44 protein-coding genes are annotated in these 42,491 nt (G+C 72.0%); 10 read left to right on the top strand and 34 right to left on the bottom strand.

Annotation, left to right across the window (positions count from 1 at the left end):
* Nucleotides 1-260: 260 nt before the first annotated feature.
* From AC1DV7_RS13580 to AC1DV7_RS13545, 8 genes are all read right to left on the bottom strand, one after another.
* The gene (locus AC1DV7_RS13580) at nucleotides 261-1,019 is read right to left on the bottom strand and encodes a VOC family protein (RefSeq protein WP_477597665.1); all 759 of its coding nucleotides are present in this window, start codon (nucleotides 1,017-1,019) and stop codon (nucleotides 261-263) included.
* Complete coding sequence (locus AC1DV7_RS13575; protein ID WP_477597664.1) at nucleotides 1,016-2,395, bottom strand: M20/M25/M40 family metallo-hydrolase; 1,380 nt, start codon at nucleotides 2,393-2,395, stop codon at nucleotides 1,016-1,018. The genes AC1DV7_RS13580 and AC1DV7_RS13575 overlap by 4 nt, the downstream gene beginning before the upstream one ends.
* Nucleotides 2,392-3,114: an esterase family protein gene (locus tag AC1DV7_RS13570; protein ID WP_477597663.1), complete on the bottom strand. Its 723-nt coding sequence runs from the start codon at nucleotides 3,112-3,114 to the stop codon at nucleotides 2,392-2,394. Before AC1DV7_RS13570 ends, AC1DV7_RS13575 begins: the two co-directional genes overlap by 4 nt.
* A gap of 52 nt (nucleotides 3,115-3,166) precedes the next feature.
* Nucleotides 3,167-4,315, bottom strand: coding sequence for an alpha/beta hydrolase-fold protein (locus tag AC1DV7_RS13565; RefSeq protein ID WP_477597662.1), 1,149 nt, complete (start codon nucleotides 4,313-4,315; stop codon nucleotides 3,167-3,169).
* A 60-nt stretch (nucleotides 4,316-4,375) separates the two neighbouring features.
* Nucleotides 4,376-5,359, bottom strand: a complete 984-nt coding sequence (locus AC1DV7_RS13560; RefSeq protein ID WP_477597661.1) for a type 1 glutamine amidotransferase family protein — start codon at nucleotides 5,357-5,359, stop codon at nucleotides 4,376-4,378.
* 15 nt (nucleotides 5,360-5,374) lie between these two features.
* Nucleotides 5,375-6,598, bottom strand: a complete 1,224-nt coding sequence (locus tag AC1DV7_RS13555) for an ATP-grasp domain-containing protein (RefSeq protein ID WP_477597660.1) — start codon at nucleotides 6,596-6,598, stop codon at nucleotides 5,375-5,377.
* Nucleotides 6,599-6,646: 48 nt separating this feature from the next.
* A complete protein-coding gene (locus AC1DV7_RS13550; protein WP_477597659.1) occupies nucleotides 6,647-7,651 on the bottom strand; it encodes an o-succinylbenzoate synthase in 1,005 nt (334 codons plus the stop codon).
* A 64-nt stretch (nucleotides 7,652-7,715) separates the two neighbouring features.
* The gene (locus tag AC1DV7_RS13545; protein ID WP_477597658.1) at nucleotides 7,716-8,273 is read right to left on the bottom strand and encodes a CHRD domain-containing protein; all 558 of its coding nucleotides are present in this window, start codon (nucleotides 8,271-8,273) and stop codon (nucleotides 7,716-7,718) included.
* Nucleotides 8,274-8,502: 229 nt separating this feature from the next.
* Between AC1DV7_RS13545 and AC1DV7_RS13540 the strand changes: the two genes are divergently transcribed.
* Nucleotides 8,503-8,985: a glutathione peroxidase gene (locus tag AC1DV7_RS13540; RefSeq protein ID WP_477597657.1), complete on the top strand. Its 483-nt coding sequence runs from the start codon at nucleotides 8,503-8,505 to the stop codon at nucleotides 8,983-8,985.
* A 24-nt stretch (nucleotides 8,986-9,009) separates the two neighbouring features.
* Nucleotides 9,010-9,948, top strand: coding sequence for a 1,4-dihydroxy-2-naphthoyl-CoA synthase (locus AC1DV7_RS13535; RefSeq protein ID WP_477597656.1), 939 nt, complete (start codon nucleotides 9,010-9,012; stop codon nucleotides 9,946-9,948).
* A gap of 33 nt (nucleotides 9,949-9,981) precedes the next feature.
* Here AC1DV7_RS13535 and AC1DV7_RS13530 read toward each other — a convergent pair whose 3' ends face one another.
* Entirely contained in the window at nucleotides 9,982-10,434 is a 453-nt protein-coding gene (locus AC1DV7_RS13530) for a hemerythrin domain-containing protein (protein WP_477597655.1), read from the bottom strand.
* 71 nt (nucleotides 10,435-10,505) lie between these two features.
* Between AC1DV7_RS13530 and menE the strand changes: the two genes are divergently transcribed.
* From menE to AC1DV7_RS13515, 3 genes are all read left to right on the top strand, one after another.
* Nucleotides 10,506-11,696: an o-succinylbenzoate--CoA ligase gene (menE, locus tag AC1DV7_RS13525; RefSeq protein ID WP_477597654.1), complete on the top strand. Its 1,191-nt coding sequence runs from the start codon at nucleotides 10,506-10,508 to the stop codon at nucleotides 11,694-11,696.
* Complete coding sequence (locus tag AC1DV7_RS13520) at nucleotides 11,693-11,956, top strand: PLDc N-terminal domain-containing protein (protein ID WP_477597653.1); 264 nt, start codon at nucleotides 11,693-11,695, stop codon at nucleotides 11,954-11,956. The genes menE and AC1DV7_RS13520 overlap by 4 nt, the downstream gene beginning before the upstream one ends.
* Before the next feature lie 63 nt (nucleotides 11,957-12,019).
* Nucleotides 12,020-12,907, top strand: coding sequence for a 1,4-dihydroxy-2-naphthoate polyprenyltransferase (locus tag AC1DV7_RS13515; protein WP_477597652.1), 888 nt, complete (start codon nucleotides 12,020-12,022; stop codon nucleotides 12,905-12,907).
* Nucleotides 12,908-13,018: 111 nt separating this feature from the next.
* On the opposite strand, the gene AC1DV7_RS13510 is transcribed toward AC1DV7_RS13515, so the two are convergent.
* The 8 genes from AC1DV7_RS13510 to AC1DV7_RS13475 form a co-directional block, all read right to left on the bottom strand.
* Nucleotides 13,019-13,300: a DUF4229 domain-containing protein gene (locus AC1DV7_RS13510; protein WP_477597651.1), complete on the bottom strand. Its 282-nt coding sequence runs from the start codon at nucleotides 13,298-13,300 to the stop codon at nucleotides 13,019-13,021.
* 12 nt (nucleotides 13,301-13,312) lie between these two features.
* A complete protein-coding gene (gene ccsB, locus AC1DV7_RS13505; RefSeq protein ID WP_477597650.1) occupies nucleotides 13,313-14,287 on the bottom strand; it encodes a c-type cytochrome biogenesis protein CcsB in 975 nt (324 codons plus the stop codon).
* Complete coding sequence (resB, locus tag AC1DV7_RS13500) at nucleotides 14,284-15,855, bottom strand: cytochrome c biogenesis protein ResB (RefSeq protein ID WP_477597649.1); 1,572 nt, start codon at nucleotides 15,853-15,855, stop codon at nucleotides 14,284-14,286. The genes ccsB and resB overlap by 4 nt, the downstream gene beginning before the upstream one ends.
* A gap of 1 nt (nucleotide 15,856) precedes the next feature.
* Nucleotides 15,857-16,651 (bottom strand): cytochrome c biogenesis CcdA family protein, encoded by a 795-nt coding sequence (locus AC1DV7_RS13495; protein WP_477597648.1) that lies wholly within the window; start codon nucleotides 16,649-16,651, stop codon nucleotides 15,857-15,859.
* A gap of 9 nt (nucleotides 16,652-16,660) precedes the next feature.
* On the bottom strand, nucleotides 16,661-17,263 hold the full coding sequence (locus tag AC1DV7_RS13490) for a TlpA family protein disulfide reductase (RefSeq protein WP_477597647.1): 603 nt from the start codon (nucleotides 17,261-17,263) through the stop codon (nucleotides 16,661-16,663).
* Nucleotides 17,260-17,907 (bottom strand): histidine phosphatase family protein, encoded by a 648-nt coding sequence (locus AC1DV7_RS13485; protein WP_477597646.1) that lies wholly within the window; start codon nucleotides 17,905-17,907, stop codon nucleotides 17,260-17,262. The genes AC1DV7_RS13490 and AC1DV7_RS13485 overlap by 4 nt, the downstream gene beginning before the upstream one ends.
* Nucleotides 17,904-19,250 carry a glutamate-1-semialdehyde 2,1-aminomutase gene (gene hemL, locus AC1DV7_RS13480; RefSeq protein ID WP_477597645.1) on the bottom strand — a complete coding sequence of 449 codons (1,347 nt, stop codon included), beginning with the start codon at nucleotides 19,248-19,250 and terminating at the stop codon, nucleotides 17,904-17,906. The genes AC1DV7_RS13485 and hemL overlap by 4 nt, the downstream gene beginning before the upstream one ends.
* Nucleotides 19,251-19,374: 124 nt before the next feature.
* Nucleotides 19,375-19,911, bottom strand: a complete 537-nt coding sequence (locus AC1DV7_RS13475) for a MarR family winged helix-turn-helix transcriptional regulator (protein WP_477597644.1) — start codon at nucleotides 19,909-19,911, stop codon at nucleotides 19,375-19,377.
* A 121-nt stretch (nucleotides 19,912-20,032) separates the two neighbouring features.
* Between AC1DV7_RS13475 and AC1DV7_RS13470 the strand changes: the two genes are divergently transcribed.
* A complete protein-coding gene (locus tag AC1DV7_RS13470; RefSeq protein WP_477597643.1) occupies nucleotides 20,033-20,566 on the top strand; it encodes a YceI family protein in 534 nt (177 codons plus the stop codon).
* Nucleotides 20,567-20,645: 79 nt separating this feature from the next.
* Here the strand turns inward: AC1DV7_RS13470 and hemB are convergent, their stop codons facing one another.
* The 6 genes from hemB to AC1DV7_RS13440 all read right to left on the bottom strand — a co-directional run bounded on the left by hemB (nucleotide 20,646) and on the right by AC1DV7_RS13440 (nucleotide 26,853).
* Entirely contained in the window at nucleotides 20,646-21,638 is a 993-nt protein-coding gene (gene hemB, locus AC1DV7_RS13465; RefSeq protein ID WP_477597642.1) for a porphobilinogen synthase, read from the bottom strand.
* Nucleotides 21,639-21,663: 25 nt separating this feature from the next.
* The gene (locus AC1DV7_RS13460; RefSeq protein ID WP_477597641.1) at nucleotides 21,664-23,319 is read right to left on the bottom strand and encodes a bifunctional uroporphyrinogen-III C-methyltransferase/uroporphyrinogen-III synthase; all 1,656 of its coding nucleotides are present in this window, start codon (nucleotides 23,317-23,319) and stop codon (nucleotides 21,664-21,666) included.
* Nucleotides 23,316-24,428: a hydroxymethylbilane synthase gene (hemC, locus tag AC1DV7_RS13455; protein ID WP_477597640.1), complete on the bottom strand. Its 1,113-nt coding sequence runs from the start codon at nucleotides 24,426-24,428 to the stop codon at nucleotides 23,316-23,318. The genes AC1DV7_RS13460 and hemC overlap by 4 nt, the downstream gene beginning before the upstream one ends.
* Complete coding sequence (locus AC1DV7_RS13450) at nucleotides 24,425-25,732, bottom strand: glutamyl-tRNA reductase (protein ID WP_477597639.1); 1,308 nt, start codon at nucleotides 25,730-25,732, stop codon at nucleotides 24,425-24,427. Before AC1DV7_RS13450 ends, hemC begins: the two co-directional genes overlap by 4 nt.
* On the bottom strand, nucleotides 25,729-26,421 hold the full coding sequence (locus tag AC1DV7_RS13445) for a redox-sensing transcriptional repressor Rex (protein WP_477597638.1): 693 nt from the start codon (nucleotides 26,419-26,421) through the stop codon (nucleotides 25,729-25,731). Before AC1DV7_RS13445 ends, AC1DV7_RS13450 begins: the two co-directional genes overlap by 4 nt.
* 171 nt (nucleotides 26,422-26,592) lie before the next feature.
* Entirely contained in the window at nucleotides 26,593-26,853 is a 261-nt protein-coding gene (locus AC1DV7_RS13440) for a glutaredoxin family protein (RefSeq protein ID WP_477597637.1), read from the bottom strand.
* A 126-nt stretch (nucleotides 26,854-26,979) separates the two neighbouring features.
* Here AC1DV7_RS13440 and AC1DV7_RS13435 point away from each other — a divergent pair, with 126 nt between their 5' ends.
* Together AC1DV7_RS13435 and AC1DV7_RS13430 are read left to right on the top strand one after the other, a co-directional pair.
* Nucleotides 26,980-27,873, top strand: coding sequence for a sigma-70 family RNA polymerase sigma factor (locus AC1DV7_RS13435; RefSeq protein WP_477597636.1), 894 nt, complete (start codon nucleotides 26,980-26,982; stop codon nucleotides 27,871-27,873).
* 132 nt (nucleotides 27,874-28,005) lie between these two features.
* A complete protein-coding gene (locus tag AC1DV7_RS13430; RefSeq protein ID WP_477597635.1) occupies nucleotides 28,006-29,205 on the top strand; it encodes a hypothetical protein in 1,200 nt (399 codons plus the stop codon).
* Nucleotides 29,206-29,253: 48 nt separating this feature from the next.
* On the opposite strand, the gene AC1DV7_RS13425 is transcribed toward AC1DV7_RS13430, so the two are convergent.
* From AC1DV7_RS13425 to AC1DV7_RS13415, 3 genes are all read right to left on the bottom strand, one after another.
* The gene (locus tag AC1DV7_RS13425) at nucleotides 29,254-30,780 is read right to left on the bottom strand and encodes a lysophospholipid acyltransferase family protein (RefSeq protein WP_477597634.1); all 1,527 of its coding nucleotides are present in this window, start codon (nucleotides 30,778-30,780) and stop codon (nucleotides 29,254-29,256) included.
* Entirely contained in the window at nucleotides 30,780-31,829 is a 1,050-nt protein-coding gene (locus AC1DV7_RS13420) for an NAD-dependent epimerase/dehydratase family protein (RefSeq protein ID WP_477597633.1), read from the bottom strand. The genes AC1DV7_RS13425 and AC1DV7_RS13420 overlap by 1 nt, the downstream gene beginning before the upstream one ends.
* Nucleotides 31,830-32,025: 196 nt before the next feature.
* A complete protein-coding gene (locus tag AC1DV7_RS13415; RefSeq protein ID WP_003792170.1) occupies nucleotides 32,026-32,124 on the bottom strand; it encodes a 30S ribosomal protein bS22 in 99 nt (32 codons plus the stop codon).
* Nucleotides 32,125-32,382: 258 nt separating this feature from the next.
* On the opposite strand from AC1DV7_RS13415, the gene AC1DV7_RS13410 reads away from it, so the two are divergent.
* Complete coding sequence (locus tag AC1DV7_RS13410; RefSeq protein ID WP_477597632.1) at nucleotides 32,383-35,619, top strand: M36 family metallopeptidase; 3,237 nt, start codon at nucleotides 32,383-32,385, stop codon at nucleotides 35,617-35,619.
* 134 nt (nucleotides 35,620-35,753) lie between these two features.
* On the opposite strand, the gene AC1DV7_RS13405 is transcribed toward AC1DV7_RS13410, so the two are convergent.
* Entirely contained in the window at nucleotides 35,754-35,954 is a 201-nt protein-coding gene (locus AC1DV7_RS13405; protein ID WP_056915613.1) for a helix-turn-helix domain-containing protein, read from the bottom strand.
* Between the two features lie 173 nt (nucleotides 35,955-36,127).
* Nucleotides 36,128-37,324: an acetoin utilization protein AcuC gene (locus tag AC1DV7_RS13400; protein ID WP_477597631.1), complete on the bottom strand. Its 1,197-nt coding sequence runs from the start codon at nucleotides 37,322-37,324 to the stop codon at nucleotides 36,128-36,130.
* A 187-nt stretch (nucleotides 37,325-37,511) separates the two neighbouring features.
* On the opposite strand from AC1DV7_RS13400, the gene AC1DV7_RS13395 reads away from it, so the two are divergent.
* Nucleotides 37,512-38,177 (top strand): potassium channel family protein, encoded by a 666-nt coding sequence (locus tag AC1DV7_RS13395; protein WP_477597630.1) that lies wholly within the window; start codon nucleotides 37,512-37,514, stop codon nucleotides 38,175-38,177.
* Nucleotides 38,178-38,265: 88 nt separating this feature from the next.
* On the opposite strand, the gene AC1DV7_RS13390 is transcribed toward AC1DV7_RS13395, so the two are convergent.
* The 6 genes from AC1DV7_RS13390 to AC1DV7_RS13365 all read right to left on the bottom strand — a co-directional run.
* Nucleotides 38,266-38,799, bottom strand: a complete 534-nt coding sequence (locus tag AC1DV7_RS13390; RefSeq protein ID WP_477597629.1) for an N-acetyltransferase family protein — start codon at nucleotides 38,797-38,799, stop codon at nucleotides 38,266-38,268.
* 54 nt (nucleotides 38,800-38,853) lie between these two features.
* Nucleotides 38,854-39,387 carry a GNAT family N-acetyltransferase gene (locus AC1DV7_RS13385; protein ID WP_477597628.1) on the bottom strand — a complete coding sequence of 178 codons (534 nt, stop codon included), beginning with the start codon at nucleotides 39,385-39,387 and terminating at the stop codon, nucleotides 38,854-38,856.
* Nucleotides 39,380-40,186, bottom strand: coding sequence for a pyrroline-5-carboxylate reductase (gene proC / locus AC1DV7_RS13380; protein WP_477597627.1), 807 nt, complete (start codon nucleotides 40,184-40,186; stop codon nucleotides 39,380-39,382). Before proC ends, AC1DV7_RS13385 begins: the two co-directional genes overlap by 8 nt.
* A 155-nt stretch (nucleotides 40,187-40,341) precedes the next feature.
* Nucleotides 40,342-41,292 carry a proline dehydrogenase family protein gene (locus tag AC1DV7_RS13375; protein ID WP_477597626.1) on the bottom strand — a complete coding sequence of 317 codons (951 nt, stop codon included), beginning with the start codon at nucleotides 41,290-41,292 and terminating at the stop codon, nucleotides 40,342-40,344.
* Nucleotides 41,293-41,421: 129 nt separating this feature from the next.
* Entirely contained in the window at nucleotides 41,422-42,156 is a 735-nt protein-coding gene (locus tag AC1DV7_RS13370) for an ABC transporter permease (RefSeq protein ID WP_477597625.1), read from the bottom strand.
* A partial coding sequence (locus AC1DV7_RS13365; protein WP_477597624.1) for an AAA family ATPase occupies nucleotides 42,153-42,491 on the bottom strand: 339 nt, incomplete at its 5' end. The genes AC1DV7_RS13365 and AC1DV7_RS13370, both read right to left, overlap by 4 nt.

Here is a 42,491-nt window from a genome sequence, read left to right as displayed (position 1 = left end):
GCGGAAGGCCTCGGCCGCCGCCGACTCCCACGTCACCGACCGGGCCGACGAGACCGTGCGCGCCGCGGACCGCAGCCGCTCAGCCGCGTCCCGCACCCCGGTCGCCAGCCGCCGGAGGTGCTCTCCCTGCCCCGTCATGCCTCCACGTTGCCGTCCGCAGGGCCTGCCACCCACCCGTCAGGCCGTCCCTGTGGACGCCCGGCACGGCCCAGCCGCGCTGTGGACGCGGCCGGCGCGTGACCTGCCCATCGCGCGCTCGCTCAGCCGGGCAGACCGGTCGCGGGGTCGCGGTCGGTGAGGCAGTAGCGCCGACCACCCGGGGCCACGAGCACGGTCCACCGCGACTCGACCCGCTCGACCGTGGCTCCGAGGGTCGTGTGCCGCTGCGTCTCGGCCTCGCGGTCGAGGCAGGCGAGGTCGACGTGCGCCCGGACGTCACCGGTGGGTTCGAGGAGCCGCTGCACCAGCAACCGCACCGGTATGCCGTCCGGCCGGGTGAGGCTCGTGAAGCCCGGCACGCTCCCCCGCCGCAGCTCCCACCCGGTGAGGGCCGACCAGAAGGCGAGCTCGTCGTCATACCGGGACGCGGGGACGTCCAGGCACACCTGGTCGAGCAGGCTCTGCGCCCCCGCGCGGACCTGGCCGGCGGCGGTCTCGTCCGGGTGCCAGCGGGTGAGGCAGAAGACGAAGCCACCGGGCGAGCGGCACACCACCACCCCCAGTACCCCGTCGTCGTCGGGCACCTCGGCGAGGACCTGCGCCCCGAGCCCACGCGCCTGGTCGCGGGCGTCCTCGAGCGGGCCCTCGACGTCGAGGTCGACGTGCACCCCACCCGGGCCCCCGACGCGCTGCACCTTGACCCACGGGTCGCCCTGCGGGGGCAGGAGGGTCGCGAACTCCTGCCGCTCACCCCGCCACGGAGAGAGGGTCGTCGCGGTCACCGAGCGCCAGTACCCGACAGCCTGCTCGAAGCCGTCCTCGGGGAGGTCGAGGAAGGCCCAGACCCAGCGGATCCTCACCGCAACCCACCGAGGTCGGCGAGGAACAGGGCCTGCGCCAGCGCCGTGCGGCGCAGCTCGTCCGGGTCGACGCTCTCGTTCGGCGCGTGGATGTGCGAGGCCGGCTCCTCGACACCCAGCAGCATGATCTCGGCCTCGGGGACGAGCTCGGCCAGGGCCGTGGCCAAGGGGATCGACCCGCCCTGCCCGGTGGTCACCGGCTCCCGACCGAAGGCCGTGCGCATCGCGCGTTCCATGGCGGCGTATGCCGGCCCGTCCGCGCGCGCRCGGAAGCCGTGTCCCAGCGAGACCGGCTTGAGCTCGACGTGGGCACCGAACGGGGTGTGGGCCCGCAGGTGGGCGATGAGCAGGTCCTGCGCGGCCTGGGGGTCGGTGTCGGCCGGCACCCGCAGGTTGACGACGGCGCGGGCCTCGCCCTGCGCGGCAGCGGTCACCTGGGAGATCGGCGGGCAGTCGATGGCCAGCACCGTGGCCGCTGGGCGAGCCCACAGCAGGTCCCCGATCGAGCCGGTGCCGGTCAGCGGCTCGACGCCGTCGAGCAGTGCGGCGTCGTCACGGAAACGCGCACCGTCGAAGGCCGCGCCCTCCCACACGCCGTCATGGGCCAACCCGTCGATCGTCGTCTCGCCGGTCTCGTCGCGCAGGCTGGCCAGCGCGGTCAGCAGCGCCTGGAGGGCGTCGGGCGCAGCGCCGCCGTACATGCCCGAGTGCGCGGCGTGAGCCATCGTGCGCACGGTCATCAGCACGCTTCCGGTGCCGCGCAGGGACGTGGTCAACGTGGGCAGTCCGGCCTCGACGTTGCCGGTGTCGGCCAGCAGCAGCGCATCGCACCGGACGAGGTCGGGCCGCGCCCGGGCGAGGGCCTCCATGCCCCCGCTCGACTGCTCCTCGGAGCCCTCGCAGACCACCGCGACCTCGACGGGCCACGAACCCGCGACCTCCCGCAGTGCGCGCAGCGCCAGGAGCGTCGCGACCAGGTTGCCCTTGCAGTCTGCGGAACCCCTTGCGTACCAACGGCCGTCGCGTTCGGTCAGGACCCAGGGGTCGGACCCCCACGCCGCGAGGTCGCCGACCGGCACCACGTCGTAGTGCGAGTACAGCAGGACCGTCGGCGCCCCCTCCGGACCCGGGGTGCGCCCCACGACGGCGACGGAACCGTCTGGGGTCTCGTGCCCCTCGACACCGTCGACCCCGGCCTCGGTGAACAGCTCGCCGACGAGCTGCGCTGCGGCCCGGCACTCGCTCGCGGGCTCGATCGCGGGGTTGGCGACCGAGCGGAGCGTGACGAGGCGTTCGAGGTCGGCGCGGGAACGCGGCATACCGGCGTCGACGGCCGCCGCGAGCCGTTCGGTGAGGGACGGGGAAGGATCCGTCACGGCACCAGGTCGTCGAGGTAGAGCGGCAGCATCTCCCACCAGGTCGGCCAGTCGTGGTCGTAGCGGTCGCCCCAGTCGTCGACCCGGTTGGGAACGCCCTTGCGGCCCAACGCGTCGGCGGCCGCCCACGACTCGCCGACGTCCTCCCACCGGCCGCTGCCCGAGGCGAGGATGACCCGCCGACGCCGCAGCATGTCGAGCGCAGGCCCCTCGAGCCCCGGCAGGAACTGCAGCGGCGAGGCGAAGTACCAGTCCTCGGTGGTGTCGCCGCCCATGAACTTCTCGACGTGGTACGTCCCGCTCATGCACACCGCTGCCGAGAACAGGTGGGGGTAGCGACAGATCATCGCGTACGAGTTGAACGCGCCGATCGAGGCGCCGGCCACCACGACCGACTGCGGCGAGCTGTCGGCGTGGATCGCGGGGACGACCTCCTCCGCGATGGCCTGGTGGTACTGGTTGAACAGCCACATCCGGTGGGCGGGCGAGCCCTCGTCGCGCTGGAGTGCCTGCCCGGCCGCACTGTCGCAGGAGTAGACCTTGATGCGGCCTGCTTCGATCATCGGCGCGAGGGTGCCGACGAGCCGGTGCCGCTCGACCTCCTCGGCGTCACCGCCGGCCGTGGGGAACAGCAGGACCGGGACGCCGTAGTGGCCCCAGCGGACCAGGGAGATGTCCCGTCCCATGCGGTCGGAACGCCAGCGTTCGGTGACCTTCACGACTGCCTCCTGCGAGCTCGTACTGCGCGGCTGGTGCCCATCCTTGCGCTCCTCACTCGTACACGAACTTCTGCGGCCCCGGGAACAGCCACGACAACCCGTCGCGCAGGCGGTCGCGCCAGTCCTCCCAGTTGTGCCCGTCACGGGCCTCGACGTACTTCACCGTCATCCCCGCCCCACGCAGGACCGGCACCATGGCGCGGTTCGGGGCGATCAGGGGCTCGTAGATGCCGCAGCTCATGAAGACCCGCTCGACCGGTGCCGTCGGCTTGGCGCGGTAGCGGTTGACGAACTTGACGACGGGGTCGAACGCCGGGCCACCGCCGTGGTCGGTGCCGATGTCGGTGAACACCAGCGACGCCGACTGCAGGAACAGCGACCCGAACACGCCCGGGTAGCGCACGGCCGTGGACAGCGAGGCGATGCCGCCGAAGCTGGACCCCATGAGGCAGCGGGCCTGCGGGTCGTCGATGAGCGGCAGTCGCTCGGCCAGGGTCGGCAGCAGCTCGCGCGCGATGAAGCGTGCGTGCGGCGCGTGGTTGGGGTACTCGCGCAGCCGGTCGCGCGGCGGGACGAAGGCGACCACGAGGGGCGCCACGTCGAGCCGGTGGATGAGGTTGTCGAGCACCGTCTTCATCGCGGCGTAGTCGAGGTAGTCCGTGCCGTCGTGCACCACGAGCAGCGGGTAGCGCAGCGCGGCGTTGTAGCGCGCCGGGAGGTAGAGCTTGACCGGCTGCTCGCGACGCAGCGCCTTGGAGCGGATGGTGTCCTCGACGATCTCGCCGGGCCGGGCCTCAGGGTCGTGGTGCACCCACTCCGGCACGTCGTAGCCCTTGGCGGCGCAGACCGAGCTCGATCCCATCGGCGAGTGCGCGACCCGCGGGTTGAGCGGGTCGTTGAAGGTCTCGTAGTGGTCGCCACGGCGGGTCTCGAGCTGGTACTCCACACGCGACCCCGTCGGCAGCACCGTCGTCGCGGCCCACAGGTCCGTGTCGGGCAGACGCTTCATGGGCAGCGGGTCGGGCAGGCCGACGACCCGGTGCCGCACCCGCACCTCGTCGGCCTCGCCACGGAACAGGAAGGTCGCCCGCTCGCCCTCGATGATGGGAGCGCCGTGCCGGGCGATGAACCGGTCGATGGTGGCCCCGTCGACGGGCAGGCGTTCGCGCAGGCGGTTGAGCGCCAGCCGTCCCTCGCTCATGCGGGTACCTCACTCATGCGAGTACCTCACCCATGCGAGCCCCACCCAGGCGAGCTCCACTCATGCGAGCACCTCGCTCATCTCGTGGATCGCCCCGTCGATGCCGAGGATCCTTGCGCCAGAGGGCAGCTCGCCGCTGCTCCCGAACTCCAGCGCCGTGCCGTCGTCGAGCAGGAGACAGTGCTGGTCGGTGAACCTGCGAGCCATCACGGCGCACCGGTCGCGGTCGTCGAGCCGCAGCCTGCGACGGGCGTGCGGGAGCGCCACCACCCCCCGCACCCGGCCCAGCCCCCGGTCGAACACCTCGGCCTCCTGCGCCCCCTCGGGACCGAAGTCGTGGAACAGCACGACCCGCTCGGTCAGGGCCATGGCGCCGGCCGACCAGGCGATCACGGGCAGGTCGTCCGGGATGCGGATCGCGAACAGCCGCAGGGCCCGCAGCAGGGTGCCGACGTGCCCGCCGGTCACCACGAGCGCGGCAGACTCCGCCAGCAGGGCCCCGAGCTCACCTCGGTGCCAGCCGATGACCCCGCTCGCCTCGATCGGCGAGGCCCCGTCGAGGTCGGCGTACAACGCCTTGAGCTGCCCGGCATACCAGGCATCGACGTGGCGGACGACCTCGATGGCGTCGCCCAGCGCGCCGTAGGCCGAGGCGTCACCCCGCGCGAGCGCCTCACCGCGGACTCCGGCCTCGCTCCGGACGCTCGCCTCGGCGTCACGCGTGCGCCGCTGCACCGCGTAGACCCCGTCCATGGCGTTCTGCAGGCGCAGGCGGTAGAGCGACAGCAGCGCGTCGTGGCGGTCGCGGAAGGTCAGCGCGGCCGAGGCGAAGGCCGGGTCCTTGTCGATGACGTCGAACGTCCGGTGGTAGAGCCGCAGGTGCCGCGTGTTGCCGCCGAGGACGGTGTCGAGCTCGTCGACGTCGTCCTCTCGCTCCTCCCAGCCGGCGTTGATGGTCGCGACCGGGCCGTCGACGCCGAGCGAGCGCAGGGCGGTGCCAGCAGTCGTCATGAACCGTTGAGGTCCGAGGAAGATGGTGCGCATCAAGGGTTTTCGCAACTACCCGGCATACACGTGGATGGTCTGGCCCACGTCGTCCAGCATGCTGCGCAGGGTGTCGTAGTCGGGGTGCCGCATGCGGACGTACGCATTGGCCATGTAGCCCGCCTCGACCGCCTGGGTGTGGTGACCCTCCGGCGGGAAGTGGCCGTCGATGATCCACTGGCCGTAGCGCGCCTGGATCTCGTCGATGCCGGAGTACCCCTTGATCTGGCCGTTCGCGTCGGGGCGCAGCGCCACGATGCCGGCGGAGTACGGGCGCCGCATGGGGTTCTCGGGCACGCCGTGCGTGATGACGTGGGCCCACTCCCGGTAGACGTCGACGTCGTTGCTCGCGGAGTAGAGATCCCAGCACCCGACGCCGGGCGGTCGGCAGCCGATCTCGGAGAACTTCAGCCCCTTGGGCCCGTGGAACCACTCCATGTGCGTCGCGCTGGTGCGGATCCCGAGGGCCTCGATGACGCGGGCGCCCATCGCCGAGACCTCGGCATAGAACGACGAGTCGGCCATCCGGTTGGTCGTGATGAACATCGGTGAGATCCACCGGTGCCGCATCGCCTCGAGGACGTTGGGGTAGTAGTGCGTGGTCCAGTCGTGGACGACGTGGCCGTCCTTGGCGATCGTGTCGTAGAAGCCCTCGTGGCCCTCGACGAACTCCTCGATGGCGATGGACGACGCGCCGTGGGACCCGAACTCGGTCAGGGCGTGCGACAGCTCGGCGTCGTTGTCGACGCGCGAGGTGTCCTTGGCGCCGGCGCCGTCGCGCGGCTTGAGGATGAGCGGGTAGCCCACCGTCTCGGCGAACTCCCACGCCTCGTGCGCGTGGTCGACGGCAGCGGACGCGGCCGTCGGCACACCGACCTCGCGCAGGGCCTGCTTCATCGACGGCTTGTCGCGGCAGAGCCACGTGGTCCGCACCGACGTGCCCGGGATGCCGGTCGCCTCGCGCACCTGCGCCGCGACCATCGTGTGCGCCTCCACCGTGGCCTCGAGCCCGTCGACCCAGACCTTGGACTGGATGAACCGGACCGCGTCGACCATGGCCCGCAGGTCGGTGACGGACCCGACCTTGTAGTACCCGGTCATCGCACCGCGGAGCTCGTCGTCGAGTGCGTACTCGTCGGACTCCCCGATCCCGATGACGTTCGCACCGACCGAGGCCAGGGCCAGGGCGAAACGGCGTTGGTTCGCGGGGAACCCCGGCTCGACGAAGACGATGTTCACGCCACCGACTCTAGCCACGTGTCGCAGGGGTGGCCCAGTGGAGGACGCTCAGGAGCTCGCTGACCAGCAGTCCCGCACCCGCTGCTCCCACCACCGCACGCGCTCGGCTGGCGCCGCCCAGCGGTCGAGCAGCTCCCGGTCGGCCGGGGTGGCCCCCGCTGGCCCGACGGGCAGGACCCCGCCACTGGGGAGCAGCGGGACCCGGGCCACGTCGCCGCCGAGCAGTGCCACGGTCCCCAGGCCGCACGCGTGCCGCAGCTCGGGCAGCGCCCCGGCGAGGGCGACGCCGGCCGCCATCCCCACCGAGGTGTCGAGCGCCGACGAGACCACCGCGGGCAGACCGCACTCGGCCACCAGGTCCAGCGCGCGACGGACACCGCCCAGCGGCGCCACCTTGACGACGACGAGGTCCGCGGCCTCCAGCCGTGCGACCAGCAGGGGGTCCTCGGCCTTGCGGATCGACTCGTCGGCGGCGACGAGGACGTCGGTGCCCGCGCGGGCGAGCGCGAGCCGCAGGTCGCGCAGCTCGGTCACCGTCGCGCACGGCTGCTCGGCATACTCCAGCCGGTATGCCGCGAGGCGGGTCAGCGCGTCCGTCGCCTCCCGGACGTCCCAGCCGCCGTTCGCGTCCACCCGGATGTGGCCGTCCGGACCCATCGCCTCGCGCACCGCGGCCACGCGCGACAGGTCGTCCCGCAGCGACTGGCCGCGCTCGGCGACCTTGACCTTGGCAGTGGTCGCGCCCTCGAACCGCGCGAGCACGTCGGGCACCTGCTCGGCCCGAACGGCCGGGACGGTCGCATTGACCGGTACGACGTCGCGCACCGGCGCCGGCCACCCGACATACGCCGCCTCCACCGCTGCCGCGAGCCACCGGGATGCCTCCATGGATCCGTACTCGAGGAACGGCGAGAACTCCCCCCAGCCCACCGGCCCCTCGAACAGCGCGGCCTCACGGACCTCGACCCCGCGGAACCGGACCCGCATCGGGATCGCGACGACCCGCATCCCGGCGAGCAGCTCGGCGAGCGGCGGCAGGTCAGGCACGGTCATGGCCCCCATCCCACCAGACGCGCCCGGACCGTCGGCTGCGGCCCGGGCGCGCGTGGTCGAATGGTCAGTGACCGTGCGAGGGGAGCTGGCCGCGCACCTCGCCTCCGGGGAACTTGCTGCTGTGCACGTTGACGTACGTCTTGTCGGCCCGGATCGCCGCGAGCAGCTCGGCGAACTCTCCGGGCGCGATGCCCTGCGCCGTCGGGCCGACCACGCTCGCCGCGGTCAGGGTGCCGCTGACCTCGCCGGGGTTGTCCGCAGGACAGGCCGGCGTGCCGGCGGGGCCGTTGCCGAGGTTGCTGCACAGGAACGCGCTGATCCCGCCGGCCTCCGTGCGGGAGCCGAAGTGGATGTGGGACTGGAGGACGGAGCCCTCGAGGTCGGCGTAGCGGACCGTGTAGGCGATCGTGCCGGCGGCCGGGTCGACCCGCAGGCGGACGGAGCCGCTCGCGGCGGTGGAGACGGCCAGGACCTCCTGGTAGCCGCCCAGCCGTTTGGTGATGGTGAAGGCCCTGTCGTCACTGCCGTTGTCGGCCGTGGCGACGCTGCCGGCGACCACGGCGCCGACCGCACCGAGGGCAAGGACCGAGGCTGCGGCGCCCCAGCGGTTCAACGCATTCATCAGTGCTCCTCCTGATCGTCCTGGGGGACGGAGATGCCCCTTGGGTGCTACGGGTCGGCGAGTCGATCGGTTCACCGCTTGGCGAGTCGACCGGGGTGCGTCGCGGGACCTGGCCCCAATCCGCAGGCGGCTCGGCAGCGAACTACCCTCGGTGTGTGCGGGGCGGTCCCCCGCGCCCACGACCGATACGCCGACCCGCTCGGCGTCCCCCGCCCGCAGGAGCGCCCCCATGCCCACCTTGTCCGACTTCACCGCGACCACCCTCGAGGGCCAGGAGCAGCCCCTCTCGGCGTATGCCGGCCGGGTCGCCCTCGTGGTCAACACCGCCAGCGAGTGCGGCTTCACGCCCCAGTTCGAGGGCCTCGAGCTGCTCTTCGACAAGTACGCCGACCAGGGCCTGGTCGTCCTCGGCTTCCCGTGCAACCAGTTCGGCGGCCAGGAGCCTGGCGACGAGGCGCAGATCGGCGCGTTCTGCCAGCGCAACTACGGCGTCACCTTCCCGATGTTCGCCAAGGTCGACGTCAACGGCGACGACGCGCACCCGCTGTTCGACTGGCTCAAGTCCGAGAAGGGCGGCCTGTTGGGCTCCAAGATCAAGTGGAACTTCACCAAGTTCCTCGTCGGCCGCGACGGCCAGGTCATCCAGCGGTACGGCTCGAGGATCGCGCCCGAGGACATCGCCGGCGACATCGAGGCCGCCCTCAGCGCGTAGCCGGGCGCGGCTAGGCTCGCGCAGGTGAGCGCACTCCCCTTCGTCAGCGAGACCTTCGACCCCGAGGCGTGGGACGAGGTCGATGGCTTCGAGTTCACCGACATCACCTACCACCGGGCCAAGGGCCTGGGTGCGGTGCGGATCGCGTTCGACCGGCCCGAGGTGCTCAACGCGTTCCGGCCGCACACGGTCGACGAGCTGCACCAGGCGCTCGACCACGCGCGACGCACGCCGGACGTCGGGGTCGTGCTGCTCACCGGCAACGGACCGGGGCCCGACGGCACCGGAAGCGCCGGCAAGTGGGCCTTCTGTTCCGGCGGCGACCAGCGGATCCGCGGGCGCTCGGGCTACCAGTACGCCTCGGGCGACACCGCCGAGACCGTCGACGAGCGCCGGGTCAAGGCCGAGGGCGGACGGCTGCACATCCTCGAGGTGCAGCGGCTGATCCGCACGATGCCCAAGGTCGTCATCGCCGTCGTCAACGGGTGGGCCGCCGGGGGTGGGCACTCGCTGCACGTCGTGTGCGACCTGACCATGGCCAGCCGCGAGCACGCCCGGTTCAAGCAGACCGACGCCGACGTGGGCTCGTTCGACGGCGGTTACGGCTCGGCCTACCTCGCCAAGATGGTCGGCCAGAAGTTCGCCCGCGAGATCTTCTTCCTCGGCCGCACCTACACCGGCGAGGACATGCAGCGGATGGGCGCCGTCAACCTCGTGTCCGACCACGCCGATCTCGAGGCCGACGCGCTGCAGGTCGCGCGCGAGATCATGGGCAAGAGCCCGCAGGCCCAGCGGATGCTCAAGTTCGCCTTCAACCTGCTCGACGACGGCCTCATGGGCCAGCAGGTGTTCGCAGGTGAGGCGACCCGGTTGGCGTACATGACCGACGAGGCCGTCGAGGGACGCGACCAGTTCCTCGAGAAGCGCGACCCCGACTGGTCGCCCTTCCCCTGGTACTTCTGACCGGCCGCCCTGCCCTCTTTCCGGGTCTCCGCGTCAGCCAGAGCCGCCCAGGTCGACGTCGTACGCCTCGTAGACCAGGTCTGCGCCCTTCTGCCGGTGCCGGACCAGCTGTCCCATGAGGGTCGTGAGCTCCTCGCGGAACACCGGAAGGTCGGCCGTGGTCCCGCCGTGCTCGAGCACTGCCAGGTAGGCGTCGATGTCCTCGCGGTAGCGCTTGTGCTCGCGGGTGAGCCGCGCCACCTGCCCCCCGAGCCTCGGGTCGCCCCGACTGACGCTGTCGTAGATGCCGCCCGGACCCTCGGTCAGCTCGATGTGGGTGCGGAAGTCGTGCGCCAGCTCGGCCAGCGCCGCCCGCACCCGCTCGCGCCAGGCGCCGCCTCGGGCGATGGGTGACGCGAGGGCCTCGTCGACCGCCGCGACCGAGTCGCGCAGCTCGGCCCGGTGGGCGCGCACGCGCTCGATGTATGCCGCGAAGTCCGGTTCCATGGCGCCTCCCCTGCCATGGTCCCGCCCGTGCCACCGCCCGTCCACCGGTGACGCGCGACTAGCCTGACCGCGTGACCTCCCTGCGGCCGCTGGCCATCGCGCCCGGTCCCGCGGCGGTGGAGTCGCTGCCGCAGCTGCGCCTTGCCCTTGACGGCGAGCTCGCGGTCCTCCCGTATGCCGTGGGCAGCCCGCCGCCGCCCGTGCCGGCGGGTGCCGTGCCCGACGCCGGCACCGCCTTGGTCGTCGGCACCTCGGGGTCCACCGGCGAGCCCAAGCTGGCCATGCTCCCCGCGAGCGCACTGGCCGCGAGTGCCGCCGCCACCCACGAGCGGCTCGGCGGGCCGGGCCGGTGGCTGCTGGCGATGCCCCCGCACCACATCGCCGGGGTCCAGGTGCTGCTGCGCTGCCTCGCGGCCGGCACCGACCCGGCCTTCGTCGACCTGAGCACCGGGTTCACGAGCGCTGCCTTCACGGCAGCGACCACCGCGATGCCCCGCGACGACGCCCGCCGGTACACCTCCGTGGTGCCGACCCAGCTGGTCCGCCTGCTCGCCGACCCCGAGGGGGCCCGGGCGCTCAGCGGGTTCGACGCGGTGCTGGTCGGTGGGGCGGCGACCACCCCCGCGCTGCGCCGGCGCGCCCTCGCCCTGGGAGTCCGCCTGGTCGCCACGTACGGCATGAGCGAGACCAGCGGTGGCTGCGTCTACGACGGGGTTCCGTTGTCCCCCAGCGCCATCCGCGCCGACTCCGAGGGTCGGCTGCACCTCGGCGGCGCCACGCTGGCCACCGGGTACCTCGGTCGCCCCCAGCTGACCCACGAGACCTTCTCGCGGGACGCGCAGGGACGGGCCTGGTTCCGGACGGACGACACCGGCCACCAGGACGAGTCCGGTCGCTGGCACGTCGACGGCCGCCTCGACGACCTCATCGGCACCGGCGGGCTCAAGGTCGCCCCGCGGCTGGTCGAGGAGGCGCTCACCGCCCTGCCCGACATCGAGGAGGCCGTCGTCGTCGGCACGCCCGACGACGAGTGGGGCCAGGTGGTCAGCGCTGCCGTCACCCGCAGGCGAGGGGCCGGGGAGCGGGCCACGCCGCCCACGGTGGGGGCCCTTCGGGACGCGCTGCGCGGCATACTGCCCGACCACGCCCTGCCGCGCRGGGTGGTGGTCGTCGACGAGCTCCCCCTGCGCGGGCCGGGCAAGCCCGACCGGGCAGCGGTGCGTGATCTGTTCGCCGAGGGCCATGACACGATGGGTGCATGATCCGGCTGCTGCCCTGGCTGCTCACGATCGCGCTCACGGTCTATGCGGTGGTCGACTGCATCCAGACCGACGACGCGCGGGTGCGCAACCTGCCCAAGCTGCTGTGGATGCTGCTGATCCTGCTGTTCCCCCTCGTCGGTTCGATCGCGTGGTTCATCGCCGGACGGCCCCAGCGGCCCCGGGCCCAGGGTGGTCCAACTCACCCACCGCGTCCCCCGCGTGGCCCCGACGACGACCCCGACTTCCTCCGTAGGCTCTGACCGACGCGTCGCCGCGTCCCGTCCAGACCGCAGTCCGACCCAGCAGAGCGAGACACCACCCGTATGGCCACCCTCCCGCAGTGGATCGCCGGCGCACGCCCGCGCACCCTCCCTGCCGCCGTCGCACCCGTCATCGTGGGAACCGCGGCGGCCGCACCGCTCGAGCGGGTCGACCTCGGGCTCGCGCTGCTGGCGCTGCTGGTGTCGGTGGCGCTGCAGGTCGGGGTCAACTACGCCAACGACTACTCCGACGGCATCCGTGGCACCGACGGGCAGCGGGTGGGGCCGGTCCGCCTGGTGGGGCAGCACCTCGCGAACCCCGACAACGTCAAGCTGATGGCCTTCGCCTTCTTCGGGTTCGCGGCCCTCGTGGGTCTGGCGCTCGTGGCCCTGAGCGAGGCCTGGGTGATGATCCCGCTCGGGGCGCTGGCGGTGCTGGCGGCGTGGAAGTACACCGGGGGCGACAACCCCTACGGCTACCGGGGGCTGGGCGAGGTCTACGTCTTCCTGTTCTTCGGGTTGATGGCCACCCTCGGCACGCTCTACACGCAGGCCAAGGAGCTCACCGGGGTCGGGCTGGCCGGGGCCGTCGGGGTGGGCGCCATCGCGTCGGCCATCCTCGTGGTCAACAACCTGCGCGACATCCCCACCGACCGCGAGAGCGGCAAGCTGACCCTGGCGGTCCGCCTCGGCGACACCCGAACGCGCTGGTTCTACGTGCTGCTGGTGCTCGTCGCGGTCGTCATGGTCGTCGTCATCGCCCTCCAGCACCCCGTCGCGCTCGTGGCGCTGCTCTCGCTCGGCCTGCTGTGGAAGCCGCTGCAGACCCTGCGCGCCGGCGCCACCGGTCGCGACCTGGTGCCGGTGCTGGCCGCCACCGGCCTGTTCGAGATCGCGTACGCCGTGCTGTTGGCTGCCGGGATCGTGGCCAGCCACGCCCTCGCCACCTGACCCGGCCCCATCCCGCCAACCCCTGCTAGCAGAAGTTGGCTCAATCCGGACAGGGTGCAGCCTGTCCGGATTGCACTAAGCCCTGCTAGCAGAGGTTAGGGAAATGCCGGGTCAGCGGTAGTCGGAGCGCTCGTCCTCGGCGTCCTCGAGGGCCTCGTCGGACTCGCCGCTGCGGGCCTGCTTGGCGGCCGCGCGGCGCTCGACGGCCTCGGCGAGCCGACGGGTCGACTCGACGCGGAACCGCGCCAGCACGAAGTAGGACAGCACCATCGAGATCAGGGCGCTGAGGACCAGCAGCATCATCTGCTCGTCCCGGTCACGCAGCCCGAGCAGCCACAACAGCGACAGGACACCGAAGAAGATCAGCAGGCGCAGCAGCGAGTAGCGCAGCATGGGGGTCGAGCCTCACAGTCCCGAGTAGGAGTGCTGGCCGACGAAGAACACGTTGACGATCGTGAAGTTCACGATGATGCACGCGTAGCCGGCGAGCGAGATGTAGCTCGCGGTCTGGCGGCTGATGCCGCTGGTCGCCCGCGAGTGGAGGTAGGCGGCGTAGACCACCCAGATCACGAAGGTCCACACCTCCTTGGGGTCCCAGTTCCAGTAGGACGCCCAGGCCTGACGGGCCCAGATGGCCCCGGCGATGAGGGTGAAGGTCCACAGGGGGAACGCCACGATGTGCAGCCCGTAGGCCGTGCGCTCGATCGAGGTCGTCTCGGGGAACCGGTCGAGCACGCTGCTGCGACCCGAGCGCGCGAAGGCGTCCTTGACGAGGTAGATGCCCGTCGCGGCAGCCGCGATCGTGAAGACGGCGGTGGCGATCACGGCCACCGTCACGTGGATGATGAGCCAGTAGCTCTTCAGCGACGGCATCAGCTCGGCGGCCTCGGTGTACCAGACCGCGACGGCCATGCCGAGGACGAGCAGCACGGGCCCGGTGATGAACAGCCCGAGCCAGCGCAGGTCACGCCGGCTGGACCAGAAGCAGTAGGCCAGCACCGTGAACATCGACAGCATGACGGCGAACTCGAACATGTTGCCCAGCGGCCACCGCTGCACCGAGAGGCCTCGCAGCGCCACGGAGACGACCAGGAGGAACCCGCCCAGCCACGTGGTGGTGGCCGCGATGCCGGCGGCCTTGCGTGCGCGCAGCGGCACGTCGGTGTCGGTATGCCGCGTGGCCGGCTCCCCCGGCACGTCAGCACCCGCGCCACCGGCGGCCCCGGCGGCCACGAGCTCGTGCTCGCGGCTGCCGGCGCGGTCCCGGGCCGGGAGGAGCCCGGCCAGGTAGATGGCGTGGCAGACCATGGCGATCGTGAAGACCGCCATCGCGGAGTACAGGCTCACGTTCGCGTAGCCGGCCAGCGTCTCGTTCGTCATCGTGTGCGGTCCGTTCCCTCGGATGGTCGTGCGGCCACGGCAGCCGCGACCCGGTCGACCACTGCCTGGAGTCCGTCGTCGTCGCCCTTGGCGAGGCCACCGACCGACACCACGGTACGACCCGCCTCGTCCGCAGGGGAAACCCGGACGAAGACCCGCCGCCGGCGGATGACGAGCGAGGCGATCAGCCCGGTGAGGGCCGCGAGTGCCGCAGCGAGGGTGATGAAGCGGCCCGGGTCGTTGCGGATGGACAGCCCCGCGAAGCGGTCGACGCGGTCGAACGTGATGGAGCCCCGCCCGTCGGGCAGGTCGAACGTCTGGCCGGGCTGGAGCCAGATGCGCAGTGGCTGGCCGTTGGCCTGGGTCACCTGGGTCATGTCGGAGGTGTCGAGCGTGTAGACCGACTGCGGACGCCCACCCGGGAACAGGTCGCCCTCGTAGAGCGTGAGGGCGAGCGCGGGGTTGCGGGCGTCCGGGAAGATCGAGCTGGGCCCGGTCTCCTTGTCGATGATGGCCGTCGGCAGGAACAGCCCGGAGAAGCCGTACTGCTCGGGCTGGGCGCCCGTGACCTTGATGGCGCCGACCGACTTGTAGTTGTTGTCCTGCGCGAGGAACGGCACCGCGCCGCTGAACACGGTGTCGCCGCCGCCGTCCTTGACCGTGACGACCGGGGCGTAGCCGTTGCCGAGGAGGAACACGCCGGCGCCGTCCATCTCGAGCGGGTGGTTGACCTTGATGGTGTCCTCGACCGAGGTGGCACCCGGCGACGGCGTCGTGGTCACGTGGGCGGTGAAGTCACGCGGCTGGCCGAACTGCCCGCGTCCGGTCACGGTGTCCTCGAACGTCGCGTCGAGGCGGTCGACGGTGAGGGCGAACGGCGACAACGTCGAGGGGTCGACCCACGGTCCCGGGGCGAAGGTGTCGTACCGCGACAGGGTGTTCGCGAAGGTCTGCCCGACGGGGACGATCACGTCGCCCTTCCACCCGAAGAGGTGGCCGATGGCGACGCCGACGATGACGCCGATCAGGGCGAGGTGGAAGACGAGGTTGCCGGTCTCCTTGAGGTAGCCGCTCTCGGCGCTGAGCGAGTCGTCGGTGTGGCCGTGGACACGGAACCGCCTGCCACGCAACACCTCCCGGCTCGCCCTCAGCACCTCCGCAGTGGATCCGGACACCTCGACGGTGGCGTGCGCGCTCAGTCGCTCGAGCCGTGCGGGAGCCCGAGGCGGCGTCGCGCGCATCGCCCGCCAGTGCACCGCGCTGCGCGGCAGCACACAGCCGACGAGCGAGACGAACAGCAGCAGGTAGACGGCAGCGAACCACGGGGAGGCATAGACCTCGAAGAACCCGAACCGGTCGAGCCACGGCCCGAGCGAGGGGTGCTGGGCGATGTAGTCGGCCGTTCGGGCGGCGTCGATGCTGCGCTGGGGCCAGATCGACCCCGGCAGGGCGCCGATGGCGAGCAGCAGCAACAGGAAGAGGGCCGTGCGCATGCTGGTCAGCTGGCGCCACATCCAGCGCAGCCACCCCAGCACCCCGAGCCGTGGCTGGGTGATCTCGTCGCTCATGTCAGACCACCGTCACGAATCCGTTGACCAGCGCGGTCTGCAGGTAGCGGGTCCAGCTCTCCCAGACCCCGGTCACCAGCATGGCGCCGATGAGCAGCAACAGGGCGCCGCCGAACAGCTGGATGCCGCGCTGTCGCCGGCGCAGCCAGGCGGACACCGCCCCGAAGCGCTCGAACCCTGCCGCGATCAGCAGGAAGGGCACCCCGAGGCCGAGCGAGTAGGCGACCGCCAGGATGACTCCGCGCGTCACCGCCGACTCGTCGGAGGTGGCCGTCGCAAGGATCGTGACCGCGCCCAGCGTGGGGCCCGTGCAGGGCGCCCAGCCGAGCCCGAAGACCGCGCCGAGCACGGGGGCGCCGGCCAGACCGGACGCGGGCCGCCAGTGCACCTTGAGCTCGCGCTGCGACCCGGCCCTCGCGCCGACGCCGAGGAACACCAGCGCCATGAGGATCACGAGCACCCCGCCGACCCGCATCAGGACTCCCTTGTGGCGGACCAGCGTTGCTCCGGCGCCGGCCAGGAAGGCCGTGGTGAGGATGAAGACGACCGTGAAGCCGAGGACGAACAACAGGGCGCCCAGCACCATCCGGTGCCGACGACGCTGCTCGAGCGACTCGGCGGACAGCCCCGTGACGTACCCGAGGAAACCCGGCACGAGCGGCAGCACGCACGGCGAGGCGAACGAGACCAGCCCCGCGAGCAGGGCGACGGCGAGCGCGACCGGCAGCGCACCACTGGTCACCGTGTCGGTGACGTCAGCAGGCAGCGCCGTCAGGGTCGGGAGCAGTGCGGTCACGTGGCGGGATCAGCCCTTGGCCAGCACGTCGTCGACCAGCCCGGTGAGCGTGGGGGCGCTGACCTGGCCGTTGACCCGGGCCGCGATGCGCCCGGTCTTGTCGAGCACGAGCGTCGTGGGGGGCGCGGAGACCTTGCCCTGCAGCGACAGGATCAGGACCCCTGACTCGTCGCTCAGCGACGGGAAGGTGAGCCCGTGCTTCCTGGCGGTGGCGATGCCCGACGCGGGGTTGTCGCGGGTGTTGATGCCCATGAACTGGACGGGCTTGGCGGCCTTGGAGAACGTCTGCCACGTCTGCTCGAGCGCCGGGGCCTCGGCCTGGCATGGCGCGCACCACGACGCCCAGACGTTGAGCACGACGACCTGCCCGGCCGCGTCCTTGACCGTCCACTCCTTGCCGTCGAGCGTCGTGCCCGACAGCCCGACGGCAGCCTTGCGGTCGCCCGTCGGGATCTGCTCGATGGCGCCGTCGCCGGAGATGTAGCCCTTGCGGCTCCCGTCCTTGGCCTGCGCCGCGATGGAGTTCGAGTCCTGGCTGCACGCCGACAGGCCCACCACGAGCACCGGCGCGGCGAGCAGCGCGAGCGCCCGCGGCATACGGGGCAGGCTCATCCGGTGCCCCCGTGGGACTGGGCGATCAGCGAGGCTGCCGGCTCGGAGTAGGTCACGGACTCGAGCTCGTCACCGAGGTAGGTGAGCGTCGTCAGCGAGGCCAGGCGGCACTCGCGCTTGCGCGGGTCGTGCCACAGGCGCTTGCCCATGAGGGCGTTGCGCGCGGTCCAGATCGGCAGCTGGTGCGACACGATGACCGCTTCGTGGCCCCGCGCGGCGGCGCGCGTGTCATCGATGACGGCCAGCATGCGGCGTGCGATCTGGGCGTAGGGCTCGCCCCACGAGGGGGTGAGTGGGTTGGTGAGCTTGCTCCAGTTGCGTGGCGCGAGGAAGTCACGCGGCTTCATGCCGGCGACGCGGGTGCCCTCGAAGGAGTTGCCCGCCTCGATCACGCGGTCGTCCGTGGTGATCGGTATGCCGTGTGCCTCGGCGACCGGGGTCGCCGTCTCCTGGGCGCGTTGCAGGGAGGAGGCGACGACGACCGTCACGTCGTGGTCGGCGAGGTGGTCGGCAACGGTGCGGGCCATCTCGTGACCGAGGTCGGAGAGGTGGTAGCCGTCGAGGCGTCCGTAGAGCACACCCTCGGGGTTGTGCACCTCGCCGTGGCGCAGCAGGTGCACGACGGTGCGTTCGGGGGCGGTCACGAGTCGATTGTCGCAAACGCCTCGGCGGCGGCCGACGCCGCGGCAGGGATCGCGGCGAGGACGCGCTCGACCGCGGTGTCGTCGTGGGCCCCGCTCACGAACCAGGACTCGAACGCGCTCGGCGGCAGGTAGACACCCTGGCTCAGCATGGAGTGGAAGAAGCGCGCGAACGCCGGGACGTGCTGGGCCCTGGCGTCGTCGTAGTCGCGGACCTCGCCGTCGCGGAAGAAGACGCTGAACATGCTCCCGGCCCGCTGGATGACGTGGGGCACACCGAGGCGGCCGAGCTGCTCGTCCAGACCGCCGGTGATCGCGTCGGCCACCGCCCCGAGCCGGGCGTAGAGCTCAGGCGTGCACTGGTGCAGCGTGGCCAGTCCCGCAGCGGTGGCGACCGGGTTCCCGGACAGCGTCCCAGCCTGGTACACCGGACCGACTGGGGCCAGCAGGGCCATCACGTCGGCGCGGCCACCGAAGGCCGCGGCGGGGAAGCCGCCACCCATCACCTTGCCGAAGGTGAACAGGTCGGGCGCCCCCGCGGCATACGGGCCCTCGAGGCCGAACCACCCGGCCTCGCTGCACCGGAAACCGGTCATGACCTCGTCGGTGATGAGCAGTGCCCCGTGCGCCGAGGTGATGCGACGCAGGCCCTCGGTGAAGCCCGGCGCAGGCGGGACGACGCCCATGTTGCCCGGCGACGCCTCGGTGATGACGGCAGCGATCTCGGAGCCACGCTGGGCGAAGGCGGCCTCGACCGCGTCGAGGTCGTTGTAGGGCAGCACGATGGTCTCGGCGGCCATCTCCTTGGGCACCCCGGCCGAGTCGGGCAGCGCGAAGGTCGCGACACCCGAGCCGGCCTGAGCCAGGAGGGAGTCGACGTGCCCGTGGTAGCAGCCCGCGAACTTCACGACCAGCGAGCGCCCGGTGTAGCCCCGGGCCAGCCGGATCGCGCTCATGGTCGCCTCGGTGCCGCTGGACACCAGCCGGACCTGCTCGACCGGCTCGACCCGCCGGACGATCTCCTCACCGAGGGCCACCTCGTTCTCGCTCGGCGTGCCGAACGAGAACCCCCGGGACACCGCGGTCTCGACCGCTTCGCGGACCGCCGGGTGCCCGTGGCCGAGGATCATCGGCCCCCACGAGCAGACCAGGTCGACGTACTCGCGGCCGTCGGCGTCGGTGAGGTAGGGACCGTCACCGCGGACCATGAACCGGGGGGTGCCGCCGACCGCGCGGAAGGCGCGCACCGGCGAGTTGACCCCGCCGGGGGTCACGGCGAGCGCTCGGTCGAGCAACGCCTGGGACGCCGGGGCGTCGAAGGGGTGGGCGGGGGGCTGGACCGTCATACCCGCATCCTCCCAGCCGCACCTGAGAGCCTCTGCGCGGGGCAGTGGGCGGTCGGGCGGCACGCCACGGCCGAGCCGGGCCGCAGGGACGCAGGGCCCGCGGGTCGGCGGGTCGGCGGGTCGGTCAGCCGGTGGCGCTGTCGACGAGGGCGTCCTGCTCCTCGGCCTCGGCGACCACGGCCGGGTGGTCGCCGCCCTCGGGGGCGAGGGCCGCGCGGATCGCGTCCATCGCGACCCCCAGCGCCTGGAACATCTCGGGGGTGACCGGGTCGAGGACGGCCCGGCGGACGCTCTCGATGTGGACCCGGGCCATGTCCTGGACTGCCTGGTAGCCGCGCGGGGTGAGCACGAGCTCGACGCCGCGCTTGTCCTCGAGGCAGGCCTCGCGGACGACCCAGCCGCGCTTCTCGAGCCGGGAGGCGGTGTGGGTCAGGCGGCTGCGGGACTGGACCACGAGGTCGGCCAGGCTCGACATCCGCAGGCGCCGCCCGGGCGACTCCGAGAGCATCGAGATGATCTCGTACTCGGTGAGCTGCACCCCGTGCGACTGCAGGTCGCGGTCGAGCGCCTCCTCGATGAGACGGCTGCCCCGCAGGTAGGCACGCCAGGCGCGCTGCTCGTCGTCGCTGAGCCAGCGGGGCTCGGCGGAAGTGCTCCTCATGGGTGAAGTATGACACCTGAGACGTTAGTTGAAATATAAACGAGCCCTGCTATGTTGAGGCAGATGACCCGGTCGGGCCCCCAGCCCGACACCCAGCACCCGTCTCACACAGGAGCAGCTCATGGCAAGCATCAACGACATCCCCGCCGGCACCTGGACGGTCGACGCCTCGCACAGCGAGATCGGCTTCGTCGCCCGCCACCTCATGGTCACCAAGGTCCGCGGCCAGTTCAAGGAGTTCGAGGGCACGGTCAAGGTCGGCGACGACATCACCGACTCGCAGGTCACCGCCGTCGCCAAGATCGACTCTGTCGACACCGGCTCCGCCGACCGCGACGCCCACCTCAAGTCCGGCGACTTCTTCGACGCCGAGGCCAACCCGACCATGAGCTTCACGTCCACCGAGGTCACCCCGGACTCGCTCACGGGCGACCTGACCATCAAGGGCGTCACCAAGCCGGTGACCTTCGACCTGGACTTCACCGGTCTGGCCACGGACCCGTGGGGCAACGAGAAGGCCGGCTTCGAGGCCTCCGCTGAGATCAACCGCAAGGACTGGGGCCTGGAGTGGAACGTCGCCCTCGAGGGTGGCGGCGTGCTGGTGTCCGAGAAGGTCAAGCTCAACCTGGACATCCAGCTGACCAAGGCTGCCTGACCAGGCACCACGACCACCGGGCCCGCCATCGGGCTCCACAGACTGACGACGGGCCGGTTCGGGGGAACCGGCCCGTTCGTCATGCCCGGAGCAGGCGGGCCGCCTCGAGCGCGTGGTACGTGAGGATGATCTGCGCCCCGGCGCGACGGATGTTCAACAGCGACTCCATCACGGCCCGCTCGCGGTCGATCCACCCGTTCGCCGCGGCCGCCTCGATCATGGAGTACTCCCCCGAGATCTGGTAGGCGGCGACGGGGACCGGCGACATCGCCGCTGCCGCGGCCACGATGTCGAGGTGCGGCGTCGCCGGCTTGACCATGACGATGTCGGCGCCCTCGGCGATGTCGAGCTCGAGCTCGCGGATCGCCTCCGTCGCGTTGGCGGGGTCCTGCTGGTATGCCGCGCGGTCGCCCTGGAGGGACGACTGCACCGCCTCGCGGAACGGGCCGTACAGGCCCGAGGTGTACTTGGCGGAGTAGGCGAGGATCACGGTGTCGGTGAACCCCTCGGCGTCGAGGGCCGCGCGGACGTGGCCGACCTGGCCGTCCATCATCCCCGAGAGGCCCAGCACGTGGGCGCCGGCGCGGGCCTGCGCGAGGCCCATCGCTGCATACCGCAAGAGGGTGGCGTCGTTGTCCACCCGGCCGTCCGCGGTGAGGACCCCGCAGTGCCCGTGGTCGGTGAACTCGTCGAGGCACAGGTCGGCCATGACGACCAGCCGGTCGCCCACGGCGTCGACGACGGCCCGCAGCGCGACGTTGAGGATGCCGTCGGGGTCATCGGCCCCGGAGCCGACCGCGTCCTTGGCCGCGGGCACGCCGAACAACATGATCCCGCCGATGCCGGCGTCGGCCGCCTCGCGGGCGACCTCGACGAGCGACTCGAGGGTGTGCTGGACGACCCCGGGCATGGCCGAGATCGCGACAGGCGCGTCGATGCCCTCGCGGACGAACACGGGCAGGACCAGCTCAGCCGGGTGCAGGCGGGTCTCGGCGACCAGCCGGCGGATCGCCGGTGACTGCCGCAGCCGCCGGGGCCGGACGACCGGTCCCAACGGCGGCACGGCGGTCACGCGAGGCTCCCTGCCGACGGGCCGGTCACGTGGCCCGGCGACGCGACGAGGCCTTCTTGGCGCTGGGCCGCAGCACCGGCTCGCCCGCCTCGGCAGCCGCGGTGGCCAGCCCCAGGCCGTAGTCCGCCAGCGCGTCGATGAGCGAGTCGGACGACGCCTCGGGCGCCAGGACGTCGACCCGCAGGCCGTGCTCCTCGGCGGTCTTGGCGGTCGCCGGCCCGATGCAGGCGATCACGGTCGAGGGGTGCGGCTTGCCGGCGATGCCGACCAGGTTGCGGACCGTCGAGGACGAGGTGAAGACCACCGCGTCGAACTGCCCGCCCTTGATCGCCTCGCGGATGTGCGCGGCCGGCGGAGCGGCACGGACCGTGCGGTAGGCGGTGACGTCGTCGACCTCCCAGCCCATCTCCTGGAGCCCGGCGACGAGGGTGTCGGTCGCGATGTCGGCGCGCGGCAGGAAGACCCGGTTGATGGGGTCGAGCACGTCGTCGAACGGCGGCCAGTCCTCGAGCAGCCCCTTCGCGGAGTTCTCGCCGGAGGGCACGAGGTCGGGCACGATGCCCCACTCGCGCAGGGCCTCGGCAGTCACGCCACCGACGGCCGCGATCTTCAGCCCCGCGAAGGCCCGGGCGTCGAGCCCGAACTCCTCGAACTTCTCGCGAACGGCCTTGACCGCGTTGACCGAGGTGAAGCCGATCCACTCGTAGCGACCGGTGACCAGGCCCTTGACCGCGCGCTCCATCTGCTGGGGCGTGCGGGGCGGCTCGACGGAGATCGTCGGGACGACCTCGGCGGTCGCCCCGAAGGACTCCAACCGGGTGATGGTCGTGCCGGACTGCTCCTTGGTGCGGGGCACGAGGACGTTCCAGCCGAACAACGGCTTGGTCTCGAACCATGACAGCTGGTCGCGCAGGGCCACGGTCGAGCCAACCACGGCGAGGGCCGGGAACTCCACCGTCTTCATGACCTTGGCGACCTCGCCCAGGGTCGTCGTGCGGGTGGCCTGGCGGATCGTGGTGCCGCGCTCGGTGAGTGCGACGGGGCTGTCGGCGCTGCGGCCGGCCGCGAGCAGCCGTCCGAGGGCGGTCCCGAGGTCCTCGGGCGGGCCGAGCAGGACGACGGTCACCGAGTCGGCGACCGACGCCGACCAGTCGACCGCGCGGTCGTTGGCCGAGATCACGTGCACGGCCGGCGAGCTGCTCGAGGTCAGCGGGATGCCCGCGTATGCCGGGACGGCCGAGACCGCGCTGACGCCCGGGACGATGTCGAAGCCGATGCCGGCCTTGTGACAGGCCAGCGCCTCCTCGGCCAGGCCGTTGAAGGTGCCCGGGTCGCCGTCCATGAGCCGCACGACGAGGCCGCCGCCGCTCGGGGAACCGGCCGCCTTGGCGGCCTTGACGACCAGCTTGGCGCGCATCGCGTGCGTCAGTGGCTGCCCGTGGTCGCCGTGTCCGGCGTCGATGACCTCGACGTCCGGGCGGCAGTACCGCGCCACGACGGACTCGCGGGCAACCTGGTCGATGACGACGACGTCGGCGGCTGCGAGGAACTCCAGCGAGCGCACAGTCATCAGCCCGGCGTCGCCGGGTCCGGCGCCGACGAAGGCGACGCGGCCCGGCTGGCGCGCAGGCCGGCCGGTGGTGGTCTTGGTGGTGGATGTGGTCGAGCGCGTGGGGCTCACAGTGCACGCTCCGTGCTGTCGGGTTCTGGGCGTCGGGCGGGGGCGGCGAGCGGATCGTCTCCGGTCGCCCCGGGTGGGTCGGGGTGCAGGCCGGTTGGGGGTCTTTCCTCGGGCACGACCGCCGGGGMGTGGGCCGCGGCCTGCGCGGCCACCAGGGAGTCGGTGGAGGCGGCGGCGCCGACGAGGGTGTCGGCACCGTCCTCGAGCATGACCGCCGCGAGACGGCGCCCCAGGGCGACCGCGTCGTCGATCGGACCGACGAGCGAGCGGCGGAGGTCGAAGCTGCCGTCGACGGCGCCGACGAAGGCACGCAGCGACAGCTCGACGCCGTCCTCGCCCTCGACGACCTCGGCGAGCGCACCCACGGGCGCGGAGCAACCGGCCTCGAGCGCCGAGAGAAGCGCGCGCTCGGCCGTCACGGCCGCGCGGGTGTCGGCGTCGTCGAGCGCGGCGAGCAACGCCACCGTGGACGGGTCGTCCTCGCGGCACTCGACGGCCAGGGCTCCCTGGCCGGGCGCGGGCAGCACCTGCAGCGGGTCGATCGTCTCGGCCACCTCGTCGAGGCGCCCCAGCCGAGCCAGGCCTGCGCGGGCGAGGACGACCCCGTCGAGGGCGCCGTCGCGGGCCAGGGCGATGCGGGTGTCGACGTTGCCGCGGATGTCCTTGAACTCCAGGCCGAGGCCCAGGGCGGCGAGCTGGGCCACGCGCCGGGGGGACCCCGTGCCGACGACGGCCCCGGCGGGCAGCTCGCCGACGGTGGCGCCGCTGTGGCTGACGAGGACGTCACGGGGGTCCTCGCGCTGGGGGATGGCGGCGACGACCAGCCCCGGCTCGGGGGTCGTGGGCAGGTCCTTGAGCGAGTGCACCGCGAGGTCGACCTCGCCGGCGAGCAGGGCTCGACGCAAGGCTGCGGCGAACACGCCGGTGCCGCCCAGGGTGCTCAGCGACGCGGTGGACGTGTCGCCCTCGGTGACGATCTCGACGAGCTCGACGGTGTGGCCCAGGGCGCGCAGCCGGTCGGCGACCCAGGTGGACTGGGTCGTCGCCAGCGCACTGCGCCGGGTGCCCAGGCGCAGGGTGGTGCCGGTCGTCACAGGGGCGGCACTCACGGCATACCTCCCGTCTCGGGCGGCACGGAGGAGGTGACGGCCTGGCCGGGGCGCAGGTCGAACAGCTGGCGCAGCGCCTGGGCGTAGTCGTCGCCCTGTCCGTCGATCGCCAGCTCCTTGACCCGCACGGTGGGCGTGTGGAGCAGCTTCTCGACGATGCGGTGCACCGCGAGGTGGACGGCATCGCGGCTGTCCTGGTCGAGCGTCTGCAGGCGCTGGTCGAGGCGGGCCAGCTCGGCGTCGACGACGTCGGCAGCGTGCGACCGCAAGGCGGCCACCGTCGGCGCCACGGACTCCGCGGCGCGCGCGGTGAGGTAGGAGGCGACCTCGCCGATGACGAGGTCGGCGACCTCGCGCACCTGGGGAGGGGTCGTGCCGCCCGACAGCTGCTCGCCCAGGGACGCCAGCCCCGCGAGCGTGACGCCGCTGAGGGACGCCACCTCGGGAGCCACGTCGTGGGGCAGCGCGAGGTCGACGTAGACCTGCGGACGACCGGCGCGAGCCACCTGGGCGTCGCCGGCGGTGGCGAGGTCGACCACGACGCCCGTCGAGCCGGTGCACGAGATGACGACGTCGGCGCCCGCGAGCGCCCGGTCGACCTCGGCCAGAGGCCGCGCCGTGGCCCCGGTGCGCTCGGCCAGGCGGACGGCCTTGGCCAGGGTGCGGTTGACGATGGTGAGCGAGCCCGCGCCGCGACGGGAGACGGTGGTCGCGGCGAGCGAGCTCATGCCGCCGGCGCCGACGACCAGGACGTGCAGGCCGCCCAACGGACCCAGCTCGCGCTCGGCCACCGCCAGCCCGGCCTCGACGAGCGAGACGCTGACCGAGTCGATCCCGGTCTCGGTGTGGGCGCGCTTGCCCACCCGCAGGGCCTGCTGGAACAGGCCGTTGAGCGCCGGGCCCGCGTGACCGGCCTTCTGGCCCTCACGCAGAGCCGTCCGCATCTGACCCAGGATCTGGGCCTCACCGACGGCCATCGAGTCGAGCCCGCAGGCGACGGTGAACGCGTGGGCGATGGCGCGGTCCTCGTAGTGCACGTAGAGGTGGTCGCGCAGGTCGTCGGCGGAGACCCCGGTGACCTCGGTCAGGGCGTCGGCGATGTCGGTCACGGCACCGTGGAAGGTGGCCGACTCGGCATAGACCTCGGTGCGGTTGCAGGTGGACACGACGATCGCCTCGGAGAGGTTGTCGCGGCGGACCAGCCCGGCCGCGAGCGCGGCGCGGCCGCCCTGGTCGAGGGACATGGCCTCGAGCAGCGGGACGGGGGCCGTGTGGTGGGACAGCCCGAGCACGACGAGGCTCACCGGTTCACCACCTGCGGCACGGCGTCGAAGCCGCCACCCGCGGCGAGCGCCTTGCGCTGCTCGTGGAAAGCAAGGATCTGCAGCTCGGTCGACAGGTCGACCTTGCGGACGTCGACGTCGTCGGGCACCACGAGCACGCAGGGCGCGAAGTTGAGGATCGAGCGCACGCCGGCCTCGACGAGCTGGTCACAGACGGCTTGCGCGGAGGCGGCCGGGGTGGCGATCACTCCGATCGCGAGCCGCTGCTCGCGCACGAGGGAGCCGAGGGAGTCCATCGGCTGCACCGCCAGCCCGGCGATCTGCTCGCCGTGCAGGGTCTCGTCCTGGTCGAGCAGGGCCACGACCCGGAAGCCCCGCGTCGCGAAGCCGCTGTAGGCCGCGAGCGCGTGACCGAGGTTGCCCATGCCGACGATGGCCACGGCCCAGTCCTGGGTGAGGCCGAGCTCACGCGAGATCTGGTAGGCGAGGTGGTCCACCTCGTAGCCCACACCGCGGACGCCGTAGGAGCCGAGGTGGGACAGGTCCTTGCGGAGCTTGGCGCTGCGGACACCGGCCGCGGACGCGAGCTCCTCGGACGAGACGGACGTGATGCCGCGCTCGGCCAGACCGGTCAGGGCCCGGAGGTATTCGGGTAGCCGTGCGACCGTGGCGTCGGGAATGCCCCGACGAGCGCTCGGGTCGGCTGACACGATGGATCCGGCTCCTTCTCTTCACGGTCGGTCCACGCCTGGCTGGAGCGGACTGGAGCCCCGTCAGATTACGCTTTTGTGAACGGATGCACAAAGTCACAAGCGGTCGTCCCACGCCAGGCGTGAGCCACGTCACTCGGGGGTGCTCCGGGCGGCTCGGCAAGGGGCTGGTCAGCCCGTCAGGGCGGCGCGCAGCCTGGCCTCGTCGACGCGCCAGTAGTCGTGCTGACGTCCGTCGACCAGCGTCACCGGGATCTGCTCGGCGTACTGCTCCGCGAGGACCCGGTCCTCCAGGATCGACACCTCGTCCCAGGCCACCCCGAGCTCCGCGGCCACCCGGGCGATGACCTGCCGCGCGTCGTCGCACAGGTGGCAGCCCGGTTTGCCGATGAGGGTGACCCGCGGGGTCACGGCGCTGGGAGTGTCTGGCACCTGACCAGCGTAGGCCGGGCGGCAGGTCCCGTCCGGACCCTCGACCAGGCTGCGACGACCTCGTCTCAGCACTGTTGGCGTGCGGAGGCGCTCCTTCGGACCTGTTTGCCATGGGACGAACCGGCGATGTGGCGCAGGTCTCCTGACAAGTGGGCAGATTTCGGGGAAACTGACTCTCCGTCAGGAGGTACCCCCATCCGGTCACGGAGTCTTCGCAGCGCCGCGAGCCCGCTCGCGGGGCTTCGTCCTGCCCCGGCATACCAGCTGGTCCCCGTCGCGGTCGCCGGCCCTGGCCTTTCCCGCCACCACGCCACTGACCCCCACGGCCTGCACGCGGCCACCGCCGACTTCCTGACCTCGCTGCGGACGCTGCTCAGCGTCGCCGGTGAGGCCGGGATGCTGTCCGGTGGGGCCGGCGACGGCTCGTCGGCAGCCCGGGCGGGGTTCGGACCCGGCGAGGCTCCCCAGGACTTCGAACGCATCTCCGCCCTGGTCGAGCTGGCCCAGCGGGGCGACGCCGAGGCGTTCGGCATGCTCTACGAGCGCTACGTCGACGTCGTCTACCGGTATGTCTACGTCCGCGTGGGTGGCTCGCAGCTGGCCGAGGACATCACCTCGGAGACGTTCCTGCGGGCCCTGCGACGGATGGACTCCTTCTCCTGGCAGGGCCGTGACATCGCGGCGTGGTTCATCACCATCGCCCGCAACCTGATCACCGACAACGCCAAGTCGGCCCGGTTCCGCATGGAGGTCTCGACCGCCGACATGCTCGACGCAGACCCTCGGGTCGAGGCGGCCCCGGACAACGAGGTCCTCGACCGGCTGCGCAACGAGCGGCTCCTCCAGGCCGTCAAGGGGCTCAAGCCCGAGCAGGCCGAGTGTGTCGTGCTCCGCTTCCTGCAGGGGCTCTCGCTGGCCGAGACCGCCAAGGTCCTCGGCAAGTCCGAGGGCGCCGTCAAGCAGCTCCAGCTGCGGGCCGTGCGGGCCCTCCACCGGGAGCTCGCCGATGTCGCCCTGTGACCCCCGCCCCGCCGTGGCCGAGGACCGTGGATTTCGCGACGGATCGGTGCGTAACTTCCTGGCTCGGACCTCGTTCTCAGTACGACAGGCCGCGGCAGCGGTGACAGCAGGGCTGGGGAGCGAGGTTTCGGCATGCGTGTGATCAGCCGACCGGCCGACCGGTTCCAGCGCGCCCTCGAGGGCGAACGGATCTCCGACGAGCAGCTCGCGGCGTTCGTCGCGACCAGCCAGCACCTCGTGGCCGTGGGCTCGAGGGCACCCGGCGCGACGCCGGACCCCGACTTCGTGGTCGCCCTGCGCGAACGGCTCATGGCCGAGGCAGCCACCCTGCCCACGCCGAGTCTCGCGGCGGCCCGTGCTGCCGCCTCGCGCCGTGCCGCGGCGCGCGGCGGCCCGGTCGTCGTGGTCGTGGGTCGCGGGCTCCCCCGCGCCCTCGCCGGAGCAGCCGCCTCCGCGCTCGTCGTGGGCAGCATCGTGGGCATCGCCTCCCGCAGCGCGGTCCCCGGCGACAGCCTGTATGCCGTGAAGGGCTGGCTCGACGGCGTCGCCGTCCGCCTCGCCGACAGCGACTTCGAGCGCGGCACGACCCACCTCACCCAGGCGCAGAGCCACATCTCGGATGCCCGCGACCTCGCCGACCGCTCCCAGCCCGACGCCGAGGACATCAACACGGCACTGCAGGGCGCGATCGACAGCGTTCGCGCGGGCCAGCGCGACCTCGATGCCGCCTGGGTCGAGACCGGCAACCCGCAGGCCCTGCTGGCGCTGCGCGACTTCACGGCCCGCGCCCTGCCCCAGGTCGACGCGCTGCGCACCGAGGTCCCGGCTGCCGCACTGCCGCGCCTGGGTCAGCTCGAGGCGCTGCTGAGCGACAGCCAGCAGACCGCTGCACGCCGCCTCGCGGCCTGCGGGTCGCACTGCTCCGGCATCGACACGGCCAGCTTCGGACCCGCCGCCCTGCCGAGCTCGCTCACGACCGCCGGCAGCACGGGGACGGCCGGCCCTTCAGGGTCGTCCAGCACGACGTCGTCGTCAGGAGGGATCACCGTCCCGGGTGCCCCTGTCGTCGGTGGCGGCTCGTCGCCCGCTCCCGGCGTCTCGGTCGGTGGTGGCGGTGCCACCGTCGGCGGCCCCGGTGGCGGCGCCTCGATCGGCACCGGTGGGGCGACGCTCAACGGACCCACGGTCTCGGTGAGCGTGCCCGTCGTCTCGACCACGGCCGTGCTGCCCCTGCCCTCCGTGAGCGTCGGCACGACCGGCGTCGGAGCGACCATCCCGAGCCAGACGCTGGGTCCGATCACCGCCCCCGGCGTGACGATCAAGCTGCCCTGACCCGAACCTCGGGCGAGGCAGGCGCAGGACGGTCAGGCGCAGGACGGGTCAGAAGAAGACCGACCGTCGCTGCATGAGCAGCGAGTACAGCGTCTGCTGGATGGTCTCGCGCACCTGGTCGGTGAGGTCGAAGACCAGCATCGGGTCGTCGGCAGCACCTGGTCCGAGATCGGCCGTCTYGACCGGCGAGCCGAACTCGATGATCCACTTGCTGGGCAGCGGGATCAGGCCCAGCGGCCCGAGCAGCGGCCAGGTCGGGGTGATCGGCGCGTAGGGGGCCCCGATCAGCCGCGCGACCGTGCGCATGTTGCCGATGATCGGGTAGATCTCCTCGGCGCCGACGATGGAGCACGGGATGATCGGCACCCCGGTCCGGAGCGCGGCCGACACGAAGCCCCCACGCCCGAAGCGCTGCAGCTTGTAGCGCTCGCTGAACGGCTTGCCGACTCCCTTGAAGCCCTCGGGCCAGACCCCGCACAGCTCGCCGCTGGACAGCAGCCGCTCGGCGTCGGGGTTGGCCGCGAGCGTGGAGCCCGACTTGCGGGCGACGTTGCCGATGACGGGGGTCTGGAAGACCAGGTCCGCGCCCAGCATGCGCAGGTGGCGATGCGCCGGGTGCTCGTCGTGCACGGCCACCTGGGTCATCAGGGAGTCCATCGCCACGGTGCCCGAGTGGTTGGCGACCACGAGGCCGCCACCTTGCGCCGGGATGTTCTCGATGCCGCGCACCTCGACCCGGAACCACGAGCGGTAGAGCGGCCGCAGGACGGGCAGGTAGAAGTTGCGGGTGAAGTCCTCGTCGAAGCCGAAGTCGTCGACGAGGTAGTCACCGGTGATCCGGCGCCGCAGGAACGACAGCATCGACGCGAGGTAGGTCTCGACGTCGTCGGGCGAGATGCCCGCGGCCCCGGACGCGACTCGCACGGCCGCGATCCCGGCGCCGAGCAGCTCCTCGATGCCGGGCGTCAGCGCACGGGAGGGCGTGGGGGCCGGGGCCGGCGCCTCGGGTGCGTCCTTGACGGCCTTGAGCACCCGGACCGGCGGGGTCGTGCCGGATGCCGTGCCGCGAGCGGGCCTGTTGCCGGCAGGGTCAGCCGAGGCGACGGGGACGGGCGGTGCCGCTGTGGCCGTGGTCCGGCGCGGCTCCGCGGCCCGCGGCTTGCGGGACGGCTTGGTCGTCCTGGTGCCGGAGCGCGCCACCGCCTTGCGGCTCGGCACCGGCTTGGCCACCGGCTGCGGGCGGTGCTTGCGCGGGACCGTCGCACCGGTCGGGGTGGTGGTGGCCGCGGTGGTGGTGGTCGGGGTGGGGCCGGTCGGGGCGACAGGGGCCGGAGTCGCCGTGGTCGCGGGACTCGAGGAGATCAGGGGGGTGCTGCGCCGCTTGGCGCGCTCGCCCGAGGCGCGGGCCGCTCCGGCGGCGAGGGCGCCCTTGCGCGGGACCGCCTTGGTCGAGCGCGCACCTGCCGCCTTGGTGGCGCGCGGCGCAGCTGCCGCCTTCTTCGCCTTGGTGGCGCGCGGCGCGGCTGCCGCCTTCTTCGCCTTGGTCGCCTTGGTCGGCTTGGGCGTCGAGGCCATCAGTCGTTCCTCCCAGCGGCCCAGACGTGGCCGATCGCGTGTGCCGCCGTGCCTGCCACACCCGAGACGGCATTGCCGAGGGCGGCGCCGCCGGGCAGGACCGAGCTGAGCCCCTGCACGTAGTCGGCGAACGCCTCGCGCGTCGTGTAGCGCGGCGAGTAGCCGAGGACATCGCGCATCCGCGAGGTGTCGAGTCCCCTGCCGAAGGCGAGGAACTGGATCTGGTCGGAGCTGAAGTCGGCCAGCCCCGACCGCTTGACCAGGCCGCCGAACAGGCCGGCCGCCTGGATGGGCACCGGCAGGATCGGGCGCCCGGCCATCCCCGCAGCCTGGCTGACGGTGATGACCCCGTCGCCGGCGATGTTGGTGATGCCGCTGGAGCTGCCGGTCGTGGCGACGACGAGCGAGCCGATCGCGTCGCTCTCGTGGACGAACTGCAGCCGCGCGTCGTAGCCGAACGGCACCGGCACGACCGGCAGCGCGAAGTAGTCGGTCAGCGAGGTGCGGATGCCCTGGCCGATGATGTTGGCGAACCGCAGCATCGAGATGTCGACGTCCGGCCGGCGTCGCGAGAAGCCGCGGACGTAGCCCTCCACCTCGACCGAGTCCTTGCCGAACCCGGCTCGGGGCAACGACTTCGGGGACATGTCCTCGGTGAACATCGCCGGGTCCCGAGGGCTCGAGCCGTAGACGGCGGCCGAGGACTTCACGACGAGCCGCTTGATGCTGGTGGCCTTCTGGCAGGCAGCCAGCAGCTGCATCGTGCCGATGACGTTGATCTCCTTCTGGGAGGTCCGGCCGCCGGCATGCGTGGGCGTGGCGATGACGTTCATGTGGACGACCGTGTCGACCTCGGACTGCGCGATGATCTTGCCGATCATCGGGTTGCGGATGTCCGCGCGGACGAACTCGGCCCGACCGATGTCATGGGGCGGCGGGATGACGTCGACGCCGATGACCCGGGACACCGAGGCGTCTGCGGTGAGGGCTCGCGCGAACTGCCCCCCGAGATACCTCGAGACGCCGGTCACGAGAACGACATCAGCCACAGTGCAGACCCTACCGAGCGGGCTCACCGGCGTGAGGTGGCGTCCACGTGACGGGGGCGTGACCTCCGTCCCACTCGCCGACTCTCCCCGGCTTCGTGCCGCTGGGGCGCCAGCCGTGCCCGCCAGCCCGTATGGCGTGTGAGGGCCAGGGAGTGGGAGCACAAACAGAAGGCCCCCGCTCAGCGGGGGCCTTCGGTCACTTCTTGTTGCGACGCTGGTGGCGAGTCTTGCGAAGGAGCTTGCGGTGCTTCTTCTTCGCCATCCGCTTGCGGCGCTTCTTGATGACAGAGCCCATGGTGTCCTCTTGGTCGTGGTCGTGTTGCCGGACGGGGCAACGAACGCACCACGCCGAACAGTGGTGGCCACTCTAGCGGCCTGCACGCCGACACCCCAAACCCGAGCCCGCGGCCGGCCCCACCTGCAGGGTTTGGCGGAGACCCGCCACCGCCGCGTCGCAACCCCGTCATGACCAGCCAGTAACCCCCGGTTGCTCGCGTCGTTGTCACGTCACCAGGGCCGGTGAGGGCCCGCAGACACGCAGGAGACGTCGACCATGTCCCGCAAGCACCCCGCTGTCAGACCACTGGGAATCGGGGTGTGCCTGCTGACCGCAGCCGCCACCGCCCTCCCCCTGTCGAGCGCGTCCGCCGCGCTCCCGAGCTCCCCCGTCCTGCCCGCCCTCGGTGACACCGTGGACGCGCTCGCCAGCACCCTGGACACCAGGGCGGTCAAGGAGGCAGTCGTCCCGACCACCGCGGCGCGAACCGCGGTGGCAGCGCTGCTGGCCAAGGCCGGCAGCGGCACCCGCGCCACGTGGGACGAGCGCTTCGGCACGGTGCGCTCGGTGCGATCCGACGGCTACCTGACCGCGGCCGCGAGCGGTCCTGCGGTCGACGTCGCCCGCGACTGGCTGCGCGCGAACGCCGCGGCCTTCGGCCTCACGACCGCGCAGGTGGGCTCGCTMGCCGTGGTCCGGGACCACACGCTGCCCACCACCGGCACCCATGTCGTGGACTTCGTGCAGACGACGGGCGGCGTCGCCGCCGCCCGTGGTGGACGGCTCAACGTCGCCGTGAGCAAGGACGGCCGCGTGCTCTCGTATGCCGGCGACCCCACCCCCGGTGCGAACCTCGCCGGCGGCTGGGTCCTCGGGGAGGCCGCCGCTCTGCTGAAGGTGGCCGGCGGGCTCGCCTCGGGCACGGCATACGCCCCCAAGGCGACCGGCACCCAGGCCGGCTACACGACGTACGACAAGGGCCCGTTCGGTGGCCCGTCCTACGTGAAGAAGGTGACGTTCGGGACCAAGGGCGGGCCCGTCGCGGCCTACAAGGTCTACTTCGTCAAGAGCCCCAGTGAGGCGTGGGAGGTCGTCGTCGACGGCACGACCGGGCGCACGCTGTACCGCACGTCCGTCGTGCAGCACGAGGCCGACCCGCAGGGCACCGTCTACGACAACTACCCGGGTGCAGCCAAGGGCGGCCAGCCGCGCCAGCAGTCCTTCGGACCCACGGCGCAGTCGCCCAAGGGCTGGGTCGACCCCACGGGGATCGCGGGTACCGGCGTCACGACCTACGGCAACAACGCCGACACGTACGCCAACTGGTCCAACTTCATCGGCCCGGTCGACAACGCCCCGCGGCCGGTCGCCCCCACCGGGAACTTCAGCTACACCTACACGAACCGGTGGGCGGCGACGAACGGGCAGACCGCACCGCCGTCCTACGCCGAGGACCTCAACCCCGCGGCGACCAACCTGTTCTTCCAGCACAACCGGATCCACGACGAGTACTACGCGCTCGGGTTCACCGAGACGGCCGGCAACTTCCAGCTCGACAACGGCAGCAACGGCGGCATGGGCGGCGACCCGATCCGCGGGCTGGTCCAGGCCGGCGCGGCCAGCGGTGGCAACCCGACCTACACGGGCCGCGACAACGCCTACATGCTCACCCTCGACGACGGCATCCCGCCGTGGAGCGGCATGTTCCTGTGGGAGCCGATCGACGACGCGTTCGAGGGTCCCTACCGCGACGGCTCGTTCGACATGAGCGTGATCCAGCACGAGTACACCCACGGCCTGTCGAACCGCTACGTCGCCGGCGGCAGCGCCCTCGGCTCGCAGCAGGCAGGGTCGATGGGTGAGGGCTGGTCCGACTGGTACGCCCTCAACCACGGGTTCAAGACCGGCCTGCTGACCCAGCCGATCGTCGGCGACTACGTCACCGGCAACCCCACCCGGGGCATCCGCAACTGGAACTACGACCAGAACCCGACGACCTTCGGCGACATCGGCTACGACCTGACAGGGCCCGAGGTGCACGCCGACGGCGAGATCTGGACCGCGACCCTGTGGGACCTGCGCAAGGCCCTCGTGGCGCGCTACGGCGCCGCCCAGGGTGCCGAGGTCGCAGCGCGACTGGTCACGGACGGCATGCCGCTGACCGCCCCGGACCCGAGCTTCCTCGACGCCCGTGACGGCATCCTCTCGGCCGACCTCGACCGCTACCACGGCGACAACACGGACCTCATCTGGTCGGTGTTCGCCAAGCGCGGTGCGGGCGCCAGCGCCCACTCCGACACCGGCGACGACACCGATCCCACGCCCGGTTTCGACCACCCGTCGGCGGCCAGGAACGGCACCGTCGCGCTGACCCTCGTCAACGCGACCACCGGCCAGAAGGTCGACAACGCCAAGGTGATCCTCGGTCGCTTCGAGGCCAGGGTCACCCCGTTGGTCCGGACCGGCTCCGCCGGCGGTGCGAGCATCAAGGCCGTCGCGGGCACCTACCCGCTCACGATCCAGGCGCCCGGCTTCGGGACGCAGACCATCGACGGGTTCACGGTGACCGCCGGGCGCAACACGGCCAGGACGGTCAAGCTCGCCCCCAACCTGGCCTCCACGTCCGCGGGAGCCACGGTCGTCAGCGCCTCCAGCCAGGACGACGGCTCGCCTGCGAAGTTCGCCTTCGACGACACGGCCGCCTCGGTGTGGTCCACCAAGCCGGGCACCACGGCATACAACGCCGGTCCGGACGAGCGCGTGACGGTGAAGCTGGCGGCGCCGGCCACCGTGAGCAGCCTGCGCGTGAGCGCGTTCAAGGCCACCAACGCCTCGCGGTTCGTGGCGCTGAAGGACTTCACGGTGCAGACGTCGACCGACGGCGTCACCTGGACGACGGCGCGCACCGGCTCGTTCGGCTACCAGGCCCCCCGGCCCACCGCGCCCGACCTGAACTATGCGACCTTCACCCTGGCCAAGCCGGTCAAGGCGGGCTACGTGCGGTTCTTCGTCGACTCGGTCCAGGGCAACACCTCGACGTCGGCCCAGGTGGCCGAGATCGAGGTCTTCGGGTCCGGTGCCGTCGTCGAGAACGGCAGCGTCACGCCCGACCCGGCGTACAAGGACTCCGGCACGATCGTGGCGCCGAACCCTGCGGCCGGTGACCCGACCGGGCTGCAGAACGTGTTCGGCGTGACCGGGACCGAGATGAACACCGCGTGCACGTTCCCGCCGGTCAGCCAGGGCGCCGACGGCTGGGTGACCAAGTTCCCGCTCGGGTTCTCCGACGGGCTGCACTCGGTCAGCGTCAAGGGCACCAGCGACGCCGACGAGGCTGCGGGTCACGACCTCGACCTGTACTTCCTCGACAGCGCCTGCCAGCTGACCGGTTCGGTCGCGACCTCCGCGGCCGACGAGTCCGCGGTCATCCCGCCCGGCTCGGTCTACCTCGTCACCCAGCTCTACACCGGGGCGAACGTGGCCGTGGACATCACAGCGGTGGACAACCGCTGACGGACCGGTGTGCCGGTGGGTCGGGCGCGCGCGASCCCACCCACCGGCACACCTCGGTCGTGGGGCACGAACGGCGAAGGCGGGCCGGGACAACCAGTCCCGGCCCGCCTTCGCGTCGTGCAGTCAGCACACCATCACGCGGTGTCGACGTACGACGTTCGCAGGTACTTGTGCACGGCGTCCTCCGGAACCCGGAAGGACCGTCCCACGCGAATAGCGGGAAGCTCTCCTGCGTGCACCATGCGGTACACCGTCATCTTCGACACGCGCATGATCGAGGCCACCTCGGCGACGGTCAGGAACCGCACCTCGGCGAGCTGTCGCTCGTTGGACATGAGTTACCTCGATCTTCCACACGCGCGCATCGCCGGCTTCCCCTCCGGCGGACCTCTACGCTCGTGCAGAGTGAACTGTAGGGGCTGATGTGACTCGTGGGGAAGTCATCCGGGAAAACTCCTCCGGCTTGTCCAGCCGACACGCCGCACACCCCTCATGAATCACAGCCATGTCAGTCGAACCACACGTCGAGACCGTGCAGCTCGAAGACCGCTTGACGCGTCGCCATGACCGCGCGGTCGACCTCGCTGTGCGGGTTGTAGCCCATGTCCCAGGGCTGGTGCCAGATGGGCCCGTCGGCGGGGTCGAGGTCGCCCATCCGGCGCGGCCCCTCACGCCCGAACGCGGTGCGGACGTGGTCGAGCCACTCCTGCGGCACCTGGGCCGTGAGCGGCACGGGCTGGTGCGCCGCGATGGCGGTGAGGTGGGTCCACGTGCGCGGCACCACCTGGATGAGCTCGTAGCCACCCCCACCCAGGGCGACCCAGCGCCCCTCGCAGACCTCGTGCGCGAGCCGGTGCAGCGAGTCCGCGGCCATCCGCTGGGCGTCGACCGAGACGGCCAGGTGCGCGAGCGGGTCCTGGGCGTGGGTGTCGCAGCCGTGCTGCGTGATCAGGATCTCCGGGGCGAAGGCCCGCACCACCGGCATCGCCGTCGCGTGCAGGGCACGCAGCCACGCGGAGTCCCCTGTGCCCGGTGGCAGCGCGACGTTGACCGCCGACCCCTCCGCCGTCGGGCCGCCCACGTCGCCGGGGAAGCCGGTGCCCGGGAACAACGCACGCCCCGACTCGTGCAGCGAGACGGTGAGGACACGCGGGTCGTCCCAGAAGATCCGCTCGACTCCGTCGCCGTGGTGGACGTCGATGTCGACGTAGGCCACGCGCGTCGCACCGTGGTCCAGCAGCCACTGGATGCCGACCGCGATGTCGTTGTAGATGCAGAAGCCCGCGGCGTTGCCGCGCATGGCGTGGTGCAGCCCGCCGCAGAAGTTCACGCCATGGGCCGTGCGGCCCTCCCACACGTCGGCGCAGATCTCGCGGGTGCCCTCGGCGATCCGGGCACTCGCCTCGTGCATCCCCGGGAAGGCCGGGTCGTCCTCGGTGCCCAGCCCGCGCCCGTGGTCGGGTCGGTCCGGGTGCGCCGACGCCTCGTGCACGGCGGCGATGTAGTCGCGGTCGTGCACCGTGGCCAGCACGTCGTCATCGGGGACCTGCGGGGAGACCAGCTCCACCCCCGGGGCGTCGAACACCCCGAGCGCCTCGCAGAGCCGCGCGGTGAGGTCGAGCCGGATGGGGTTCATCGGATGGCTCGGCCCGAAGTCGTAGGCGGTGAAGCCCGGGTCCCAGACCACCCGCAGCTGTGAGGGCATGTCCCGCACGCTACCGGCCTCGTCCATGGTCGGACAGGACGGTCCCACCTGCGGGGACGCGGTAGCGTGCTGACACGGTCGGCGCGTGGGCGCCCGGCGACCACCGCCCCACCCCGCACGACCCCGCACGACCCGCCCCACCCCGCACGACCCGCATGACCCGCACGACCACCGGTGGAGGACCTCAGTGGCAAAGAAGCTCTACGAGGACGACGTCCTCGTCATCGGCCTGGGCCGGTTCGGTGGCGCGGTGGCACTCGAGCTCCAGAAGCTCGGCCACCACGTCGTGGCGGTCGAGCGCGACCCGGCGCTCGCCGAGACCTACCTCGGCAAGGTCACGAAGATCGTGCAGGCCGACGCGGCGCAGCCACAGTCGATGGGCCACCTCAAGGCGCGCAGCTTCCAGCTGGCCATCGTCGGCATCGGGTCCTCGGTCGAGGCGTCGGTCCTGTGCGCCATGAACCTCGTCGACGCCGGCATCCCCACCATCTGGGCCAAGGCGCTGACGCCCGAGCACGCCCGCATCCTCGAGCGCATCGGCGTGCACCACGTCATCTCGCCCGAGGCGGACAGCGGTCGCCGGGTCGCGCACCTGGTCAACGGCAAGCTGATGGACTACATCGAGTTCGACGACGGCTTCGCCATCGTCAAGATGAAGCCGCCGCAGGAGGCGATCGGGTTCACGCTCGGCCAGAGCGCCATCCGCAGCAAGTACGGCGTGACCATCGTCGGCGTCAAGGCGCCCGGCCACGACTTCACGTATGCCGTGCCGGAGACCAAGGTCACCGCGCACGACACCCTCATCGTCAGCGGCCCCACGGAGCTGATCGAGCGCCTCGCCTCCCGCCCGTAGACGGCGTCAGGCGCCCGGCCCGCTCACGGTCCGGCGCGCCATACGGCCACACGCGGCGCGCCATGCGCGGCACCCGGCGCGGGCAGGCTCAGAGGTTCGGCATGCCCCGGTCGTCGCCGAGGGGCAGCACCATCGCGATCTCGTCCTCGTCGTCGCCGGAGCGCAACCGCATCGGCCGACGGCTGTCGGTGGGACGGAAGCCGAACCCGCTGGCGAACGCCACGGCGCGGCCGTTGTCGCTGCCGACCCAGTAGGCCAGGTGGCTGCGGCCCTGCTGCCGAGCGGTGTCGGCGCCGGCCTGGACCAGCTGCGAGGCGACTCCGCGGCCACGCATCGCCGGGCTCACCCAGAGGCCGAACAGCTCGGCGACCTTGTCGTTGACCGGTTCGCCCTCTGCCTGGGCCTGGCCGAGGGAGGCGACGCCCACGGCGTTGCCCTCCTGCTCGGCAAGCAGGCGCTGGGAGCGCGTCATGCGCGCTCGCCAGAGGTCCTCGTCGTAGGCCTGCTCCTCCTCGAGGGTGGCCGCGAACGCTTCGGGCGACTCCTCGAGCGCGCTCAGGCGGACCGTGCGGTACCGCTCCCACTCGTCTGCACCCAGCGCCCTCACCGTGATGTCGCTCATGCGAGACACTCTCGCACGGCGACGGCGGTTTCGGTCAGTGGTGTTGCCGGGAGTTCACCCAGAGGCCGCTGGCTGGTCCCTGAGCAGTCGCTCCATCTCGAACTCGGTGATCGACGGGTCGTGGGGCATCGCGCCGGTCCGCCCGGTGGGCACGAACCCCAGTCGCCGGTACAGCGAAACGGCCGGCTCGTTCTCGTGGGCGACCTCCAGGACCACGCGGTCCAGACCCTGCTCGACCGCGGCGTCGAGCACGGTCCGCACGAGGAGCTCGCCGACCCCGAGGCCGCGTGCCGACGGGTCGACCCACATGCCGACGAGGATGCACTCGCCCTCGGGCTGGTCGGGCAGGCGAAAGCTGCCGACGGAGCCCACGGCCCGGTCGTCGCGCAGGGCGAGCCACGTCCGGGACCTGTCGCGTGGCTGCGTGACCAGCTGCCGCCACTGGTCGTCGGTGCGGGCCGCGGCCTCGGCGTGGGTCGTCCAGAACGCCCGGGGGGCGCCCCGCAGGGCGTCGAGGCGTACCTCGCGATAGACCTGCCAGTTGGTCTGGTCGACCGGGACGACGCGCAGCCGGGTGCGGTCAGTCATGACCTGACGCGAGCTCGTGCGAGCGGTTCGCGGCGGCCTCCATCGCCGAGATGAACGCGGCGCGGACCTTGTGGTCGTCGAGCTGGCGCAGGGCGGCCGCGGTCGTGCCACCCGGTGAGGTGACCTGCTCACGCAGCACGGTCGGGTGCTGGCCCGTCTCGCGCATCATCGTCGCGGCCCCGAACAGGGTCTGGACGACGAGCTCGGTCGAGGTCGGGCGCGGCAGCCCGAGGACCACGCCGGCCTCGATCATGGCCTCGACGACGTAGAAGATGTAGGCGGGCCCGCTGCCGCTGATCGCTGTGACGGCGTCCTGGTGCTTCTCGGCGACCTGGACGACGCGACCGCAGGACCGCAGCAGGTCGGCCGCCACCTCGAGGTGGGCCGCGTCGGCGCTGCGGCCGGGGCTGACCGCAGCCATCCCCTGGTCGACCAGGGCGGGCGTGTTCGGCATGACCCGCACCACGGCCACCCCCTCGGGCAGCCGGGCCTCGAGGTAGGCCGTGGGGATGCCGGCGGCCAGGCTCACCACGAGGCTGCCGGGTGAGACGTGGTCGCCGATCTCCTCGACGAGCGCGCCCATGTCCTGCGGCTTGACCACGAGCACCAGGGTCTCGGCAGCCTCAGCCGCTTCGATGTTGGAGACGGCGCGCACGCCGTACTTCTCGCTGAGCGCGTCAGCGCGCTCGGGCCGGCGGGCGGTGACGAGCAGGTCGTCGGCGCTGCGGCCGGAACGGATCAACCCCGAGAGCAGGGTCTCGCCCATGACGCCGGCGCCGAGGATCGCGACAGTTCCCATGGCTGCAGTCTGTCAGGACGGCCGCGACCGCCGCCTGCCGGTTTCTCCCTAGCTCCTGCTAGCAGAGGTTGACCGAATGTGGACAGGTTGCACACTGTCCTGATTCACCTTGGCCCTGCTAGCAGGGGTTGGGTGAACGGGTCGGTGGGGAGCCGCTAGTTCTTTGAGGCCAGACCGCGCAGGAAGAACATCGTGTTGGCGGGGCGCTCGGCCATCCGGCGCATGAGGTAGCCGTACCACTCCTCGCCGTACGGGATGTAGACGCGCATCTGGTTGCCGCGGTCGGCGATGCGCTTCTGCTCCTCGGGGCGGATGCCGTACAGCATCTGGTACTCGTAGCTGGCCGCGTCGCGCTCGTGGTGGGCGGCGAGCGCGCCGGCGATCTCGACGAGCCGCGGGTCGTGGCTCGCGACCATCGGGTATCCTTGGCCGGACATGAGGATCTTGAGGCAGCGGACGTAGTTCTGGTCCACGTCGGCACTGCTCTGGAAGGCCACGGACTCGGGCTCCTTGTAGGCGCCCTTGCACAGCCTGACGCGACTGCCCTCGTACGCCAGGTCGCGGCAGTCCGCCTCGCTGCGGTGCAGGTAGGACTGGATGACCGCGCCGACCCACGGGAAGTCCTGGCGCAGCTCGCGCAGGGACTCCAAGGTGGCGTCGGTGGTGGTGTGGTCCTCCATGTCGAGCGTCACCGTGGTGCCGGCGTTGGCTGCCGCCTGGCAGATCTCGCGGGCGTGCTCGATCGCGATCTTGTGGCCGTCGCCGGGCAGGTACTGGCCGAGCGCCGAGAGCTTGAGGCTGACCTCGCCCATGCCGTGCTGCGACAGGTCGGCGTCGGCGAGCGCCTTGAGCAGCTCGAGGTAGTGGTCGCGGGTGCGGATCGCCTGGGTGAGGTCGGTCGTGTCCTCGCCGAGGTAGTCGATGGTGGCGAGCCGGTTGGTGGCCCGCAGCTCGGCGGTGGCCGTGACGGCGTCCTCGGTACGGTCCCCCGGCACGAACCTCTTGACGACGCTGCGGCTCACGGGAGCCTTCTCGATCGTCTGTCGCACAGCACCGCTCTTGGAGAGCTGGAGCAGGCTGTTGCGCAGCAGGTCACTGGCGTCCACGGGCGTCCTTCCATCCGGCGGCCGCGGGGGTCACGGCCGTCGACAAAGGCTAACGGCCCGTATGCCGTGTGGTCGCCTCGGGACGCCTTCACCCGGCCCCGAGGTGCAGCACCCCGGGGCCGGCCGTCCTCAGGCGGTGCGGCGTCGCAGGGTGAGGCTGCCCAGCACGAGGGCCACGACGACCCAGGCCGCGATCACCCCGGCGTCGACCACCACGTCCGAGGCGGGGTCGATGCTGGTGGTCACGGACTTCATGGCGTCCACGGCATACGACAGGGGGAGGACGTCCGACACCCAGTGGAGGACGTCGGGGAGGCGGTCCCGGCCCACGAGCAGGCCGCACAGCAGGAACTGCGGGAGCACGAAGGCGGGCATGAACTGGACGGCCTGGAACTCGGTGCGTGCGAACCCGCTCGCGAGCAGGCCCAGCGCAGTCCCGAGGACGGCGTCGAGCACCGCCACGACGACCAGCTGCCACAGGGGGCCGGCCACGTCGAGCCCGCACACGTAAACGGCGAACGCGGTCGCGATCAGCGCCTGCAGGACCGCCATCACCCCGAAGGCGAGGGCGTACCCGAACATGAAGTCGCCCTTGCCCATCGGGGTGGTGAGGAGCCGCTCGAGGGTGCCCGACGTCCGCTCGCGCAGGGTGGCCACGCTCGTGACGATGAACATCACGACGAAGGGGAACACCCCGAGGAGCGAGGCACCGATCCCGTCGAAGACGGGGGTGTCGTTGAAGATCCAGGCGAGCAGCCCGAGCAGGACGCACGGCACCACGAGCATCAGCCCGATGGTGCGGTGGTCCGAACGCAGCTGGGCCAGCACGCGACCGGCGGTGGTGAGGGTGCGGTGCAGGTTCATCGCGCGACCTCCTCCTTGGCTTCCTCGGCGTGGTCGATGAGGGACAGGAAGGCAGCCTCCGCGTCGGCAGTACCGGTGCGGGCCAGCAGGGCCGGGAGGGTGTCGTCGGCGAGGATCTGTCCCTCGCGCAGCAGGAGCAGCCGGTCGCAGCGGCTCGCCTCGTCCATGACGTGGCTGGAGACGAGCAGCGAATGCCCTTGGTGGGCAAGGCGGTTGAACAGGTTCCAGAGGTCTCGGCGCAGGACCGGGTCGAGGCCGACGGTCGGCTCGTCGAGGACGAGCAGCTCGGGGTCACCGACCAGGGCTGCCGCGAGCGAGACACGTGAGCGCTGACC

This window comes from Pedococcus sp. P2_E4 (assembly GCF_056403935.1).
The sequence above is the reverse complement of the archived record's forward strand: the minus strand, read 5'-3'. Positions and strand labels throughout refer to the sequence as shown.

What these genes read in the sequence shown, in the direction of transcription:
- AC1DV7_RS13565 (WP_477597662.1), bottom strand. Translation starts at nt 4,315, where the DNA reads ATGAGCGAGGGACGGCTGGCGCTCAACCGCCTGCGCGAACGCCTGCCC.
- AC1DV7_RS13560 (WP_477597661.1), bottom strand. Translation starts at nt 5,359, where the DNA reads ATGCGCACCATCTTCCTCGGACCTCAACGGTTCATGACGACTGCTGGC.
- AC1DV7_RS13550 (WP_477597659.1), bottom strand. Translation starts at nt 7,651, where the DNA reads ATGACCGTGCCTGACCTGCCGCCGCTCGCCGAGCTGCTCGCCGGGATG.
- AC1DV7_RS13545 (WP_477597658.1), bottom strand. Translation starts at nt 8,273, where the DNA reads ATGAATGCGTTGAACCGCTGGGGCGCCGCAGCCTCGGTCCTTGCCCTC.
- AC1DV7_RS13540 (WP_477597657.1), top strand. Translation starts at nt 8,503, where the DNA reads ATGCCCACCTTGTCCGACTTCACCGCGACCACCCTCGAGGGCCAGGAG.
- AC1DV7_RS13530 (WP_477597655.1), bottom strand. Translation starts at nt 10,434, where the DNA reads ATGGAACCGGACTTCGCGGCATACATCGAGCGCGTGCGCGCCCACCGG.
- AC1DV7_RS13520 (WP_477597653.1), top strand. Translation starts at nt 11,693, where the DNA reads ATGATCCGGCTGCTGCCCTGGCTGCTCACGATCGCGCTCACGGTCTAT.
- AC1DV7_RS13515 (WP_477597652.1), top strand. Translation starts at nt 12,020, where the DNA reads ATGGCCACCCTCCCGCAGTGGATCGCCGGCGCACGCCCGCGCACCCTC.
- AC1DV7_RS13510 (WP_477597651.1), bottom strand. Translation starts at nt 13,300, where the DNA reads ATGCTGCGCTACTCGCTGCTGCGCCTGCTGATCTTCTTCGGTGTCCTG.
- ccsB (WP_477597650.1), bottom strand. Translation starts at nt 14,287, where the DNA reads ATGACGAACGAGACGCTGGCCGGCTACGCGAACGTGAGCCTGTACTCC.
- resB (WP_477597649.1), bottom strand. Translation starts at nt 15,855, where the DNA reads ATGAGCGACGAGATCACCCAGCCACGGCTCGGGGTGCTGGGGTGGCTG.
- AC1DV7_RS13490 (WP_477597647.1), bottom strand. Translation starts at nt 17,263, where the DNA reads ATGAGCCTGCCCCGTATGCCGCGGGCGCTCGCGCTGCTCGCCGCGCCG.
- hemL (WP_477597645.1), bottom strand. Translation starts at nt 19,250, where the DNA reads ATGACGGTCCAGCCCCCCGCCCACCCCTTCGACGCCCCGGCGTCCCAG.
- AC1DV7_RS13475 (WP_477597644.1), bottom strand. Translation starts at nt 19,911, where the DNA reads ATGAGGAGCACTTCCGCCGAGCCCCGCTGGCTCAGCGACGACGAGCAG.
- AC1DV7_RS13470 (WP_477597643.1), top strand. Translation starts at nt 20,033, where the DNA reads ATGGCAAGCATCAACGACATCCCCGCCGGCACCTGGACGGTCGACGCC.
- AC1DV7_RS13435 (WP_477597636.1), top strand. Translation starts at nt 26,980, where the DNA reads ATGTGGCGCAGGTCTCCTGACAAGTGGGCAGATTTCGGGGAAACTGAC.
- AC1DV7_RS13430 (WP_477597635.1), top strand. Translation starts at nt 28,006, where the DNA reads ATGCGTGTGATCAGCCGACCGGCCGACCGGTTCCAGCGCGCCCTCGAG.
- AC1DV7_RS13415 (WP_003792170.1), bottom strand. Translation starts at nt 32,124, where the DNA reads ATGGGCTCTGTCATCAAGAAGCGCCGCAAGCGGATGGCGAAGAAGAAG.
- AC1DV7_RS13405 (WP_056915613.1), bottom strand. Translation starts at nt 35,954, where the DNA reads ATGTCCAACGAGCGACAGCTCGCCGAGGTGCGGTTCCTGACCGTCGCC.
- AC1DV7_RS13400 (WP_477597631.1), bottom strand. Translation starts at nt 37,324, where the DNA reads ATGCCCTCACAGCTGCGGGTGGTCTGGGACCCGGGCTTCACCGCCTAC.
- AC1DV7_RS13390 (WP_477597629.1), bottom strand. Translation starts at nt 38,799, where the DNA reads ATGAGCGACATCACGGTGAGGGCGCTGGGTGCAGACGAGTGGGAGCGG.
- AC1DV7_RS13385 (WP_477597628.1), bottom strand. Translation starts at nt 39,387, where the DNA reads ATGACTGACCGCACCCGGCTGCGCGTCGTCCCGGTCGACCAGACCAAC.
- proC (WP_477597627.1), bottom strand. Translation starts at nt 40,186, where the DNA reads ATGGGAACTGTCGCGATCCTCGGCGCCGGCGTCATGGGCGAGACCCTG.
- AC1DV7_RS13370 (WP_477597625.1), bottom strand. Translation starts at nt 42,156, where the DNA reads ATGAACCTGCACCGCACCCTCACCACCGCCGGTCGCGTGCTGGCCCAG.